56 protein-coding genes and 1 tRNA gene (1 of these 57 only partly in view) are annotated in these 55,959 nt (G+C 57.1%); 19 read left to right on the top strand and 38 right to left on the bottom strand.

The annotated features are described in order from the left end of the window. The 4 genes from glmM to rlmE form a co-directional block, all read right to left on the bottom strand. On the bottom strand, positions 1 to 763 hold the 5' portion of the coding sequence (glmM, locus tag ACEQFP_RS14435; protein ID WP_005281333.1) for a phosphoglucosamine mutase. The gene continues 575 nt to the left of window position 1, outside the view; 763 of the gene's 1,338 nt are visible here — the first part of the coding sequence; the start codon lies at positions 761 to 763; its stop codon lies off the left edge, out of view. Positions 764 to 769: 6 nt separating this feature from the next. Further along, positions 770 to 1,603, bottom strand: a complete 834-nt coding sequence (gene folP / locus ACEQFP_RS14430) for a dihydropteroate synthase (RefSeq protein WP_035600553.1) — start codon at positions 1,601 to 1,603, stop codon at positions 770 to 772. Between the two features lie 95 nt (positions 1,604 to 1,698). Beyond that, a complete protein-coding gene (gene ftsH / locus ACEQFP_RS14425) occupies positions 1,699 to 3,672 on the bottom strand; it encodes an ATP-dependent zinc metalloprotease FtsH (RefSeq protein ID WP_005281327.1) in 1,974 nt (657 codons plus the stop codon). A gap of 56 nt (positions 3,673 to 3,728) precedes the next feature. Beyond that, positions 3,729 to 4,355 carry a 23S rRNA (uridine(2552)-2'-O)-methyltransferase RlmE gene (gene rlmE / locus ACEQFP_RS14420; RefSeq protein ID WP_005281325.1) on the bottom strand — a complete coding sequence of 209 codons (627 nt, stop codon included), beginning with the start codon at positions 4,353 to 4,355 and terminating at the stop codon, positions 3,729 to 3,731. 130 nt (positions 4,356 to 4,485) lie between these two features. On the opposite strand from rlmE, the gene yhbY reads away from it, so the two are divergent. Continuing rightward, positions 4,486 to 4,779: a ribosome assembly RNA-binding protein YhbY gene (gene yhbY, locus ACEQFP_RS14415; RefSeq protein ID WP_005281323.1), complete on the top strand. Its 294-nt coding sequence runs from the start codon at positions 4,486 to 4,488 to the stop codon at positions 4,777 to 4,779. 145 nt (positions 4,780 to 4,924) lie between these two features. Here the strand turns inward: yhbY and greA are convergent, their stop codons facing one another. Next, entirely contained in the window at positions 4,925 to 5,401 is a 477-nt protein-coding gene (gene greA / locus ACEQFP_RS14410) for a transcription elongation factor GreA (protein WP_005295955.1), read from the bottom strand. Between the two features lie 248 nt (positions 5,402 to 5,649). Between greA and dacB the strand changes: the two genes are divergently transcribed. The 3 genes from dacB to pmrB are packed head-to-tail and all read left to right on the top strand — an operon-like array spanning position 5,650 to position 8,822. After that, positions 5,650 to 7,083 carry a serine-type D-Ala-D-Ala carboxypeptidase gene (gene dacB / locus ACEQFP_RS14405; RefSeq protein ID WP_035600550.1) on the top strand — a complete coding sequence of 478 codons (1,434 nt, stop codon included), beginning with the start codon at positions 5,650 to 5,652 and terminating at the stop codon, positions 7,081 to 7,083. A gap of 9 nt (positions 7,084 to 7,092) precedes the next feature. Continuing rightward, positions 7,093 to 7,755: a two-component system response regulator PmrA gene (gene pmrA / locus ACEQFP_RS14400; protein WP_035607253.1), complete on the top strand. Its 663-nt coding sequence runs from the start codon at positions 7,093 to 7,095 to the stop codon at positions 7,753 to 7,755. Further along, on the top strand, positions 7,752 to 8,822 hold the full coding sequence (gene pmrB / locus ACEQFP_RS14395; protein ID WP_005281313.1) for a two-component system sensor histidine kinase PmrB: 1,071 nt from the start codon (positions 7,752 to 7,754) through the stop codon (positions 8,820 to 8,822). Before pmrA ends, pmrB begins: the two co-directional genes overlap by 4 nt. Positions 8,823 to 8,943: 121 nt before the next feature. On the opposite strand, the gene cgtA is transcribed toward pmrB, so the two are convergent. From cgtA to rplU, 4 genes are all read right to left on the bottom strand, one after another. Then, positions 8,944 to 10,119 carry an Obg family GTPase CgtA gene (gene cgtA, locus ACEQFP_RS14390; RefSeq protein ID WP_005281310.1) on the bottom strand — a complete coding sequence of 392 codons (1,176 nt, stop codon included), beginning with the start codon at positions 10,117 to 10,119 and terminating at the stop codon, positions 8,944 to 8,946. 48 nt (positions 10,120 to 10,167) lie between these two features. After that, on the bottom strand, positions 10,168 to 11,103 hold the full coding sequence (locus ACEQFP_RS14385) for a DMT family transporter (RefSeq protein ID WP_035594156.1): 936 nt from the start codon (positions 11,101 to 11,103) through the stop codon (positions 10,168 to 10,170). Between the two features lie 87 nt (positions 11,104 to 11,190). Then, positions 11,191 to 11,448: a 50S ribosomal protein L27 gene (gene rpmA, locus ACEQFP_RS14380; protein ID WP_005281305.1), complete on the bottom strand. Its 258-nt coding sequence runs from the start codon at positions 11,446 to 11,448 to the stop codon at positions 11,191 to 11,193. Between the two features lie 18 nt (positions 11,449 to 11,466). Beyond that, the gene (gene rplU / locus ACEQFP_RS14375; protein WP_005281302.1) at positions 11,467 to 11,778 is read right to left on the bottom strand and encodes a 50S ribosomal protein L21; all 312 of its coding nucleotides are present in this window, start codon (positions 11,776 to 11,778) and stop codon (positions 11,467 to 11,469) included. A gap of 259 nt (positions 11,779 to 12,037) precedes the next feature. Between rplU and ispB the strand changes: the two genes are divergently transcribed. Further along, positions 12,038 to 13,009 carry an octaprenyl diphosphate synthase gene (gene ispB, locus ACEQFP_RS14370; protein ID WP_005281299.1) on the top strand — a complete coding sequence of 324 codons (972 nt, stop codon included), beginning with the start codon at positions 12,038 to 12,040 and terminating at the stop codon, positions 13,007 to 13,009. A gap of 201 nt (positions 13,010 to 13,210) precedes the next feature. After that, positions 13,211 to 13,495 (top strand): helix-turn-helix domain-containing protein, encoded by a 285-nt coding sequence (locus tag ACEQFP_RS14365; protein ID WP_370547003.1) that lies wholly within the window; start codon positions 13,211 to 13,213, stop codon positions 13,493 to 13,495. Positions 13,496 to 13,554: 59 nt separating this feature from the next. On the opposite strand, the gene mdh is transcribed toward ACEQFP_RS14365, so the two are convergent. Beyond that, positions 13,555 to 14,493, bottom strand: a complete 939-nt coding sequence (mdh, locus tag ACEQFP_RS14360) for a malate dehydrogenase (RefSeq protein ID WP_005281293.1) — start codon at positions 14,491 to 14,493, stop codon at positions 13,555 to 13,557. Between the two features lie 455 nt (positions 14,494 to 14,948). Here mdh and argR point away from each other — a divergent pair, with 455 nt between their 5' ends. Together argR and ACEQFP_RS14350 are read left to right on the top strand one after the other, a co-directional pair. Further along, positions 14,949 to 15,419, top strand: coding sequence for a transcriptional regulator ArgR (argR, locus tag ACEQFP_RS14355; protein WP_005281290.1), 471 nt, complete (start codon positions 14,949 to 14,951; stop codon positions 15,417 to 15,419). A gap of 375 nt (positions 15,420 to 15,794) precedes the next feature. Next, positions 15,795 to 16,073, top strand: a complete 279-nt coding sequence (locus tag ACEQFP_RS14350; RefSeq protein WP_005295974.1) for a YdgH/BhsA/McbA-like domain containing protein — start codon at positions 15,795 to 15,797, stop codon at positions 16,071 to 16,073. Positions 16,074 to 16,370: 297 nt separating this feature from the next. Here ACEQFP_RS14350 and mpl read toward each other — a convergent pair whose 3' ends face one another. After that, positions 16,371 to 17,741, bottom strand: a complete 1,371-nt coding sequence (gene mpl / locus ACEQFP_RS14345) for a UDP-N-acetylmuramate:L-alanyl-gamma-D-glutamyl-meso-diaminopimelate ligase (protein WP_370547004.1) — start codon at positions 17,739 to 17,741, stop codon at positions 16,371 to 16,373. Positions 17,742 to 17,908: 167 nt separating this feature from the next. Between mpl and fbp the strand changes: the two genes are divergently transcribed. Both fbp and ppa read left to right on the top strand, forming a co-directional pair. Further along, entirely contained in the window at positions 17,909 to 18,913 is a 1,005-nt protein-coding gene (gene fbp / locus ACEQFP_RS14340; RefSeq protein ID WP_005281278.1) for a class 1 fructose-bisphosphatase, read from the top strand. Between the two features lie 104 nt (positions 18,914 to 19,017). Then, positions 19,018 to 19,548, top strand: coding sequence for an inorganic diphosphatase (ppa, locus tag ACEQFP_RS14335; RefSeq protein WP_005281275.1), 531 nt, complete (start codon positions 19,018 to 19,020; stop codon positions 19,546 to 19,548). 50 nt (positions 19,549 to 19,598) lie between these two features. Here the strand turns inward: ppa and ACEQFP_RS14330 are convergent, their stop codons facing one another. The 3 genes from ACEQFP_RS14330 to ACEQFP_RS14320 are packed head-to-tail and all read right to left on the bottom strand — an operon-like array spanning position 19,599 to position 25,461. Then, positions 19,599 to 19,949, bottom strand: coding sequence for a gamma-glutamylcyclotransferase (locus ACEQFP_RS14330; RefSeq protein WP_005281272.1), 351 nt, complete (start codon positions 19,947 to 19,949; stop codon positions 19,599 to 19,601). A gap of 2 nt (positions 19,950 to 19,951) precedes the next feature. Further along, the gene (locus ACEQFP_RS14325; protein WP_370547006.1) at positions 19,952 to 23,728 is read right to left on the bottom strand and encodes a translocation/assembly module TamB domain-containing protein; all 3,777 of its coding nucleotides are present in this window, start codon (positions 23,726 to 23,728) and stop codon (positions 19,952 to 19,954) included. Further along, complete coding sequence (locus tag ACEQFP_RS14320) at positions 23,725 to 25,461, bottom strand: autotransporter assembly complex family protein (RefSeq protein ID WP_005281265.1); 1,737 nt, start codon at positions 25,459 to 25,461, stop codon at positions 23,725 to 23,727. The genes ACEQFP_RS14325 and ACEQFP_RS14320 overlap by 4 nt, the downstream gene beginning before the upstream one ends. Positions 25,462 to 25,801: 340 nt before the next feature. Here ACEQFP_RS14320 and msrA point away from each other — a divergent pair, with 340 nt between their 5' ends. After that, positions 25,802 to 26,368, top strand: coding sequence for a peptide-methionine (S)-S-oxide reductase MsrA (gene msrA, locus ACEQFP_RS14315; RefSeq protein WP_216640850.1), 567 nt, complete (start codon positions 25,802 to 25,804; stop codon positions 26,366 to 26,368). Positions 26,369 to 26,642: 274 nt separating this feature from the next. Beyond that, on the top strand, positions 26,643 to 27,992 hold the full coding sequence (locus tag ACEQFP_RS14310; RefSeq protein WP_005281256.1) for a hemolysin family protein: 1,350 nt from the start codon (positions 26,643 to 26,645) through the stop codon (positions 27,990 to 27,992). 57 nt (positions 27,993 to 28,049) lie between these two features. Here the strand turns inward: ACEQFP_RS14310 and ACEQFP_RS14305 are convergent, their stop codons facing one another. Both ACEQFP_RS14305 and cysQ read right to left on the bottom strand, forming a co-directional pair. After that, positions 28,050 to 28,256, bottom strand: coding sequence for a DUF1107 domain-containing protein (locus tag ACEQFP_RS14305; RefSeq protein ID WP_005295986.1), 207 nt, complete (start codon positions 28,254 to 28,256; stop codon positions 28,050 to 28,052). A gap of 354 nt (positions 28,257 to 28,610) precedes the next feature. Beyond that, complete coding sequence (cysQ, locus tag ACEQFP_RS14300; protein ID WP_005281250.1) at positions 28,611 to 29,351, bottom strand: 3'(2'),5'-bisphosphate nucleotidase CysQ; 741 nt, start codon at positions 29,349 to 29,351, stop codon at positions 28,611 to 28,613. Between the two features lie 239 nt (positions 29,352 to 29,590). Here cysQ and ytfE point away from each other — a divergent pair, with 239 nt between their 5' ends. Next, a complete protein-coding gene (gene ytfE, locus ACEQFP_RS14295) occupies positions 29,591 to 30,256 on the top strand; it encodes an iron-sulfur cluster repair protein YtfE (protein WP_035600546.1) in 666 nt (221 codons plus the stop codon). A 61-nt stretch (positions 30,257 to 30,317) separates the two neighbouring features. On the opposite strand, the gene ACEQFP_RS14290 is transcribed toward ytfE, so the two are convergent. After that, positions 30,318 to 30,938, bottom strand: a complete 621-nt coding sequence (locus ACEQFP_RS14290) for a peptidylprolyl isomerase (RefSeq protein ID WP_005281240.1) — start codon at positions 30,936 to 30,938, stop codon at positions 30,318 to 30,320. Positions 30,939 to 31,187: 249 nt separating this feature from the next. Between ACEQFP_RS14290 and ACEQFP_RS14285 the strand changes: the two genes are divergently transcribed. After that, the gene (locus tag ACEQFP_RS14285; RefSeq protein ID WP_005281234.1) at positions 31,188 to 31,823 is read left to right on the top strand and encodes a LysM-like peptidoglycan-binding domain-containing protein; all 636 of its coding nucleotides are present in this window, start codon (positions 31,188 to 31,190) and stop codon (positions 31,821 to 31,823) included. Here ACEQFP_RS14285 and ACEQFP_RS14280 read toward each other — a convergent pair. From ACEQFP_RS14280 to rpsF, 5 genes are all read right to left on the bottom strand, one after another. After that, on the bottom strand, positions 31,807 to 32,175 hold the full coding sequence (locus ACEQFP_RS14280) for a DUF488 domain-containing protein (RefSeq protein WP_005281231.1): 369 nt from the start codon (positions 32,173 to 32,175) through the stop codon (positions 31,807 to 31,809). The genes ACEQFP_RS14285 and ACEQFP_RS14280 overlap by 17 nt on opposite strands. 122 nt (positions 32,176 to 32,297) lie before the next feature. Continuing rightward, positions 32,298 to 32,747, bottom strand: coding sequence for a 50S ribosomal protein L9 (rplI, locus tag ACEQFP_RS14275; RefSeq protein ID WP_005281230.1), 450 nt, complete (start codon positions 32,745 to 32,747; stop codon positions 32,298 to 32,300). Between the two features lie 42 nt (positions 32,748 to 32,789). Further along, on the bottom strand, positions 32,790 to 33,017 hold the full coding sequence (gene rpsR / locus ACEQFP_RS14270) for a 30S ribosomal protein S18 (RefSeq protein ID WP_000135199.1): 228 nt from the start codon (positions 33,015 to 33,017) through the stop codon (positions 32,790 to 32,792). 4 nt (positions 33,018 to 33,021) lie between these two features. Further along, positions 33,022 to 33,339, bottom strand: a complete 318-nt coding sequence (gene priB / locus ACEQFP_RS14265) for a primosomal replication protein N (RefSeq protein ID WP_005295993.1) — start codon at positions 33,337 to 33,339, stop codon at positions 33,022 to 33,024. An 8-nt stretch (positions 33,340 to 33,347) separates the two neighbouring features. Then, positions 33,348 to 33,743, bottom strand: a complete 396-nt coding sequence (gene rpsF, locus ACEQFP_RS14260) for a 30S ribosomal protein S6 (protein WP_005281225.1) — start codon at positions 33,741 to 33,743, stop codon at positions 33,348 to 33,350. A gap of 300 nt (positions 33,744 to 34,043) precedes the next feature. Here rpsF and ACEQFP_RS14255 point away from each other — a divergent pair, with 300 nt between their 5' ends. Beyond that, positions 34,044 to 34,319 (top strand): DUF1471 domain-containing protein, encoded by a 276-nt coding sequence (locus ACEQFP_RS14255; RefSeq protein ID WP_005295997.1) that lies wholly within the window; start codon positions 34,044 to 34,046, stop codon positions 34,317 to 34,319. Between the two features lie 45 nt (positions 34,320 to 34,364). On the opposite strand, the gene yjfP is transcribed toward ACEQFP_RS14255, so the two are convergent. Beyond that, positions 34,365 to 35,114: an esterase gene (yjfP, locus tag ACEQFP_RS14250; RefSeq protein ID WP_035598508.1), complete on the bottom strand. Its 750-nt coding sequence runs from the start codon at positions 35,112 to 35,114 to the stop codon at positions 34,365 to 34,367. 170 nt (positions 35,115 to 35,284) lie between these two features. Here yjfP and bsmA point away from each other — a divergent pair, with 170 nt between their 5' ends. Together bsmA and ACEQFP_RS14240 are read left to right on the top strand one after the other, a co-directional pair. Then, positions 35,285 to 35,596 carry a biofilm peroxide resistance protein BsmA gene (gene bsmA / locus ACEQFP_RS14245; RefSeq protein ID WP_035598511.1) on the top strand — a complete coding sequence of 104 codons (312 nt, stop codon included), beginning with the start codon at positions 35,285 to 35,287 and terminating at the stop codon, positions 35,594 to 35,596. 171 nt (positions 35,597 to 35,767) lie between these two features. Then, positions 35,768 to 36,043: a DUF1471 domain-containing protein gene (locus ACEQFP_RS14240; protein ID WP_005296000.1), complete on the top strand. Its 276-nt coding sequence runs from the start codon at positions 35,768 to 35,770 to the stop codon at positions 36,041 to 36,043. Positions 36,044 to 36,095: 52 nt separating this feature from the next. Here the strand turns inward: ACEQFP_RS14240 and rlmB are convergent, their stop codons facing one another. The 5 genes from rlmB to ACEQFP_RS14215 form a co-directional block, all read right to left on the bottom strand. Next, on the bottom strand, positions 36,096 to 36,839 hold the full coding sequence (rlmB, locus tag ACEQFP_RS14235; protein ID WP_098143449.1) for a 23S rRNA (guanosine(2251)-2'-O)-methyltransferase RlmB: 744 nt from the start codon (positions 36,837 to 36,839) through the stop codon (positions 36,096 to 36,098). Between the two features lie 95 nt (positions 36,840 to 36,934). Further along, entirely contained in the window at positions 36,935 to 39,385 is a 2,451-nt protein-coding gene (gene rnr, locus ACEQFP_RS14230; RefSeq protein ID WP_370547007.1) for a ribonuclease R, read from the bottom strand. Positions 39,386 to 39,423: 38 nt separating this feature from the next. Continuing rightward, positions 39,424 to 39,846, bottom strand: a complete 423-nt coding sequence (gene nsrR, locus ACEQFP_RS14225) for a nitric oxide-sensing transcriptional repressor NsrR (RefSeq protein ID WP_005281203.1) — start codon at positions 39,844 to 39,846, stop codon at positions 39,424 to 39,426. A 338-nt stretch (positions 39,847 to 40,184) separates the two neighbouring features. Continuing rightward, positions 40,185 to 41,483 (bottom strand): adenylosuccinate synthase, encoded by a 1,299-nt coding sequence (locus ACEQFP_RS14220; protein ID WP_005281197.1) that lies wholly within the window; start codon positions 41,481 to 41,483, stop codon positions 40,185 to 40,187. Between the two features lie 99 nt (positions 41,484 to 41,582). After that, entirely contained in the window at positions 41,583 to 41,783 is a 201-nt protein-coding gene (locus tag ACEQFP_RS14215) for a DUF2065 domain-containing protein (RefSeq protein WP_005281191.1), read from the bottom strand. Positions 41,784 to 41,973: 190 nt separating this feature from the next. Here ACEQFP_RS14215 and ACEQFP_RS14210 point away from each other — a divergent pair, with 190 nt between their 5' ends. Continuing rightward, positions 41,974 to 43,086, top strand: a complete 1,113-nt coding sequence (locus ACEQFP_RS14210) for an acyltransferase (protein ID WP_035598519.1) — start codon at positions 41,974 to 41,976, stop codon at positions 43,084 to 43,086. 473 nt (positions 43,087 to 43,559) lie between these two features. Here the strand turns inward: ACEQFP_RS14210 and hflC are convergent, their stop codons facing one another. From hflC to nnr, 9 genes are all read right to left on the bottom strand, one after another. Continuing rightward, a complete protein-coding gene (gene hflC, locus ACEQFP_RS14205) occupies positions 43,560 to 44,561 on the bottom strand; it encodes a protease modulator HflC (protein WP_005281184.1) in 1,002 nt (333 codons plus the stop codon). Next, complete coding sequence (hflK, locus tag ACEQFP_RS14200; protein WP_005296008.1) at positions 44,561 to 45,817, bottom strand: FtsH protease activity modulator HflK; 1,257 nt, start codon at positions 45,815 to 45,817, stop codon at positions 44,561 to 44,563. The genes hflC and hflK overlap by 1 nt, the downstream gene beginning before the upstream one ends. A 58-nt stretch (positions 45,818 to 45,875) precedes the next feature. After that, a complete protein-coding gene (gene hflX, locus ACEQFP_RS14195) occupies positions 45,876 to 47,156 on the bottom strand; it encodes a ribosome rescue GTPase HflX (RefSeq protein WP_370547008.1) in 1,281 nt (426 codons plus the stop codon). Positions 47,157 to 47,254: 98 nt separating this feature from the next. Further along, a complete protein-coding gene (gene hfq, locus ACEQFP_RS14190) occupies positions 47,255 to 47,566 on the bottom strand; it encodes an RNA chaperone Hfq (protein ID WP_005281176.1) in 312 nt (103 codons plus the stop codon). 164 nt (positions 47,567 to 47,730) lie between these two features. Then, positions 47,731 to 48,666 carry a tRNA (adenosine(37)-N6)-dimethylallyltransferase MiaA gene (gene miaA, locus ACEQFP_RS14185; RefSeq protein WP_074428737.1) on the bottom strand — a complete coding sequence of 312 codons (936 nt, stop codon included), beginning with the start codon at positions 48,664 to 48,666 and terminating at the stop codon, positions 47,731 to 47,733. Positions 48,667 to 48,680: 14 nt separating this feature from the next. Beyond that, positions 48,681 to 50,630: a DNA mismatch repair endonuclease MutL gene (gene mutL / locus ACEQFP_RS14180; RefSeq protein ID WP_370547009.1), complete on the bottom strand. Its 1,950-nt coding sequence runs from the start codon at positions 50,628 to 50,630 to the stop codon at positions 48,681 to 48,683. A 16-nt stretch (positions 50,631 to 50,646) separates the two neighbouring features. Then, on the bottom strand, positions 50,647 to 52,314 hold the full coding sequence (gene amiB / locus ACEQFP_RS14175) for an N-acetylmuramoyl-L-alanine amidase AmiB (RefSeq protein ID WP_370547010.1): 1,668 nt from the start codon (positions 52,312 to 52,314) through the stop codon (positions 50,647 to 50,649). Between the two features lie 14 nt (positions 52,315 to 52,328). Next, positions 52,329 to 52,793, bottom strand: coding sequence for a tRNA (adenosine(37)-N6)-threonylcarbamoyltransferase complex ATPase subunit type 1 TsaE (gene tsaE / locus ACEQFP_RS14170; RefSeq protein WP_068871100.1), 465 nt, complete (start codon positions 52,791 to 52,793; stop codon positions 52,329 to 52,331). A gap of 30 nt (positions 52,794 to 52,823) precedes the next feature. Further along, entirely contained in the window at positions 52,824 to 54,320 is a 1,497-nt protein-coding gene (gene nnr, locus ACEQFP_RS14165; protein WP_047060553.1) for a bifunctional ADP-dependent NAD(P)H-hydrate dehydratase/NAD(P)H-hydrate epimerase, read from the bottom strand. Here nnr and queG point away from each other — a divergent pair. Then, positions 54,319 to 55,464 (top strand): tRNA epoxyqueuosine(34) reductase QueG, encoded by a 1,146-nt coding sequence (gene queG, locus ACEQFP_RS14160; protein ID WP_370547011.1) that lies wholly within the window; start codon positions 54,319 to 54,321, stop codon positions 55,462 to 55,464. The genes nnr and queG overlap by 2 nt on opposite strands. Before the next feature lie 293 nt (positions 55,465 to 55,757). Here the strand turns inward: queG and ACEQFP_RS14155 are convergent. Further along, positions 55,758 to 55,833: transfer RNA gene (locus ACEQFP_RS14155), tRNA-Gly, on the bottom strand. Positions 55,834 to 55,959: the final 126 nt, after the last annotated feature.

Below are 55,959 nucleotides of genomic sequence, written 5' to 3'. Positions count from 1 at the left end.
TACCCTGATGATCGACCATGATCAGACGATCACCGTCACCGTCAAAGGCCATCCCTAAATCCGCCTGCTCGGCGACGACACGCGCCTGCAGGGCACGGACATCCGTCGCCCCGCACTCTTTATTGATGTTCATCCCGTCCGGCGAGGTGCCGATGGTGATCACCTCCGCTCCCAGCTCACGCAGCACATTCGGTGCAATGTGGTAGGTCGCACCGTTGGCGCAGTCGGCGACGATCTTCAATCCGTTCAGGCTCAAGGCGTTCGGGAAGGTGCTCTTACAGAATTCAATGTAACGACCGGCCGCATCTACGATACGACTGGCCTTACCCAACTCCGCCGATTCGACACAGGTCAGCGGCTTCTCTAACTCGGCCTCGATCGCCGCCTCGACCTCGTCCGGCAACTTGGTACCGTCGATGGAGAAGAACTTAATCCCATTATCATAGTAAGGGTTATGGGAGGCGGAGATGACGATGCCTGCCTCGGCGCGGAAGGTACGCGTCAGGTAGGCGATGGCTGGCGTCGGCATCGGCCCGGTGAAGGCGGCCGAGAGACCGGCCGCCGCCAGCCCTGCCTCAAGCGCCGACTCCAGCATATAACCGGAGATACGCGTATCTTTACCGATGATGATCTTGCGTGAGCCATGACGCGCTAAGACCTTGCCTGCCGCCCAACCCAACTTGAGCACAAAGTCAGGAGTTATCGGATTACTGCCCACCTTGCCACGAATGCCATCGGTACCAAAATATTTACGTTCACTCATTTGCTTTTATTCCTTCGCTGAAAGTGTGGCTTCCACCACGCGCATGGCGTCGACGGTCTCACGCACATCGTGCACACGGATAATCTGCGCTCCCTGCATCGCGGCAATCACGGCGCACGCGACGCTGCCGGCAATCCGCTGGGACGGAGGCACATTCAATAATTGCCCGATCATCGACTTGCGGGACATCCCCACTAAGAGTGGCAAACCGTGGTGGTGAAAGTGCGCCAGGTGAGCCAGAAGGCGGTAATTATGCGTCAAGTTCTTGCCGAAGCCAAAACCGGGATCGAGGATCAGGCGTTCGCGCGCGATCCCCCCGGCCACGCAGCGCGCGATCTGAGCCGTAAGGTAGGCGTCAACTTCCGCCACCACGTCGTCATACTGTGGGCTCTGTTGCATGCTCTTCGGCTCCCCCTGCATATGCATCAGGCAGACCGGTAGCCCACTCTCGGCCGCCGCCGCCAAGGCTCCCGGCTCACTCAGCGAACGGATGTCATTGATCATGTCGGCTCCCGCGGCGCTACAAGCGCGGATCACGGCGGCCTTCGAGGTGTCAACGGAAACCCAAACTTCGAAGCGCTGCGTCAACGCCTCGACGACCGGCACCACCCGCGCCAGCTCCTCCTCCGTACTCACCTCGGCGGCACCGGGACGCGTCGACTCACCGCCGACATCGATAATGGTGGCGCCCGCCATGATCATCGACTCGGCGTGGCGCAATGCGGCATCCAACACATTATGACGCCCACCGTCGGAGAAGGAGTCGGGGGTAACATTCAAGATCCCCATCACCTGGGGATAATTGAGATTGAGGGTAAGATCGCGAGACCTGAGCAGCATCGGCAGCACCTGTGGCAAAGAAAAATCAGAGAGGATATTGGAACGCAAAAAAAAACCCCGGGCAAGCCGGGGTTGTTGCGTAGCGGTATGCGGAATTACTTCTCGCCACCGTTATGTTGATCGCGATCGTCGTCGCTGCGTACCGTGCTGTTATCTTCCGCGGGCGTCGTCGGCTCTGCCGGGGCCGCCGTCGGCTGAGGTTGTGCCTGCGCTGCAGGTTGCTGAGCCTGAGCCTGGCGGTTAGCCTGCTCATCCAACCAGCCTGCCGGTGGGCGAACCTCACGGCGCGCCATCAGATCATCGACCTGCGGTGCATCGATGGTCTCATACTTCATCAACGCATCCTTCATGGCATGCATGATATCCATATTATCGACCAGCAACTGCCGAGCACGTTGGTAGTTACGTTCGATCAGCGCCTTGACCTCTTGGTCGATGATACGCGCCGTCTCGTCGGACATGTGCTTGCTCTTAGCGACAGAGCGGCCGAGGAAGACCTCGCCCTCCTCTTCGGCATACAGCAACGGCCCCAACTTCTCGGAGAAGCCCCACTGAGTCACCATGTTACGGGCAATGGTGGTCGCCTGCTTGATATCCTGTGATGCCCCGGTAGAGACATTCTCGGTACCGTAAATCAGCTCTTCGGCCAGACGACCGCCGTAGGCGACAGAGATCATGCTTTCCAGCTTCTGACGGCTGTAGCTGATGGAGTCACCCTGCGGCAGGAAGAAGGTCACGCCCAACGCACGGCCGCGCGGAATAATCGTCACCTTATGCACCGGATCATGCTCCGGGACCAAACGACCGATGATCGCATGCCCGGCTTCATGGTAGGCCGTTGACTCTTTTTGCGCCTCGGTCATCACCATGGAACGGCGCTCAGCCCCCATCATGATCTTATCTTTGGCCTTTTCGAACTCGACCATCGAGACGACACGCTTGTTGTTACGTGCAGCGAACAACGCCGCCTCGTTAACCAGGTTAGCCAGATCGGCACCGGAGAAGCCCGGCGTACCACGCGCGATCACCGAAGCATCGATATCCGTTGCCAACGGGACTCGGCGCATATGCACCTTCAGGATCTGCTCACGACCACGCACATCCGGCAAACCAACCACGACCTGACGGTCGAAACGACCGGGACGCAGCAGCGCCGGGTCCAGCACGTCTGGACGGTTAGTGGCGGCGATAACGATGATGCCTTCATTGCCTTCGAAGCCATCCATCTCGACCAGCATCTGGTTCAGGGTCTGCTCACGTTCATCGTGACCGCCGCCCAAACCTGCGCCACGCTGACGGCCCACGGCATCGATCTCATCGATAAAGATGATGCACGGTGCCGCCTTCTTAGCCTGCTCGAACATGTCACGTACACGAGAGGCACCGACGCCGACAAACATCTCGACAAAGTCAGAACCAGAAATCGTGAAAAAGGGTACCTTCGCCTCACCGGCGATCGCCTTGGCCAGCAAGGTCTTACCGGTCCCCGGCGGCCCCACCATCAGGATACCTTTGGGGATCTTGCCGCCTAACTTCTGGAAACGGCTCGGATCACGCAGGTACTCTACCAACTCGCCGACCTCTTCTTTGGCCTCATCGCAACCGGCCACATCGGCAAAGGTGGTTTTGATCTGATCTTCCGTCAACATGCGCGCCTTACTCTTACCGAACGACATGGCGCCTTTCCCGCCGCCGCCCTGCATTTGGCGCATAAAGAAGATCCAGACACCGATCAGCAACAGCATCGGGAACCAAGAGATAAAGATCGACGTCAGCAGGCTCGGCTCTTCCGGCGGCTCACCGATCACTTTTACATTCTTGGTTAACAGAGAATCCAACAGTTTCGGATCATTAATCGGAATGTAGGTGGTATAACGATTACCATCCTTCTTGGTAACGTTGATCGCACGCCCATCAATGCTGACCTGGCGCACCTGATCCTGGTTAACCTCGGTCAGGAACGTCGAGTAGTCCACCCTGCGGCTATTTGATTCGCTGGGCCCAAAGCTCTGGAAAACCGACATCAGCACTACCGCGATGACCAGCCAGAGAATTAGGTTTTTCGCCATGTCACTCAAGGGATTAACCTCTTTTTACAACTGTGTTAACAAACAGCGTTAGGGTACTACAGTTTCCGCCCTGTCGCTACGATGTACACTTCGCGCGAACGCGCACGCGAAGCTTCAGGCTTACGAATCTTCACCTTCGTAAACAGGGAGCGGATCTGGCCCAGATACTCGTCAAATCCCTCTCCCTGAAAGACCTTCACCACAAAACTACCACCGGGTGCCAGAACATCTTTGGCCATTTCCAACGCCAATTCAACCAGATACATGGCACGCGGAATATCTACGGAAGGGGTGCCGCTCATATTGGGTGCCATATCAGACATCACCACCTGCACCTTGGCATCACCCACTCGCTCCATCAGCGCCGCCAGCACCAATTCATCACGAAAATCGCCCTGGAGGAAATCGACGCCAACGATAGGATCCATAGGTAAAAGATCGCACGCAATCACCCGACCTTTATCGCCGATTTGTGTGACCACATACTGTGACCATCCCCCGGGCGCGGCGCCCAAATCCACCACGGTCATACCCGGCCGAAAGATCTTATCTGTCCCCTGGATCTCGTCCAGTTTAAACCAGGCACGCGAACGTAGCCCCTTTTTCTGTGCTTGTTGCACATATTTATCGCTAAAATGTTCCTGTAACCAGCGACTCGAACTGGCTGAACGTTTTTTACCCATCTTTAATACTCACTAAATTACAGGTTCATCTGCTTTGAAAACACCACAACGGCGCAAGACCGATTTGGTGATAATGCTGAGATGGCGCTAGAATGTACCGTTTTCAATCCCAACCTAAGCAAAAAAGACGATGAATCTGACTAACAAGCAAAAACAGCACCTGAAAAGCTTGGCCCATTCGCTGAAGCCTGTTGTGCAACTCGGCGCGAACGGCCTTACTGAAGGGGTGCTCGCAGAAATTGAACAGGCGCTGGCGCACCATGAGCTGATCAAGGTGAAGATCGCCGCTGAAGAGCGCGAAACCAAAACCCTGATCGCCGACGCCATCGTCCGTGAAACCGGTGCGTGTAACGTGCAACTGATCGGTAACGTCTTGGTGATTTACCGCCCAAGCGAAGAGCGTAAGATCAGTTTACCGCGTTAATCTCTTTTCGTATAAAGAAAAGATATAACACAGAAAGCCGTGCTTTCTCAGCATATAGCAAAGGCCGCAACGCGGCCTTTTCCTATCTTTACACTGGGCGCCGTTCCGCGATGCCACACAGCGTCACGTCACACGCGAGCAAGGCTTAGAGGTACTCGACCTTCAGGATTTCGTATTCGACCTCGCCACCCGGCGTTTTGATCGTCACAACCTCACCCTCTTCCTTCCCGATCAAGCCACGTGCGATCGGTGAATTGACTGAAATCAGATTGTGTTTGAAGTCCGCCTCATCATCACCCACGATGCGATAGGTTTGCTGATCTTCCGTATCCACGTTTTCCACGCTAACGGTCGCACCGAAGATCACCCGCCCATTGTTTGGCATCTTAGTGACATCGATCACCTGCGCATTGGAGAGTTTCGCCTCGATCTCCTGAATACGCCCTTCACAAAACCCTTGCTGTTCACGTGCCGCGTGATACTCCGCATTCTCTTTCAGATCGCCGTGCTCGCGTGCCTCTGCGATCGCCGCAATGATCTGCGGACGGCGAGTCCCTTTCAAAAAATCTAACTCTTCACGCAGTTTCTCTGCACCGCGCAACGTCATCGGAATCTGATTCATTGTTTTAGTCACCTCGAAATCTGCTTTACCGGCGCCCGCCTCCGGCGGTCTTATCCCCCACCGTTCGGCTCGACGCCACACAAAATAAACCTGGCCAGAAACAAGATCCCGGTCAGGCACAATTCTGTCTTTTGCCGGCCATTCTAGCCTAGAGTCGGCGAAGTATCATCGTTTACTTTGACCCGCATTGCGCCTTAGTATGGCAGGCACGTTACACATCACCCTCAACTATCGGCTTCCTTGGGACTATGCGATTTTCACGATTACTGAGCGGACTGGCCTGTATGCTGGCGTTTAGCAGCCAAGCGACTCCAGTGCAGGACTATACCCAATACCTGCCCGATGGCACGAATCTGGCGCTGCTGGTGCAAAAAGTCGGCGCCACGACGCCGGCCATCGATTATCACGGGCAACAGATGGCATTGCCGGCCAGTACCCAGAAGGTGATTACCGGCTTGGTCGCCTTGCTGCAACTGGGGCCAGACTTCCGCTTCACCACCACGTTCGAGAGTCGGGGGCAAATCAGCGACGGCACCCTTAACGGCGATCTGGTCGTCCGTTTCGATGGCGATCCGACCCTACGCCGCCAACAGATCCGCAATATGGTCGCCGCCCTCAAGAAACAGGGAGTTGAGCGGATCCGGGGCGATATCTTTATCGATACCTCGGTGTTTGCGAGTCACGATAAGGCACCGGGTTGGCCGTGGAACGACCTGACCCAATGCTTTAGCGCGCCGCCCGCCGCCGCCATCGTCGATCGGAACTGCTTCTCCGTCTCGCTCTATAGCGCGCCGAAGGCGGGCGAGCGGGCGTTTATCCGCGTCGCCTCCTACTACCCGGTCCACATGTTCAGCGAGGTCAAAACCCTCGCGCGTGGCTCCGCCGAGGCGCAGTATTGCGAGCTGGATGTCGTCCCCGGGGAGCTGAACCGTTATACCCTGACCGGCTGCCTGACCCAGCGCGCCGACCCGCTACCGTTAGCCTTCGCCGTACAGGATGGCGCGGCCTATGCCGGTGCAATCGTCAAGGCAGAGTTGCAACAAGCTAACATCGATATCAGCGGCCATCTACGGCGCGAAACCCAGGTGACGCCGCAGGGGACCATCCTGGCACAAACCCAGTCGGCTCCGCTGCATGATCTGCTGCGCATCATGCTAAAAAAATCGGACAACATGATTGCCGATACCGTCTTCCGCACCATCGGTCACAGCTATTTCGGCGTGCCGGGAACCTGGCGGGCCGGATCGGATGCGGTGCGTCAAATCTTACGCAAGAAGGCAGGGATCAATCTGGGCAACTCCGTCGTGGTCGACGGGTCGGGCCTGTCACGCCATAACCTGATTTCCCCAGCCACCATGATGGAAGTCCTGCAATACATTGCGCAAAATGATAACCAACTAAACTTCATCAGCATGCTGCCACTGGCCGGCTACGATGGCACGCTGCAATACCGTGGCGGGCTGCATGAGGCGGGTGTGGATGGCAAGGTGTCGGCTAAGACCGGATCGTTGCAGGGGGTCTATAACCTCGCTGGCTTTATCACCACCGCCAGTGGCCAACGTATGGCCTTCGTTCAGTATCTGTCGGGCTATGCCGTCCCTCCCCAAGATCAACGTACCCGCCGTCAGCCACTGGTGCGCTTCGAGAGTCGACTATACCGTGACATCTACCGTAATAACTGACGGAGCCGTATGAAGATCCTGATCGTCGAAGACGACACGCTGATCCAGCAAGGGTTGGCGCAAGCGATGGGGCGAGAAAACTATGCCTGCGACTGCGCCGGCAGCGCCGCCGAGGCCAACGGGCTATTGCAGAGCGGGCAATACAGCTTGATTATCCTCGATCTCGGACTACCCGATATGGATGGCGGCAGTGCGCTACGTCAGTGGCGCCGCGATGGGATTGCTACCCCGGTCTTAATCCTAACGGCGCGTGATACCGTCGGTGAACGGGTCGCAGGATTGGATGCCGGTGCCGATGACTACCTGGTTAAACCTTTCGCCCTGGCCGAGCTGCTGGCACGTACACGTGCCCTGATCCGCCGGATGCAAGGGCTGTGCGACAATATCCTCCAGGTCGATAACATTCGCCTCGATCTCTCCAACCATCAGGTCAGCTGTGATAACCAAGCCTTGGAGGTTACCCCCAAGGAGTTCACTATCCTAGCCCGCCTGATGACCCGCGCGGGACAAACCATCAGCCGTGAGGTTTTACAGCAAGATCTCTACTCCTGGCAGGACGAGCTCAGCTCCAATTCGCTGGAAGTACATATCCATAATCTACGGCGTAAGCTGGGGCGCGAACGGATCAAGACTCTGCGTGGGGTCGGCTATCGGCTGGAAAAGGCACCATGATCAGCATGCGGCGCAATCTGCTCATCATGTTGGCGCTGATCTTATTGATCACTCAGCTCGTCAGCGCATTATGGCTCTGGCACGAGAGCCGAGAGCAAATCAGTTTTCTGGTTAATGAAACCCTCAGCGCTAAGGCGCGTAATGCCCATGTCGACAAGGAGATCCGAGAGGCCATCGCGGCCCTACTGATCCCCTCGCTGGTGATGATGAGCATCACTCTGCTGGTCTCGGCACTGGCCGTCAGTTGGATCGTACGCCCGCTCAATCAGCTCCAGGCGCGTCTGGAGAAACGCTCGCCCAGCAACCTGACGCCCATCGACATCGACAGCAAGATGGTCGAAATCACTTCCGTTACCCGAACGCTCAACCATCTGTTCGCCCGCTTACAGCATACTCTGCGTCAGGAACGCCTCTTTACCGCAGATGCGGCCCACGAGCTGCGTACCCCATTAGCGGGTATACGCCTGCACTTGGAGTTGATGGAGCAGAATGGCGTCGCGCAGGCCGCGATGCTGGTGCAGCGCATCGATCAGCTGATGGCGACGGTAGAACAGCTGTTGATGCTGTCCCGTACGGGGCAAGACTTCGCTGGCGGCCACTATCCACGCTTAGATCTGATCGCCGACGTGATTCGGCCACAACAACACGCATTGCGGGAAATGCTCGCCCAACGCCGCCAGCGCTTGGTGCTGGAGATCCCCCCCCAGTTACCGATGCATGGCGATGCGATGCTATTGAGCCTCATGCTGCGCAACCTCGTGGAAAACGCCCATCGCTACAGCCCCGAACAGAGCGATATCGTGCTGCGGGTCGCCAGCGATCCCAGTGGGCGCGACTGCACCCTCCAGGTGATCGACGGCGGACCGGGGATCGACGAGTCACGCGCCAATGAACTCACCGAACCCTTCCACCGTTTGGATCGCCGCTTTGGCGGCAGCGGCTTAGGGCTGCATATCGTGGTACGCGTACTCCAGCTCCATAAGGGGCAACTCAGCTTACGTAATAATCGTCCCGGACCAGGACTCAATGCTCGTTGCCAACTACCACGCACCTTACAGGACTATTAGGCGACTCAACTCGCCATCACGCCACAGAGGCGCTCAGTCGGCCCCAGAGGGCGCCTCAACGCACCAGCCAAAATGACACAGGGCCGCCAGATGGCGACCCTGTCGGTAGGATGGTGGCGTATTAACGCTGGTAAATGATCTCGACGCCTTCGTCGTCGTCCTCATCCCAATCGTCATCCTCCTCTTCCCACTCGCTCTCGGCCTGTTCCAGCTGCTCACGATGGTAGTCATCCCACATGAACTCGGCTTTCTTGGCCTTCTCTTTCTCTTCGTCGGCCTCGGCCTCACGCGGGTGCGCCTCCAGGAAGTTCATCACATCCCAGCACAGGGCATTCACCCCTTCGCGGTTGGCTGCCGAAATCAGATAGTGCTCGCCTTCCCAGCCCAGCGCATCGGCGATAGCCTGAGCGCGCGCCTTCGCCTCCTCCGGTGTCAGCAGGTCAGCCTTATTGAACACCAGCCAGCGCGGCTTCTGAGACAGCTTCTCGCTGTACTTCTCCAGCTCACCGATGATCACGCGAGCGTTTTCGACCGGATCGGACTCGTCGATCGGCGCGATATCGATCAGGTGCAACAACACGCGGCAGCGCTCCAAGTGGCGCAGGAAACGGATACCCAGACCGGCCCCTTCGGAAGCCCCTTCGATCAGCCCCGGGATATCCGCGACGACGAAGCTCTTCTCGCTATCCATGCGCACCACGCCTAGACTCGGTACCAAGGTCGTGAACGGATAGTCGGCGACCTTGGGCTTCGCGGCAGAGACGGCGCGAATGAAGGTCGATTTACCGGCGTTCGGCAGCCCCAGCATGCCGACATCCGCCAGCAGCAACAGCTCCAGATTCAGATCGCGCTTGTCCCCCGGCGTACCATTGGTCTTCTGGCGCGGCGTACGGTTGACCGATGACTTGAAGCGGGTGTTGCCCAAGCCATGCCAGCCTCCCTTGCCGACCAACAGCTTCTGCTGATGGCGCGTCATGTCGCCCAATACTTCGCCAGTATCGACATCGGTCACACGAGTACCGACCGGCACCTTGATCGTCACATCCTGGCCACGCTTCCCGGTGCAGTCACGACTCTGGCCATTCTGGCCGCGCTCGGCGCGGAAGGACTTCTCAAAACGATAGTCGATCAGGGTGTTCAGGTTCTCATCGGCCAGCAGGTATACGTCACCGCCGTCACCACCGTCACCGCCATCCGGACCCCCTTTAGGGATATATTTCTCGCGACGGAAGCTGACGCAGCCATTGCCACCATCACCTGCTTCGATGTGGATCACGGCTTCATCTACAAATTTCATCTACTGTCTCCGTAAATCAGTGACCGAACCGCCCGCTGGCAGCCCGGTTTATCTGCGTTGGCGCGGCCACCAACGGTGACCTATCGCAGAAAACATGGCTCCGGCCACCACCACGACGGCGCCGATATAGCCCACCGCATTCAGCGAGGGCGCCATAAAAGTCGCTGGCCAGAGTAGCGCCAGAATGTCAGAAAACATCAGTGTAAACAGTGGAGTAAGCGTCACTATCGCCCCCACTTTCGCCACTTGCCAGCGCACCATCGCCTCGGCCAATGCGCCATAGCCAACCAGCGTGTTAACCCCGCAAAATAACAAACAGGCCAGTTGCCAGGTACTCAGTCGGTAAATCTGCTCGGGATGCGCCAATGGCCATAGGCAGATTGCACATAAAGCATACAACAGCCACAGGATCTGCTGCGAGGCCAGGCGACGCAATAGTATCTTCTGCGCGATGCCATAGCAGACCCAGACCCCGGCGGCGGCCATGCCAAGCAGCACGCCAAGGGTATAATCCGTCAGCCGAGTCAGAATCTCTGCCAGGCTGGTATTAAAGAATAAGATCAACCCAGCGATCAGCAAGGCGGCCCCGACGGCCTGCGCCGGTCGCATCCGCTCTTTCAGCACCAGTACGCTGGCAAACATCAAGCCGACCGGGGAAAGCTGCCCGATCACCTGCGAAGTGGTCGGGCTCAGATACTGTAACGAGGTGCTGAACAGAATAAAGTTGCCCAGCAACCCTGCCGTAGCGACCGTGAGCCATAATAACCAACGCCGCTGACGTAGCGAGGCTAACGGTGGCAGTTGACCGCGTAACCACAGCACACCACCCAGCCCGATGGCGGCCATGGTGAAGCGGTACCAGACAATGGTCTCGGGGGCCATATCAGGTAAAACCTGCTTCATGGCGATCGGCAACGCCCCCCAGAAAACAGCGGTGGTCAATGCCAACGCGATGCCTAAGGCCGCACTCTGCTTATTCTCCATGACCATCCCTGCCACCGTCTGTCTTTATAACGCAAAAAAGCCCCGCAAAGTATTGCGGGGCCTTACATCTTTCAGGACGCGAAAAACTTATTCAGCAACGATGCTGATAAATTTACGGTTTTTCGGGCCTTTAACTTCGAACTTAACTTTACCGTCAGCCAAAGCGAACAGAGTGTGGTCACGACCGCAACCAACGTTGTTACCAGCGTGGAACTTGGTACCGCGCTGACGAACGATGATGCTGCCTGCCAGAACTGATTCACCGCCAAAACGTTTTACGCCCAGGCGTTTGCTTTCGGAATCGCGACCGTTGCGACTGGAGCCGCCAGCCTTTTTATGTGCCATTAATCCGCTCTCCTAAAATTAAGCGCTGATACCAGTGATCTTCACATCAGTGAACCACTGACGGTGACCCTGCTGTTTACGATGATGCTTACGGCGACGGAACTTGACGATCTTCACCTTCTCGCCACGACCGTGAGCAACGACTTCAGCCTTAACTTTACCGCCAGCAACAAAAGGAACGCCAATCTTGATGTCTTCGCCGTTAGCGACCATCAAAATCTGGTCAAACTCAACAGTTTCACCAGTTGCGATGTCCAGCTTTTCCAAGCGAACGGTTTGACCTTCGCTTACTCGGTGTTGTTTACCACCACTTTGGAAAACCGCGTACATATAAAACTCCGCATTTCCGCACGCATGGCTCGTTGTCCAATACGCGCTATAAATATTCACAATAGGGCGCGAATTCTACGCAAAAATCATTCAGAAGACAAGGGTAGAATCAGGGGAAAAGAAGAAAAAAAACACAGTTCCCTCCCCGCCGTTTATCTAAATCATTTTTCAAGTACAATCATACTATAGTTGGCTGCCCATGGCAGCTTGGCAAAGGCTGCCACCTGGCGGGACATCCATACACAGTTGATATAAAACAATGAATTTAGAAAAAATTACTGAGTTAACCGCGCAGGATATGGCGGATGTTAACGCAAAAATTCTTCACCAGTTAAACTCGGACGTCACGCTCATCAACCAGCTTGGCTATTACATCATCAGCGGCGGCGGCAAGCGGATCCGTCCGATGATCGCGGTACTGGCGGCGCGTGCGCTCCACTACCAGGGGGATCGCCATGTTACCATCGCCGCCCTCATCGAATTCATCCATACCGCGACACTCCTGCACGATGATGTCGTCGATGAATCGGATATGCGACGGGGTAAAGCCACCGCTAACGCCGCCTTCGGTAATGCCGCCAGCGTATTGGTCGGCGACTTCATCTACACCCGAGCCTTTCAGATGATGACCAGCCTGCAATCACTACGCATCCTAGAGCTGATGTCCGCCGCGACCAATGTCATCGCCGAAGGCGAAGTCATGCAGCTGATGAACGTTAACGATCCGGATATCAGCGAAGAGAATTACATGCAGGTGATCTACAGCAAGACCGCTCGCCTGTTCGAAGCCGCCGCCCAATGCTCCGCTATCTTGGCTGGCGCCGATACACATCAGGAGCTCGCGCTACAGGATTATGGGCGCTATCTCGGTACCGCATTCCAACTGATCGATGATCTGCTCGATTACGATGCCGATGGGGCTACGCTCGGGAAGAATACCGGTGATGATCTCAACGAGGGCAAGCCGACACTGCCGCTATTGCATGCCATGCGTCACGGCTCTCCCGAGCGATCCGCCATGATCCGTCAGGCGATCGAGCAGGGCAATGGTCGCCATCTGCTGGATCCGGTGCTGGAGACCATGCAACAGGTGGGTTCACTGGACTATACCCGCCGTCGTGCCGAAGAAGAGGCAGACAAGGCCATCGCGGCATTAGCCGTGCTCGACGACTCTCCCTATAAGCAGGCATTGATCGGTCTCGCCAACTTATCCGTCAATAGAACATTCTAAAAAATTTCCAAAAAATGCACAGGCGCCCTTCGGCGCCTTTCTTTTTTCATGCTGCTCTGTATACAAAATCACAATTCTATCTTTCCATTAACTGCATAAGTTAGAAATTAATTGAAAAGAAATCGTGGTTTTTAGATAGTGATAGTGCGTTTTTCAAACGCCGATACCATGAAGGTATGTCCAGTGATAAGGAAACCACCGATGAAAAAAACAATTCCGGAAGATTGGCACCCCGCCGAAATCATCGCCGCTCTGCATAAACGCAAACTGACGCTCACCCAAGTGTCACGCAATGCTGGCCTCTCCAGCTCCACCCTCGCCAACGCGTTGACGCGCGCCTGGCCCAAAGGTGAATGGTTGATCGCCGATGCGCTAGAAATCCATCCCAGCAAGATCTGGCCTAGCCGTTACTACGATCCCGTCACACACGAGCTGCTCGATCGTAAGAGCCTGATCCGCGATGCGCTGAGCAAACGAAAAACGTAATCCTCGACATAAAAAAACCGCAGGCGATGCCTGCGGTTTCGTCGCTGCATAAGTCCGATTTACTTATTGATAAAGTCTTCGCCTAACGCGATATCCTTACGCAACACATCCAACATGCTCTCCAACGCATGCTGTTCGAAGGCGCTCAGCGTACCGATGCTCAGGCGCTGTACCAAGCCCTCTTTACCCAGCAACAACGGCTGAGCGAAGAAACGGGCATACTCACCCTCACTCTCAACATAGCCGCATTCGACCACATTCTCGTCGCCCTGCATGGCGCGGACCAGGGAGAGCGCAAAACGTGCCGCCGCCTGACCCATCGCCAGCGTCGCCGATCCGCCACCGGCCTTGGCTTCCACGACTTCGGTGCCCGCGTTCTGAATACGCTTCGTCAGATCGGTCACTTCTTGCTCAGTGAGACTGACGCCCGGGATCTGAGACAGCAGCGGCAGAATGGTCACGCCGGAATGCCCGCCAATCACAGGAATATCGAGGGTCGCCGGATCCAGGTTCTTCAATTCGCCGACGAAGGTGTTAGAGCGAATGATATCCAGCGTGGTCACGCCGAATAGCTTACTCGGGTTGTAGACACCCGCCTTCTTCAATACTTCTGCCGCAATCGGCACCATGGTATTCACCGGGTTGGTGATGATACCGATACAGGCGTTCGGACAGGCGCGCGCCACCTGACTGATCAGATTACGAATAATGCCAGCATTAACGTTGAACAGATCGGAACGGTCCATCCCCGGTTTACGTGCCACACCAGCAGAGATCAAGACGATATCCGCCCCTTCCAGGGCAGGAGAGGCATCCTCACCACCGAAACCGCGCACCTTGACTGCCGTCGGAATATGGCTCAAATCGACAGCAACGCCCGGCGTTACCGACGCGATATCATAGAGAGAGAGTTCTGAACCTGAAGGCAGCTGTGTCTTAAGCAGAAGAGCGAGCGCCTGGCCAATGCCACCCGCCGCGCCGAGAACCGCAACTTTCATTCTATACTCCTTGTTACTATTTAAATGGAGAATGCCGTGAATGCACTGCTTAGCACCTTAGTTGATCACTCTATAAAAAACAATCTGTTAACACTCAGATTGCGAGCTGACACACTAATTCCATGCTCTGCTGCAATGTTTATGGGAAAAAGGGTTTAATGATGAAAGATATAGCAACAAATCGTCAGCGCGATCCTGCTGTTATCTCCTATTATTCACTCCAGCATTACATCCGTACGATAATTCACATTACAACAACATCATATTAATAACATTTCATTTACTTTTTCCGTGCGGTCGCTCTCTTTTTCCCTATTTCCCCTGGCACAGCGCCTTTAGGATTCGTCCACTTCGTGCTGAACTGCCAGTGATGACACGCTTACTTACAGACAAAATTGCATAAAAATTCAAAAATATGCATAATGATAGGGTCTATAGCTACCTTACGGTGAAGAATGCGAAACACGACGAAACAAGAAGACCTGACCAAGGCATTCAAGGCGCTGCTGAAAGAGGAAAAGTTCAGCTCTCAGGGCGAGATCGTCCAAGCGTTGCAAGAGTTAGGCTTCGATAGCATCAATCAGTCCAAAGTCTCGCGCATGTTGACCAAATTTGGCGCCGTACGGACGCGTAATGCCAAAATGGAGATGGTCTATTGCCTGCCAGCCGAGCTCGGGGTCCCCACCACCAGCAGCCCGCTGAAGAATCTGGTACTCGATGTCGATCATAACGATGCCATCGTAGTGATCCACACCAGTCCGGGCGCGGCCCAGTTGATCGCCCGCCTACTGGACTCACTGGGGAAATCTGAAGGTATCCTCGGTACCATCGCCGGTGACGACACCATCTTTACCACCCCGGCGAAAGGCTTCAGTGTTGAGCAACTCTACACGGCGATCTTAGCGTTATTCGAACAAGAGCTCTAAACGCGCACGCACGGCGTGATGCCGTGCCTCATACGATGTGCACAACAAGCCCGCTCGTCGGGCTTTTTTACACCCGCCCCCTGCGCACTTCATCCTCTCCGCGATCTCACACCTTGTCAGCCTAGGTCACTAAACAGCGAACGCATTTTTAGCAAAAATCAATAATTCATTGTTATTAATTGCTTTTTTTAATTACTGTTCTTTTTTCCGGCGTTATTTAGTCCATTAGGATCTATCCCATAGATAGAAAACCAAAAAATAACATAAGGAATGATTAGCATGGTATTGATAATATCGGTTATTAGTATATACTGCGTAATGAGAGATAAATCACATTTTTAACCAGGCTACATGCCAAAGCAGAGGAGTAACACAATGAAAATTAAAATGGCTATCGCCACCCTATGCACCCTTTCCGTACTCTCTTTCGCCGGCGTTGCCGCCGACACAGCACAGGTCAAGGAGATCAACACCGCACAGGCCAACCACCTACAACCTATTGGGGTGATCAGCGTCGCCGGGTTAGATGGTACTGAAGCCGACATCGGCCAACAGTTAGCGACCAAAGCGCGCCTGCAGGGTGCCAGCGCCTTTCATATCATCGAAGAGCGGATCGATGGAAGCTACCATGCTACTGCATTGATTTACCGCTAAGGCCCCGCTATAACGCAGAGCCCCCACAACGCCGTCCGCCGCATCTCGCCATGCTAGCAGTAAAAAACGTTTACATCGCCGATGGCCGTGATAACGCGCTAAACAGGCAGATGAAAGACCTTAACATGCGCTCTTCGCCACGCTGGTGAGATTGAACGCCGCCAACCATCGGGCCAAGCCAAAACCGATTGGCAGGCACGCGGCTAAACGTCCGTTTCCGTGGGCAATACAATAGAAAGAAAGCACAGCCTAGGCTGTGCTTTCTCATTACACCCTCTCTTTCACGAGGGGCGACGCTTAGTGTTGAGCCCCTTTCTGCGCCAACGCCTGCAGTAGGCGTTCATGAATACCGCCGAATCCCCCGTTGCTCATCACGAGGATATGGTCTCCCGGCTGCGCATTCTTGACGATCATATCGACCAACGTATCGAGATCGGCACTCCAATGTGCCGGTTGTACACAGGCCTCAGCCACCTCAACCACCTGCCAGGGAATATGCTGCGGCTGATACAGGTAGACCTCATCCGCCCGCCCCAACGCCGGTGCCAACTCATTCTTACACACGCCCATCTTCATGGTGTTCGAGCGCGGTTCCAACACCGCCAAAATACGTGCCGTACCGCCTACTTTGCCGCGTAAAGCCGCCAACGTAGCCAAGATCGCCGTCGGGTGATGGGCGAAATCGTCGTAGACAGTGACGCCATAGGCTTCGCCACGCAACTCCAGGCGGCGACGCGCATTAATAAAGCTGGCCAACGCCCGGCACGCCTCGGCAGGCGGAACGCCGACATGGCGAGCGGCGGCGATCGCCATCAGCCCATTATGCATATTGTGTTCACCCACCAGTGACCACTGCACCTCGCCGACACGTTCGCCATCCAGGGTCACGACAAAGTGGCTGGCATCTGGCGACAGTTTTTGTGCATGCCAAGCCGCCCCCTCGCCACTCTGCTCCTGCTCGCTCCAACAGCCCATAGCCAGGACTTGCTTCAGGTTCGCATCGTTCGCCGGCGAAATAATCCGCCCCTTGCCCGGAACCAAGCGTACCAAATGATGGAACTGTTTCTGAATCGCCCGGAGATCATCGAAAATATCCGCATGATCAAACTCCAGGTTATTCATAATCAACGTACGCGGGCAGTAGTGGACGAACTTGGATCGTTTATCGAAGAAGGCACAATCATACTCATCCGCCTCGATAACGAAGAATGGGCTATCGCCCAGGCGCGCCGATACCTCGAAATTTCCCGGCACGCCACCGATGACGAAGCCAGGTTGATAACCGCACGCTTCCAAGATCCAGTTTACCATCCCGGCCGTTGTCGTTTTGCCATGCGTGCCCGCAACCGCGATCACCCAGCGATGGCGTAAAACTTCATCATGCAACCACTGCGGGCCTGAGACATAAGGGATGTTGCGTTCTAGGATCGCCTCAACACACGGGTTGCCGCGCGCCATCGCATTCCCGATGATCACCAGATCCGGCTGCGGATCCAGATGGGCGGGATCATAGCCCTCCAACAGAGTGATACCCTGCTGTTGCAATAGCGTACTCATCGGTGGGTAGACGTTGGCATCTGACCCGGTAACCTCATGCCCCAGCTGACGCGCCAGTAAGGCTAGCCCGCCCATAAACGTGCCGCAGACTCCAAGAATATGAATGCGCATAATACTTCCAGTTGATTGCATTGATTTAGTTCACATTCTAACGCTGACTCTCGCGTCGGCGAAAGGAAATTGCCTAGGAATGCCCCGATACATTAGCTAAAATACGCTACGAAAACGTTGGCGGTTTGTAAAAAAAATCGCTACTCCTCACAATCAGGAAATGTGACATGAAAACGCTAGGCGAGTTTATCGTCGAAAAACAGCAGGACTTTCCTCACGCTACTGGTGAGCTTACCGCTCTTCTCTCCGCAATAAAACTGGGCGCCAAAATCATCCACCGCGATATCAATAAGGCGGGGCTGGTCGATATCATCGGTGCCAGCGGCGTTGAAAATATTCAGGGTGAAGTACAGATGAAGCTTGATCTGTACGCCAACGAGAAACTCAAGGCGGCACTAAAGGCGCGTGGCGAAGTGGCGGGGATCGCCTCCGAGGAGGAGGATGACATCGTCATCTTCGAGGGTGACCGGGCCAATAATGCTAAATATGTCGTGCTGATGGATCCACTGGACGGCTCCTCCAACATTGATGTCAATGTCTCTGTCGGAACCATTTTCTCTATCTATCGCCGTATCACGCCAAGCGGCACGCCGGTGACGCGTGAAGACTTCCTCCAGCCAGGCAACCGCCAGGTCGCGGCAGGCTATGTGGTGTATGGCTCCTCAACCATGCTGGTTTATACCACCGGCAATGGGGTACACGCCTTCACCTACGATCCCTCGCTGGGGGTATTCTGCCTCTCCCACGAGCGTCTGCGCTTCCCACATAATGGCAATATGTACTCCATCAACGAAGGCAACTACATCAAATTCCCGTTGGGCGTGAAGAAGTACATCAAATACTGTCAAGAGCAAGATAGTGAGACACAACGCCCCTATACCTCACGCTATATCGGTTCGCTGGTCGCCGATTTCCACCGCAACCTGCTGAAGGGTGGCATCTACATCTACCCAAGCACCGCTAGCCATCCGCAGGGTAAGTTGCGTCTGCTGTATGAGTGCAACCCGATGTCATTCTTGGCCGAACAGGCCGGAGGCAAAGCCAGCGACGGCTTCCGTCGTATTCTGGATATCGAGCCAGACCACCTGCACCAGCGTTGTCCTTTCTTTGTCGGCAGCAGCGCAATGGTCGACGATGCCGAACATTTCATGCACCAATTCCCCGACGAATAATCCCGCGCCAGACAAGGCGCATTACGCGTCATACTCTGTTCATTTGTGGAGTGGCGGCTATAATAGCCGTCACTCCATTTCTGGTTTGATGAAAGGAAACCGACATGAGCTTGATCAACGTCCCGGCCGGTAAAGATATGCCGGAAGATATCTATGTAGTGATCGAAATCCCGGCTAACGCCGATCCGATCAAATATGAAATCGACAAAGACACTGGTGCCCTGTTTGTAGACCGCTTCATGTCTACCGCCATGTTCTACCCGTGCAACTACGGCTACATCAACCACACCCTGTCTCTGGACGGCGATCCGGTTGACGTGCTGGTCCCGACTCCGTATCCGCTGCAGCCAGGTTCTGTGATCCGCTGCCGCCCGGTCGGCGTGCTGAAGATGACCGACGAAGCGGGCGAAGATGCCAAGCTGGTCGCCGTTCCGCACAGCAAACTGACCAAAGAGTATGATCACATTAAAGATGTGAACGATCTCCCGGAACTGCTGCGTGCCCAGATCGCCCACTTCTTTGAACACTACAAAGATCTGGAAAAAGGTAAGTGGGTCAAAGTTGACGGCTGGGATAACGCCGATGCAGCCAAGGCCGAGATCATCGCCTCTTTCGAACGCGCTAAGAACAAGTAATCGCTTAACGTGTTAAAAAAACACCGCCTCATGGCGGTGTTTTTTATTCCTCACGCTACCTCATCATCACGCTTTAGCCAATCACCGCTAGCGATACGCGGCAATCCACTCACCTCGTTGAGATAGATGTAGATCCAGGCGACGCCATACGGCGTTTTAATCAACTCGCGCCGATAATCCTTACTGTTACTCTTCAGCTCATCCAGCTCCGCCAAGATCGACGAGGTAATGCGATACACTTCGCAATAGACCCTCCCCTCACCGGGTACTACCGCTGGATAATGGCCCAGATCATACAGCTCGTAGCCCTCCAGTACATAATCGCCCAGCCAGGTGGCATTGGTCATCCAGTGGCTGTTGCCCTGCTTACGGCGCAGACTTCCGTAGACAATCACTCGCATGGTTAAAACTCAAACTGATAGAGCAGATCAAGTGCCTGATTCACGCCAGACACCGCTTCCAGGTACAGATTCGGCATCAGGCGGTAACGCAACGTCAGCGTGGCCAGTGAATCGAAGATCCCCACGCCATACTTCACCTGTAGCCCCGGCAGAACATAACCGCTGACCACGACCTGAGAACTGTCACCCACCCCTTGTGAATCCAACGTCAAATTACTCACGCCGAAGGTTTCGCCGATTTTACCCACCAGCTTACCACTCTGCGCGACGCCTAGACCGATCAACATCGACGTCATCGCATTACTGTCCGCGCCGGTGCTATCCAACCCTTGGCCACGCAATAGATATGATAGGGCTTGTTGTTGTGACATTGCCGGATCTGAGAATACTTCCAGTTTCGGTTGATCGGCAAGTCCCGTGACACGAACGCCTACCGTAACATCGTTCGCCGTCGACTCCGGATTACGTATTGCTTCGATATTAAGTAGCGGATTACCCGGAGGGCCAGCGAACAGCAACTCTCCTTGACGGATCAAGAGATCCTGGCCGTAAGCGGCAAACCGCCCCTGCGGGATCATGATCTGACCATTCAGTCCCAGGCCATTCTGGTTCTGAATCACCTTCAACTCGCCCTTGAGCGCCGCCTTGAGACCGAAGGCCGAAAGGCGCACATTGTTGCCGATGGCGATGGTCAGATCGGTATGCAGCGGAATCGAGGCGGTCACGGGCTTGATCGGCTGATGGGCATTATTCAGCATCACCTCATCGGATGAGACGCCGACTGCACTCTCCGGTAACTCTTGCACCGTGATACGCGCCCAAGGAATGTCCACGCGTCCATTGAGCGACAGCTGATTCGGTGACGCGTCGAACATGATGTTCGGCGAGACATCGAGGCGTACCATCGGCGGTACCGTTACTCGCAGACGAGTCCCGCTGGCGGCGATGCTGGCTCGCCAGGCGTTCAGATTACGCCAGTCGGCGTTACCCGACAGATTCAACTGGCCCTGAGAGGTCTTGATCACCCCCTGCAAGGTCGAGCTCATCCCCACAAAGTTGATCGCCAGGTTGGCATCGGTAACATCGATCGGCATAAATTGTCCATCGATATCTACCCCCTCCAACGCCAGGCGGCCATATAACTGTGGATGCAGCGTCGTCCCCCCCAAGCGCAGCGCGGCGTTCAGCATCCCCTGCACCTTCTCCCCTTTCATCAAGGCCGGGTTTAACAACGCTAACGAGAAACGATCGATGTCGATATTACCGGACAGGTTGCGCGCGCCCAGTAAATTGGCGACACGCACGTCGCCGCGCAGCTGACCATTGCCGGCGATGCCGAGCAGCCAGGTTAACCGTGCCTGCCCCTGCGCCAACGTCGCCTCCAGCGTCGCCTGACTCAGGGTGATCGGTAACTTATTGCCCTGTACATTCTGCGTAATGTTGACCCCATCGCCCTTCAACGTGATACGCGCCTGTGGTAACCCTTGCCCCGCCTGCCAGGTCGCCTGCGCTCGCCCTGTAAAGCCCCCACTCAGATGGGTATCCGGCCCCAAGAAGGGTTGCAACATCGCCAGATCGAAACGCTCTAACACCAGGCTGGCATGACCGCTTTCCCCGACCTCAATGGTCTGCGGCACGCACAATCGGGCATGAGGGTTAGCCCAGCAGTGCGGGCCGATGGCCATCTGTTGCTTCGCGACACCGTAGTTCAGGGCGATCGGGCGAGTCAGACGCCACTCCCCAACAGGGGTGGTAAAGTCGGTATTCGTCAGGGTGCCACTCCAGCTACGCTTATCTTGCGCCAGGCTACCGTTCAGCGTCAGCTGGCCGGCGAGCGGGGTCCCCTGCACCACCAACTGGAGGCGGTGCTGGCGCTCATCCCCCCCAGCACGTAGGGTGAGCTGGCTTATGGCGATCTCACCCTGCTGCAACTGATCCACCCGCAGATCCACCTTTCCTTGGATCTGCTTATCGGAGCGTACATCCCCCAACAACGCCAGGCGCCGAATGGTCAGCTCCTGCCAACGTAGCCCGTTAGCCTGTAGATCGGCCAATAACTGCGGCGCCTGACTATCGCCGCGCAGCTTCAGCATGCCACGCGCCGTACCGGCCAAGCCCGGCAAGGTACCATCCAGGTGTGGAGCATCGATGCGCGCATCCAGTGACCAGCGCTTTTCCGCCAGATCGCCATTAATGTCGATGCGGTTACGCCCCAGCGCAATATGCAACTGCGGGATCTGCCACTGCCCGGCCTGGTTACCGCGCAACTGACCGCGCACATCGACCACATTCTGTTTAATCCGCCCTGCCAACTGCAACTGGGGGACGTTTAACTGCCAACTCCCGCCGTACAGGCTACCGCGCGTCTCCAGCTTGCCTGTCAATTTCGAGGGCCACTCGGGCCATTGGCGACCGGTATTGATCCCCGCCAGTGTCAGATTGGCGCGCCAACTGATCGCCTTGCTCCAGTCGGCCACCCCCTGTACCTCCGCCTGACCATCCAACGCCGCCAGCTGTAGTTTACTCAGGGTAAACTGCCGCTCATTGCCGTTCCCCTTTAGGTCGACACGGGCATCGGGTAGCCCCTTACCCCTGAAATCTCCGCTCAATTGCAGGCGATAATCGTGCGCGCTCCCAGCGAGGCGCAGCTTCAACGCATTAACCTGGTAATCCGGCGTCGCGCTCAATGGCCAGCGTAGAGCGTTACTATCGAGTGCCAGCGACAACGGTAACCCCGCCTTAGCCAGTTGGGTCTCACCCTGCAAGGTTGCCCGCAGCGGGCCTGAGAGGTTGGCGTCAAGCGCCAGCGTGCCGTACAACGCCCCAGAGAGTGCCAAACGTAGCTTTTCTCCCTTCAAGGGCGCCTGATTGACGCTCGCGTTCAGCCGTAGATCCAGCGGCCAGTCGCCGCTGAAGCGTGTGCTACCCCGTGCCGTCACCGCCCCTTGTTTCGCCAGGATCTTCAGGGTATGCAATGTCAGACGTTGTTGGTCCACGGCCGCCCGCAACTCCAGCGAGGAGATATCTACCTCGCTCGCCGCCCGGATCTGTACCTGCTCCGCCGAGATACGGCTGATCGCCACATCCAGTGGTAGATCCAATCCGCTTAGGGCTGGCAACAAGGGACGTGCGAACAACGCCGTCAACGTCTCGCCCAATGGCTCAGGCATGGTCTGTCGTGTGCCCGGCTGATGAGACGGAGGCGGCGGCGGTGATGCGCTATCTGGCGGTAATACGATGCGCAGCCCCTGAATATGGCTCGGCAACACGCTCACACGCTGCTCCCGCCAGGCCGCCCCGCTACGGAGCGACGTCAAGGCAATAGCGGTCCCATCCACATTAACTTGCACATCATTGAGACGCAGCAGACGCACCAGTAATGGGTAGGGTGTGCTTAAGCGCCCCAATGGCTGCGCCGGCGCCACTTGCGGCTCGCTCGGCGGTAACGCCTGTGTATTCACATCGACCCGGACCCGCTGTGCGCTCAGCACATTCAGGCAGAGTTCGCTCTGCTTCAGGCACCCCATATCCAGCGACAGATGAAACTGCCCAACCTGTACGGCCACGCCCGGCATCTTATAGCCGACATCGCTTAGGGTCAGATCGCGCCAGCCCCCCTCCACACGGCCAATCTCCAAACCGGGAACCCAGCGGGCAGCGGCATTGAGTGCCAGGTGTAATCCGCTCTGGGTCATCAGCGCGCCCAACAGCGCCACCAGCAACAGCAGTAGCCCCAATAACGCCATCAACACATAGCGCGAGATGTTATACAGCCTCATAACTCAGGCCCCAGTCCGATGTAAAACTGCAAATCGTGTTTATCCTCACTGCCGACCGGTACGGCTAAGTTGAGCCGGATCGGGCCGACCGGCGAGACCCAAATCAGCCCGACCCCCGTACCGGTGTGAAAATTACTCTTCGTAATGTCATTGACCGCCTCACCGGAGTCGATGAAAGCGCCGCCCCACCACTTACCGCTCAGATTGTATTGATACTCTAACGAGCCGGTCACCAAGCGTGAGGCCCCGGTCAACTTACCCTCGCTATCTTTGGGCGAAATCGACTTGTACTTATAGCCGCGGATACTACGATCGCCGCCGGCGAAGAAACGTAGAGAAGGAGGAACCTTATTAAAATCATTGGTTTCAATCCACCCCAGATTACCACGCACCACGAAACGATGTTTCTCCGCCAGGGTACGGATCCAGACGTTCTGCGCCTGGATCACCGCGAAATCGACCGCCGATCCCCAGCTCATGTTGGAGACCTCTAACGAGTAACGCTGCGTATCGCCCCAGGTCGGCATCAAGCCGCCGCGTGAACGGGTCCGGTTTACGCTGACACCGGGATAGAGCAGCATGGTGGTCTCGGTGGTATTACCCTGGGTAAAGTGATCGAGGCTCCAACGCAGGTTGATCCCGCGCTGCCAACCACTGGACAGATCCCAATAACGCGCCAGATTCAGGGTCGTCGAGTCAGACTCCGTGTCATTCAGATCGGTACGCTGAAAACCGCCCTGTACCAGGTAGTACTGCTCCAGCGGATTCTTCAGCAGCGGGATCTTATAGCTGAAGTCCACTGTCTGCTCCGGCACGGAGAGATTGAGCGAGGTATCGAGACTATGGCCATAGGAGTTCGTCCAGGGACGCTTCCAACCGAGCTTAAGCCGTGGGCCGACATCGGTGGCATAGCCGCCCCCGAGATCGACCATGTTACGGCTGCGCGGCGTTACCACCGCCTGCATCGGCAGGCTATGATCCGCCCCGACCGCTTTAAAATCGGGTGAGACCACCACGGAGTTAAACCAGTTGGTCGCCGACAGATTGCCACTGAACTTGGCCAAGTCGCCGGCATTGTAATAGTCGCCCTGCTTGAAGGGACGTAGATTCTGTAAATAGGGCGTGCGGATCTGCGAGCCGCTGAACTGCACGGCACCGAAGCGGTAACGCGGCCCACTGTCGAATTCGATGTCCCAATAGGCCTTATGCTGATCTTCGATGACTCCGAGCTGGTGTACCGGCATGGTGGCGTCGAAATAGCCACGCTGCAGCGCCAGCGAGTTCAGGGCACTCTTGAGACTATCGTAGTCACCCTGGTCCAGAACACTGCCAATGGGGGGCAAGGATGACGCGAGTAACGCCTGGTAGGTGGGATCATCCTTAGCCTCCCCCCGGATACGCACATTCACGCCAGCGATGCGCACCGGTTCACCCGGCGTCACCTGAGCGATCAATTGCGGGCGTGAGAAGGCCGATCCCGGACGAAAGGAGAACTCGATCGTGGGCTGGAAATAACCCAAGGCGCGTAAACCTTGGCGAATCGCATCCGCGGCACGCACCCGAAAACGGCCATCGTTGCTGATCTCATCCTCCGCGATGGTCGACAGCGTGGCATTCACATTCTTTTGCAGCCGTCCGCTTAATCCCTCCACCACCAACTTCAGTTGTGCGGCATGCGCCAATGGCGCGGCCAATAATAGACACAGTAGGCCAACCTTAGGCAATCGTGGCATGCAAACTCCCGCAGTAAACTTAACGCTAACACTCTTTCCACCGCTGAACTTCCGCGCGCTGGCCTAGGCGCAGGCTCCCCTCCTACGGCGTACTCATGCGGACATATTGTGCGCAAAGCCGGCGTGGGATACAACGAAACAGGAAAATCATGATTATTCGAGATTAGACTGTTTTCCACAATACAACGATTAACCTCTCATAGATGACGGCTCCGTGTACGTTTTCAGATTTTTCACCGTTCAACTGCCTATTTATTAGCGTTTGGAGGATATTTTGCACAACGATCACGATAGCTTACCGCTGACCCCCGCCCAGGCGCTGCCCGGACGTAACCAAGCGATGATCATTACCCCACAGCATGCGGTTAACGGCCATGCGTTGTACGGCGTCCCTGCCGGTATGGAAGAGGCGCTCTTCGCTATGGGCTGTTTCTGGGGGGTTGAGCGCCTATTCTGGCAACAGCCTGGTGTATATAGCACCGCCGCTGGCTACAGCGGTGGCTTGACGCCTAACCCCACCTATCGCGAGGTCTGTAGCGGGCAAACCGGTCACGCCGAGACGGTACGCGTGGTATTCGATCCGGCGCATATCGACTACCCGGCGCTGCTGCGCCTGTTCTGGCAAAACCACGATCCGGCTCAAGGCATGCGCCAAGGCAACGACATTGGTAACCAATACCGTTCGGCGCTATTCCCGCTGACGCCACAGCAGCAGCAAGCCGCGCAGGACAGCCGTATACGATTTACTCAGGCGATGCGGCAGGCGGGCGATCTCCGCCCCATTACGACCGAGATCACGCCCGCGGGCCCCTTCTACTATGCCGAAGAGGAACATCAACAGTACCTGTATAAGCACCCGCAAGGGTATTGTGGTTTGGGCGGCATCGGCGTATGTCTACCCGAATAAGAGGAAGATGCCCTCCTAATCAGTGCCATAGCAAAGAGTTAGATAGCTAACGGGTAGATTTTCACCACTAGCTGGTTGCTTGTTGCTCCTGCTATACTAACCAGGTCATACTGCGCCCAGCCACCCGATCTGGCGCGCTGTCTGACCCGGGTTTGATGATACAACCCGGTAAACTCCGGGGGGATCCTCTACCGGCCCCAATACACAATATTCCTGATGGCGTCACACCGCCTTTCCGGCCTCCCGGACCGTTCCCGGTTAATACGGATAGATTATGTTAAACAGTATCTTACTGATTATTATACTGATCGCGATCAGTGCCTTTTTCTCGATCTCGGAAATATCTCTGGCCGCCTCACGCAAGATGAAGCTGAAAACCATGGCGGACGAGGGCGATATCAACGCGGCGCGCGTCATGGCGTTGCAAGAGCAGCCCGGCTACTTCTTTACCGTGGTGCAGATCGGCCTCAATGCCGTCGCCATCCTCGGTGGTATCGTCGGTGATGCCGCGTTCTCGCCGACTTTTCGCCTGTTGTTCGACCGCTTTATGCCGCTGGATGTTTCCCAACAAGCCAGCTTTATCTGCTCCTTCGTGTTAGTCACCGGCAGTTTCATCCTGTTCGCCGACCTGACACCGAAGCGCATCGGTATGATATCCCCCGAAGCGGTGGCCGTACGGATTGTCAACCCGATGCGTTTCTGCCTGTTACTGTTCCGCCCGTTGGTGTGGTTCTTTAACGGCCTGGCTAACCTCATCTTCCGCCTGTTCAAGATCCCCATGGTGCGTAAGGATGATATTACCCCAGACGATATCTATGCCGTGGTCGAGGCCGGTGCGCTGGCCGGTGTGTTGCGTAAGCAAGAGCACGAGATCATCGAGAATGTATTTGAGCTAGAGTCACGTACTGTTCCCTCCTCGATGACACCGCGTGAGAGCATCATCTACTTCGACCTGAGCGAGAGCGAAGAGGGCATCAAGGAGAAGGTATCGACCCATCCTCACTCCAAGTTCTTAGTCTGTGATGGCGCCATTGACCACGTCGTGGGTTATGTCGACTCCAAGGATCTGCTTAACCGTGTACTCGGTAACCAGAGTCTGGTGCTCAGCAGTGGAGTGCAAATCCGTAACGTGTTGATCGTGCCGGATACCCTGACACTCTCCGAAGCGTTGGAAAGCTTTAAGAATGCGGGGGAAGACTTTGCCGTCATCCTGAACGAGTATGCCTTGGTGGTCGGGGTAATCACGCTCAATGATGTCATGACCACCCTGATGGGCGATCTGGTCGGCCAAGGGCAGGAGGAGCAAATCATTGCCCGTGACGAAAACTCATGGTTGGTCGAGGGCGTCACCCCGATCGATGACGTGATGCGCGTACTGGATATCGAGGAGTTTCCCCAGTCCAGTAACTACGAAACCATCGGCGGTTTCATGATGTATATGCTGCGCAAGATCCCGAAACGTACCGACGCGGTCAAATACGCGGGGTATAAATTCGAGGTAGTGGATATCGACAGCTATAAGATCGATCAGCTGCTGGTCACGCGCCTCGCGGAGCGTCTCCCCGCCAGCCAGCCCGACGAAGCGGGCAACGAGAGCGAATCCTCTCAACCGGCAGTAAAATAATCTGCAGGCGGCATGGCCGCCTCACTCTCCTCTCGACGCAATCTGACTGACTGCGCCTCAGGCCATCTCCGCCTGTAGGCGCACGACCTGGCGGTTAATCTCCGACATCACACTGAGATGGCGTTTATCACGTACCTTCGGCAACAGAATACGTCCCATATCAAATTCAAAGGCGCCGATACCATGAATGTAAAGACGACCACGAAATAGCGTCTTGACGTATTTAGCGACCAACAGCGGGTTATACCGCTGAAAGATTTTCATTTTTATTTCTCCCTCTATCACGCTCGTAGTAAGGCAACCTTTCCTCTGCCAAAACGGCACACGAGCGCAGCGCACGATGGACGTTAACTATAGACAGCTTTACCTATGATTAGTGCAAACAGAGCCGAATATTTCGCTAAATTTACCTTAGCTGACAGAATGGTATGCAAAAAGTAATAGGATTTTTTATATTTATATATCGTTAATCGCGCTTTCTAGAGGAAAATCGGAATATCTCACTGTCGCACCGATTGGCGCGACGAGAAGGAAAGCGCACAAGGGTAGCCCTGGGCACGACACTTGCCCGGCGCGTCTCGCCCCTCAGCGAGGGGAGCACGCCGAGCGTAGACGGTATCAATATAATGAGACGCGGAATCCCGGATTAAGCAACGACTCGGCCGGTGTGTAGTCCAACGTTTTACCTTGCCAATCACGTACCTGAGCGCCTGCCGCCTGAGCGATGGCATGACCCGCCGCGGTATCCCAAACATGCGTCGGCCCAAAGCGGGGATAAAGCTGAGCCGCACCTTCCGCCACCAGGCAGAACTTCAGCGATGATCCGACCATCATCGTCTTATGCTCGCCCAACTGTTGCAGATAGTCCGTCAACTCCGCGTCACCATGCGAGCGGCTAATCACCACCACCGGCGGCGCCACATTGCGCACACTGATCGCCATGCGCACGCCATCCAGCTCCTTCCAAGCCTTGCCCTCACTGGCGGCATACAGTACCCCGCTCACGGGAACATAGACCACACCCAACGTTGGCACACCTTGCTCGATCAGGGCAATGTTAACGGTAAACTCGCCATTGTGTTGCAGAAACTCTTTAGTCCCGTCCAACGGATCCACCAGCCAATAACGCTGCCAGTCACGCCGCTGTGCCCATGCCGGCGGTGCCTCTTCTGACAACAGAGGGATGTGTGGCGCAATCTGTGCCAGACCCTGCTTAATCAGCGCATGTGCCGCTAAATCGGCCGCCGTCACCGGCGAGTCATCCCCCTTATAGGCCAAGTCTAACGGCTGCGAGCCCTGATACACCGCCATAATCTCTGTACCTGCCGCACGCGCTAGCTGACACACCTGTTCTAACATACGCTTCCCTCCCTCTGAGTTAAACGTGACGATGACACGCCCTTTCACCCTCCGTCGTGCCTGACGGTATGGACGCACCCATACCGTTCATCATCGGTTTTACCAACAATAAACGCCAGCGTACCGCGTAATTTCCTCTCCATGCTACGGCAATTTCACTGCACGTCATCAACAGGGATGGCATCGAAACTAAATTGCATTTAAAATACAACTTATGCAATTACCCTAAGGAGTCCATCATGACCTATCGCGATCGCCCGCTCGGTGAACTCGCCATCAGCATCCCTCGTGCCACACGCCTCTTCCGCCAGTACCAATTAGATTTTTGTTGTGGCGGTAAACAAACCCTTCAGCGTGCGGCAGCCCGTCACGCTCTGGATTTAGACGCACTGGAGCGTCAACTGGCCGAGTTGGAACACCACCCCTCTACTCAGCGAGACTGGCAACAGGCCCCCCTGGCGGAACTGACTGCCTTCATCGTTAGCCGTTATCATCAACGCCACCGCGAACAGCTTCCCGAATTGGCGCTGATGGCACAGAAGGTCGAACAGGTGCATGCCGATAAGGTTGGCTGCCCGCGCGGGCTGGCCAAGCAGCTTGACTCACTACGCCAGGAGTTGGACAGTCATATGATGAAGGAGGAGCGTATTCTATTTCCGCTGATCGAACAGGGGGAGGGAGCGCGTTGCCAAGGACCGATCTCGGTCATGGAGCATGAGCATCGTGACGCAGGCGAACTACTCGACGTCATCCGCTTCCTGACGGATAACATGACGCCGCCACAGGGCGCTTGTACCACCTGGCGAGCCCTATATGCCGGTATTAACGAGCTGGTTGATGACCTAATGGCGCACATCAGCCTGGAAAATAATCTACTGTTTCCTCGTGCGCTCGCGGGTAGCTAAAACGGCCAAAAAAAAACGGGGCCGTACCACGCCGGCCCCGTTTCCTCGCTGGCAGAAACCCTTAGAGGATATCCAACAGCTCGACGTCGAAAATCAACGCGCTATACGGTGCGATCGCGGCACCGGCACCACGCTCGCCATAGGCCAGCTGATGCGGGATGTACAGCTGCCAGCGAGAACCGACCGGCATCATGCTCAGCGCCTCGATCCAGCCTGCGATCACGCCACCGACCGGGAACTCCGCCGGCTCGCCACGCTGCTCGGAGCTATCGAATACCGTACCGTCGACCAGGCGACCCGTATAGTGCACACGCACCTTATCCTGACGAGAGGGGATGGCGCCTTCACCCTGCTTCAACACCTTGAACTGTAAACCGGATTCCGTCACGGTCACATCGTCCTGCTGTGCATTCTCGGCGAGAAAGCGCTCACCGGCTTCGGCCAATGCCTTCTGCTGCTCACGACGCACCGCATCGGCGCGCTCATGGATCTCACGCAGTGCGCGATGTACTGTCTCAACCGGCACTGCCGGCGCATTCCCTTCCATCGCATCGCGCAGACCTGCCAGCAACGCCTCCGGCTGTAAACCCTGCAGGCCAGACTCATTGAGCTGCTGACCGACCTGAAGACCGATACCATAACTTGCTTGCGCTTCTATACTGTCAAAAGCCGGGGTCGACATGATGTTTCCTTTTCGTCACAGAAAGTAGAACGCGCAGCATAGCAGCGCCGTTGCGATGGGTAAAATGTTGTCGCGATAAGGGTGACTTTTGTCAGCGAAAAAGAAACAATGACCGCCTCGCTATTGTCGCCATCACCATCTCTGGCGATCACGGTGATTTTTCGGATTGTTATCCTATTTATGCCACTTCGGAGCCGCTAGGCTGAGTATGGCCCGGATGGCGCGGCCTATCACGCGAGTGAGGTTAACATGGGCAGAATTGCGCCCAAAAAGAGTAAGAGTCCCGGCTATGATGCACTCTTCAGCCGGACGCAATGGTTACGTCTGCGCTCACGCTTGAGTCGCCCCACCCTACGAGTAGGTCCCGATGATCTCCGGCGTAGCTGGCAATGGGGCCGAACGGAACTCGTTACCCTCTGGCACCTGCCGGATCAGTTCGGCTGGATGTCACCATTACCCGCCTTCCACCGTCGCGGGATCATCGCCGCCGCCACCCTACTGCTGCTGGCGCTATTGTGGCCGGCAGCCGATCCTGCGCCATCCGCCTTCCCGGTCGAACGGAGTGTCGACACGGAACCGATGCAAGCCGAACTGCAAGAGGCGGAGCCCACGCCGGAGCAGACTGCCTGGCAAGAGTATCTGATCCAGCCGGGACAAACCCTGGCACAATTGCTACGCGATCATAATCTCGATGTCACCGATGCCTTCGCCATGGCCCGCGTCGAGGGTGAGGATCGGCCACTAAGCAACCTCAAGGCCGGGCAACATGTCCTGATCCGCCACAACGCCCAAGGACAGATCCAGGCATTGAAAATCGAGACCACGGCGAATCAACAAGTCACCTTCCGCCGGACCCTCGATGGCAGTTTTACGCGTCTGCCTTGATCTGTTCCAACAACCAGTCGCGCAACGCCACGGCCTGATTACAATGGCTATCGCGACTGCCATAGAGCAAGGTGATCGCCTCGCCCTGGTGCAGCAATTGCACCAGCGGCTGCCAGGTCTCCGGTGCCGCCGCCAATTCATCCCGATAACGCGCGACAAAGCCCGGCCAATCCAACGTCGCATGATGAAACGCTTGGCGTAATGCCGTCGAGGGTGCCACCGCCTTCAGCCAACAGACACCCTCGAGGCGTGCCTTTGCGATGCCGCGCGGCCAGAGACGATCGGTAAGAAAGGTATGGGGGGGAAAGGGTGCCTGAACGTCATACACCCGCAGCAGCCTGATCGGTGCCATGATGTTGCCTCCACGTGATGCCCATTTAAGAGCAGAGTGTACGCCATGAGGTCGCTGGGTGGCAGGCTAAAAAAACAAAACGCCGGCACAAGGCCGGCGTTTCAGGTCATTGCGAGAGTTGATTACTCAGCAACAACAACCACGTTCAGCTGAGCGAATACGTCGCTGTGAACCTGGAAGTGAACTTCGTGATCACCCAGGGTACGCAGCACGCCATTCGGCAGGCGAACTTCGCTTTTCGCAACAGCAACACCGGCAGCGGTCACTGCATCGGCGATGTCACGGGTACCGATAGAACCGAACAGTTTACCTTCGTCGCCCGCTTTGGACGCGATAGTAACAGTGGCCAGTTCATTGATCTTCGCAGCGCGGGCTTCGGCAGCGGCCAGAGTGTCAGCCAGTTTGGCTTCCAGATCGGCGCGACGAGCTTCGAAGAACTCGATGTTTTTCTTGGTAGCCGGAACAGCTTTGCCGGTCGGAACCAGGAAGTTACGAGCATAACCTGCTTTAACGTTAACCTGATCACCCAGGCTACCCAGGTTTGCTACTTTATCAAGCAGAATAACTTGCATTACCTTATCCTCTCAAAAGTCGTTAATTGACAACGCAGCCGATTACTGATGGCGATCAGTGTACGGCAGCAGGGACAGGTAGCGTGCGCGCTTGATAGCACGAGCCAGCTGACGCTGGTATTTTGCACGGGTACCGGTGATACGGCTCGGTACGATCTTACCGCTTTCGGTGATGTAGTTTTTCAGCGTAGCGATGTCTTTATAGTCGATCTCTTGAACGCCTTCCGCGGTGAAACGGCAGAACTTGCGACGACGGAAATAACGTGCCATTTGGCTAGTCTCCAGAATCAATCAATTCAATCTGCTCGGCATGCAGCACTAACTTGTTCAGGCCATTACGGCCCATATGGCAACTGACGAAGCCATGCACACGTAGTGCGCTGCCGACCGTTAATCTGTGGGTTATTGCCACTAATCCCTCTCCGCTGACAATCACGGGCATTCTGCACCATGCTTGTCGGCTGAGTCCGGCTTCCTGCTGTTGCGATCGATGCTCAAGCACGAACTGACAGTGAGGAATGCCGGAAGGACTGACCTTTCGTATGGGGACTTTGCACACCGTGCCAGCCAGCACCAGACGATTAGCGGTCATAGCGACAATTACTCTTCAGAATCCCCAGCTTCGGTTTCTTCGCTGGTTTCGTTAGCGAAATCTTCGCGACGCTCACGGCGCTCGTCTTTCGCTTTAACCATCGGAGAAGCTTCGGTTACAGCGTGCTTAGTACGCATAACCATGCTGCGGATAACGGCGTCGTTGTAGCGGAAGTTTGTTTCCAGCTCATCGATCACTTCCTGCGGAGCTTCAACGTTCATCAGAACGTAGTGGGCTTTGTGCAGTTTATTGATCGGGTAAGCCAGCTGACGGCGGCCCCAATCTTCCAGACGGTGGATCTTGCCTTCTGCGCCAGTGATGGCACCAGTATAACGCTCGATCATGCCCGGAACTTGTTCGCTCTGGTCAGGATGAACCATAAAAACGATTTCGTAATGACGCATCGAAATTGCTCCTTACGGATTATTCAGCCTCCTGTCGGGGTCAGCCGCAGCCCATGGAGGCAAGGAACGTATTTGTGGGCGGCTGAAAAATGACGCGTCATAATACTGACGACAGCAAGGAAACTCAAGCCATGGTGCAAATTAATTACGGCACACCGTAGACCATGGCGTACGACGCCCCCGGAAAAGCGTAGAAAAGCTGCTAGAATTAAAAATGGGTGACAAGAACGTGATAGTCATCACAACTCATCAGGACGATGCTCAATAAACGCGACGGATATGATCCGTAAGGAGCCTCCGATGAAAACCTCCCGCCTTTTGCTCACGCTGTGTCTGCTCGGACTGAGCGTGACCGCCAACGCCGCCAGCGAGATTAGCGGCAACCAGGGAAACGCGCTGATGGCACGAGAGTTCGCCGTCATCAGCGTTAATCATGATGTCATCAACGTGCAGGATGCTATGGCCGATATCCGTGCGCAGGCCGCCACCGAGGGTGCCGCCTACTATCAGATCATCGCCATCCACGAACCCCTTGCCAATGGGCAAATCCACGTCAGCGCCGTGCTATATCACTGACGTCCCCGCCTCCCCATCCGCCGCGCCATCTGGCGCGGCGTTGCATCATAGCTTTTCACGGAAAAATGCGACGCCTTGCGTCAAGGCCGACGTGGTGATCTTATGGGCAATACCCGGCGCGGTGATGAAGCGAACCTGCCCCATCAAATCACGCGCCGCCAACGCCTGGACTAAGCGCTGGCTCTCATCGGCCGGGACCAGATCGTCGGCCAGCCCATGCCAGATCAGCAACGGCTGATCCGCCAACTGTGCCAAGCGCTCGCTGACATCATACTCGGCAAGTGCCGCGACCCGTTGCTGCACCCACTCATGATCCGCCTCCGTCGGTTGATAGTCACGGGGGAAAAGGTGCTGTGATAACGACAGGTAAAAACCCGACCCCATAAAGCTGGCCGTGGCGCGCAGCCAGGGATAGCGAGCCTTGGCCCCCAAGGCCGTCATGCCCCCCAACGAGGCTCCCGCCACGCCGACACGCCCATCGAGGATCAGACCCGCGCTCTGGAAATGGTCATACAGCAGCGGGAGTTCATCGATATTACTCTGCAAAATATCCCAGAAATGTGCCAAACGGCGACGAGCATCACCGTCATAACGCTGGCCATGTCCATCGGCCTCGGGCAGCAGTACACGGAAACCGGCGGCGGCCAGCGCATAGCCGAAGTAGGAGTACATCTCCTTCGAGGAGGTGAAACCATGATAGAAAAATATCGTCGGTAATGGCATCTCGCGCTGACCCGCAGGCGCAGCATGCAACACAGGGATACCGGCAACCGTCTGCTCGAACATCTCCACCATACATTGGCTCCAAGGCAATAGAGATAAGGCTGGCATCATCGCCCGAAGCCGTCGCCTAGGCAAGTCTCCTGCACCTCACTCAGCGACGCCGATTTCCCCGGGCAATCCCCGACAAGCGGCGCTAAAATAATCGCAGCCTCACCCCTTTTCTCAGCCGACGGATAAACCCCATGAAGATCGATAAACTGACTCTGGCCCTACTATTGCCCCTGCTGTTAAGCGCCTGCAGCGTGATGGAGGGTAAACCCTTCCCGCCGCCGCCGCCGATCGCTGGCCACGCCCAAGAGCTCCGCCGCGACCAGACCGAAGGATTGAGCAAGATGTGGAACATCACTGCCAGCGTATATGGCAGCCCGATGAACGTGCAGGAAGTGATCCAGCAGCGAGCGGATGCCGCCGGAGCACGCTACTACTATATCGTGATGCTGCAGGAAACGTCGGTACCGGGGCAGTGGTACAGCGTGGCAACGCTTTACCGCTAATCGACTGTTTTTAACAAAGTTTACATAACGCCAATAAAAATCTACACCCGCTGTTTCATTATAAACCAGTCGTGTAGATTTTTTGGCCGCGTTCGCACTCTTAGGTGTGGTATGAGGAGGTATCGCGCAGCCAAAGTTCCCCCGCTGGACGGGCTAGAACCGGGAGGTGCCATGAGTCGTTCTCCGCTACTCACATCATTACTGCTCTCTATCGGTCTGATCGGTACCGCTGCACAATCGGCCGAGTATGCGCAGGCTGATCAGGTCACCGACTTCAACCAGATGGATTTACTCTCGTTACAAGGTATTCTCGGCGATCCGCAGGATGTGGAGCGCACCATCGCGCACCAAGCCGATCGGCGCGGTGCCAGTTACTACCGGATCCTGAGTATGCGCGAGGAGGAGGGTCAAATGGGATGGCGGGCAACAGCGGCACTCTACCGCTAAGAGAGCGGCGTCGGACTCTCAGGGCGCCAGCAGACCGGCGCCCCATCGTCGATCAACGCGCCGCGCTACGCTGGCGAACCGCCTCAAACAGGCAGATCCCCGTGGCGACCGAGACGTTAAGCGAAGACACGCTTCCCGCCATCGGGATACTGATCAATTCGTCGCAATGCTCACGCGTCAGACGGCGCATACCATCGCCCTCGGCGCCCATCACTAACGCCATCGCGCCAGCCATCTTGCTCTGATACAGCGAGTGATCCGCTTCGCCGGCCGTGCCGATGATCCAGATATTTTCTTCTTGCAACAGGCGCATAGTCCGAGCCAGATTGGTCACCCGGATCAACGGCACGCTCTCTGCCGCCCCACAAGCGACCTTCTTAGCGGTCGCGTTCAGTTGCGCGGAGCGATCGCGCGGCACGATCACCGCATCGATGCCTGCGGCATCGGCGCTACGCAAGCAGGCGCCCAGGTTATGCGGGTCGGTCACGCCATCGAGGATCAGTAGGAATGGCGGATGATCCAACGAGGCGAGCAGATCGGGCAAATCGGTCTCCTGATATTGCCGGCCCGGTTTGACGCGTGCCACGATGCCTTGGTGTACGGCACCCTCCACCTTCTCATCCAGCCATTGGCGCTGGGCGACCTGTACCCGAATGCCGCCCTCCTCCAACTGTTGTAACAGCGGCAGCAGGCGACGATCCTCGCGTCCCTTCATGACAAATACTTCTAAGAAACGCTGCGGATCGCGCTCCAACAGGGCTTTGACGGCGTGAATGCCGTAAATGATTTCACTCATAATCGTCAGATTTATTACTCATCGTCGGCCCCATAAGGGGCCGGCGTTAGATGGGTCGATGGGCGGCGGCCAAGCCGCCCGTATGACGCACCGGCTTAGCCAGCGCTCTTGTTGCGTGCCCGCTTCGCCTTGGTGGCGGCGGCAATTTTACGCGTCTGCGCCGACGGCTTCTTACTCTTGCCGTTGCCCTTCCCTTTCTTGGCGGGCGTCGCAGCATCGCCACGACGGAAAGCACCATCTGGCTCAAAATTGGCCGGCATCTTACCACCGCGTCGTGCAGCACGCGATGGCTTCTTCTCTTTACCGTTGGCGGTCTGCTTCGCCTTGACGCGCGCCGTCTTGCCCGCGCCGCGTACACCACGTGCCGTCGAAATCAGCGCGAAGTCAATCTTACGCTCATCCAGATGTACCGCATCCACCTTCACCTCGACCTTGTCACCCAGGCGATAAACCTGCCCAGAGGACTCGCCGATCAGGCGCTGCCCCACTTGGTCGAAACGGTAGTAGTCATTATCCAGCGTCGAAACATGTACCAGCCCATCGATAAACAGATCGTCCAGGCGTACAAAGAAGCCGAAGCCGGTCACGCTGGTAATGATGCCACCATAGGTCTGACCGACGTGGTCCTGCATGAAGTCACACTTCAACCAATCGGAGACGTCACGGGTCGCCTCATCGGCGCGCCGTTCGGTCATCGAGCAGTGTTCCCCCAGCTGCAGCATGTCCTCCAGGTGGTAGTGCCAGCCACCGCTCGGTGTCCAGCGCTCCGTACGCCCCTGCTCACGCGCCAGCAGATACTTGATGCCGCGGTGCAACGACAGGTCAGGATAACGGCGGATCGGCGAGGTGAAATGCGCATAGGCCTGTAGCGCCAACCCGAAGTGGCCGCGGTTCTCCGGATCGTAGACCGCCTGCTTCATCGAGCGCAGCAACATGGTCTGCAACATCTCGTGATCGGGACGATCGGCGACCTGATCCATCAACAGCGCATAATCCTTCGGCTCCGGCTGTGTCCCGCCGCCCAGGGTGAGCCCCAGCTCCGCCAAGACGGTGCGCAGCGCCATCACATGGTCTTCGCTGGGCTTGTCATGAATACGGAACAGCGCCGGCTCGTGGTATTTCTCCATAAAGCGCGCCGCCGAAATGTTGGCCAAGATCATACATTCTTCGATCAGCTTATGCGCGTCGTTGCGAACCGTCGGCTCGATGCGCTCGATGCGCCGCTCGGTGTTAAAGATAAACTTGGCTTCTTCCGTCTCGAAAGAGATCCCGCCGCGCTGCTCACGGGCATGATCCAACGCCTTATACAAAGCATGCAACTCTTCTAGCGGCTTGACCAACGCATGATAGTGCTCACGCAACTCCTGGTCGCCAGCCAAGATGTGCGCCACCTTGGTGTAGGTCAGACGCGCATGAGAGCTCATCACCGCCTCGTAAAACTTATAGGAGGAGAGGCGCCCACTGGCGGCTATGGTCATCTCGCATACCATGCACAGGCGATCGACCTGTGGGTTAAGCGAGCATAGCCCATTGGAGAGCACCTCCGGCAGCATCGGTACCACCTGAGAGGGGAAGTAGACGGAGTTACCACGGCTACGCGCCTCGTGGTCCAGCGCGGTGTTGGGGCGTACATAGTAGCTGACATCGGCGATGGCGACCCACAGGCGCCAACCGCCACCACGCTTCTTCTCGCAATACACCGCGTCATCAAAGTCGCGTGCGTCCTCGCCATCGATGGTTACCAGCGGTAGATCACGCAGATCCACGCGCCCGACCTTGGCTTCCTCCGGTACCTGTTCGCTGAGATCGGCCACCTGGCGCTCAACCTGCTCCGGCCAAGTATGAGGAATTTCATGGCTACGCAGTGCGATATCCACCGCCATGCCGGTCCCCATGTTGTCGCCCAGTACCTCGACAATCTTGCCGACGGCCTTGGTCCGACGCGTTGGGCGCTGGGTCAGTTCGACCACCACCACGTAGCCCATCCGGGCACCGGCGATCGCCTCGGCAGGGATCAAAATATCGAAGCTTAGGCGGCCATCATCCGGCACCACAAACCCGGTACCCGCGTCGGTAAAGTAACGCCCAACGATCAGGCCTGCACGTGGCTCCAGCACGCGCACGACACGTACCTCCTTGCGCCCGCGCCGATCGCTGCCGGTCACCTGGGCCAAGATCACGTCGCCATGCATGCACATCTTCATCTGTTCCGGCGACAGGTAGAGATCATCCTTCTGCCCTTCACAACGCAGGAAACCAAAGCCATCGCGGTGGCCGATCACCGTACCTTTGATCAGATCGAGGCGCTCCGGTAAGGCGTAACACTGGCGGCGGGTAAAAATCAGCTGCCCATCGCGCTCCATGGCGCGTAGTCGGCGGCGCAGCGCCTCCAGATCATCGTCACTGGTCAGCGCTAACTCCTGCGCCAGCTCCTCACGACTGACCGGCTTCTCGCGCTTGGCCAGGTGCATCAGAATAAATTCACGACTGGGGATCGGGGAGGCGTATTTTTCGGCTTCGCGTTCCAGATAGGGATCTTGTGACATTGGGGTTCCTCCGTTGTCATCAGCATGCTGCCGCGGGACTAGACCAGCAGCAGTTTATAAAGCGGTGAGTTATGTTCTATCAGGTCGGCCAAGGTGCATTTATCCAACTCTGCCAAGAAGGCTTCCGTCGCACGCTGTAGCACAGGCTTCAACCGGCACGCCGGCGTGATATGGCAAAACGACTGCGAACAGTTAACCAGTGTCAACGGCTCCAGCTCACGCACCACGTCACCGATGCGGATCTCGCTAGCCGGACGCCCGAGGCGGATACCGCCATTCTTACCGCGTACCGCGGCGACAAAGCCGGCCCGGCTAAGCTGGTTGATTATCTTGACCATGTGATTACGCGACACGCCATAGACTTCCGTCACTTGGCTGATGCTGGTCATCTGCCCCTCTGGCAAGGCGGCCATATACACCAGGGCGCGCAAGCCAAAATCGGTAAAACTGGTTAACTGCACGAATACCTCTATTTATCACACCGCATCGACGGTGAGTCGTGGAGAAGGGTCGGCCTGGCGTACACCACCACGCCTCGTCACGGCGAGGAGAACGCCCCCACCGCTCACGGATACGGTAGATCGCGCGAGGCGAGGGAGGGGAGCTAGGCTAGACTCCATAACGACACACGTTCTCAAGGTGCCTGAATCGTTAGGGAGACTACCTATACTGGATAATAAACCAGCCAGATGAAAGCGACTAATTTATTTAGTGATATCGGCGAGGATTGAGCCGATACGCGGAGGCGAAAACAACAAACCGGCCCATAGGCCGGTTTGTTAACGACGGTACGACGCGCTTAAGCGTCGAACGGATGGCGCAGAACGATGGTTTCCGCACGATCCGGACCGGTAGAGATGATATCAACCGGTACCCCAGTAACGTCTTCGATACGCTTGATGTAGTCCAGCGCCGCCTGCGGCAAGCCATCACGGCTCTTCACGCCGAAGGTGCTCTCTTTCCAACCCGGCATGACTTCGTAGATCGGCTCGATGCCTTCCCAGCCTTCGGCGGCCAGTGGCGTCACATCCACTTCGCGACCATCCGGCAGACGATATCCGACGCAGATCTTCACTTCATCCAGACCATCCAGCACGTCCAACTTCGTCAGGCAGAACCCCGACAGCGAGTTCAACTCGACGGCACGACGTACGGCGACCGCATCCAACCAGCCGGTACGGCGACGACGGCCAGTTGTCGCGCCAAATTCGTTACCCTTCTCGCACAGGAAGTCACCCACCTCGTCGAACAGTTCGGTCGGGAACGGACCCGCGCCCACACGGGTAGAGTACGCCTTCACGATCCCCAGCACGTAATCCACGCAACGCGGACCAATACCTGAACCGGTCGCCACGCCACCCGCGGTCGTGTTGGAGGAGGTAACATACGGATAGGTACCATGATCGATGTCCAGCAGGGTGCCCTGGGCGCCTTCGAACATCACATAGTCACCGTTACGATGGGCTTTGTTCAGCAGATCGGCGACATCGACAACCATGCTGGTCAACAGGTCGGCTACCGCCATCACCTCATCCAGCACCGTCTGGTAGTCGACGGCGTCGACATGGTAGTAGTTCACCAGCTGGAAGTTATGGTATTCCATAATCTCTTTCAGCTTGACGGCGAAGCTCTCTTTATCGAACAGATCACCCACGCGCAGACCACGGCGAGCGACCTTGTCTTCATAGGCCGGGCCGATACCACGACCGGTGGTGCCGATGGCCTTGGCGCCACGCGCTTTCTCGCGCGCATTGTCCAGCGCGACATGATACGGCAGGATCAGCGGACAGGCTTCAGACAGCAGCAGGCGCTCACGCACCGGCACACCGCGTGCTTCCAGCTCGGTCATTTCACGCAGCAGCGCGTCCGGCGCCAAAACCACGCCATTGGCGATGATGCTGACGACGTTTTCGCGCAGAATGCCTGAGGGAATCAGATGCAGAACGGTTTTTTCACCGTTAATGACTAGCGTATGGCCCGCGTTGTGCCCGCCCTGATAGCGTACAACATACTTGGCCCGTTCAGTTAGGAGGTCTACGACCTTACCTTTACCTTCGTCACCCCATTGGGTGCCCAGTACGACGACGTTCTTACCCATTTTAGCTATTCACCACGTTGTTAAAAATGGATTCTACCATCTCACTTTTCAGCTTTCAGCTCTTTTTCGCACACGATTGCGCAAATTTTGTCTGACATATCATCCACCGAGGCGACTACGCAACATGTAGTAGATCACCAGCCCGGCAACCACTAGACCACCGCCATAACGGCGCAATAATCCATCAGGCAACTGCGTCATGGTGGCGATCATTCGCCGCCATGCCTGCGGAAAAAGCATTGGCCCCAACCCCTCGACTACCAATACCAGCGCCAACGCCATCCAAATCGTCGAATTCATCTTTCCCCCGTGAACGCCCCCTCGGGCCGAGTGTCTGAATAAGGTGCGCGATTCTATAATTGGAAGCACAGAACGCCAAACTCCACGTGCTTAGCCCGACATGCCTACGCGCGGCGTAATTTTCAGAACACTCCTTAGCCAATATGGCATAACATCCGCTATAATCCGCCAACTTTTTTCAGGAGGCGAAATGAAACCAGGGCGCAACCACTTCTTTGACATTTTGCGCGTCGTATCGGTGCTCTTCGTGATCACCTCGCACTATAGTTATATGTTCGATACCAGCAGCGTGCTGACCTTCCCGCGTGAGTATCTGACCGCAGGCATCGGCCGATTGGGTGTCTCATTTTTCTTTATGATCTCGGGCGCGCTGGCCTACCTGTCGCTACGCAAATATGCGGCCGGCGAGTATTACCTGCGACGCGTCTATTCGGTGTTGATCCCTTACAACATCGCCTATTTTGGTATGGCGCTACTGCTGTTGGCACTGAGCGCCTTCTTCATTTACCCCAATAATCCGCTGGCCGAGGTCGGGCCGAGCGGTAGCCGATCAGTGCTGGATATGTTGCCCTCGGTACTCGGCTTCGACCATTACCTGCACGGGGTGTATGAGATCAAGACGGTCTATTTCACCGGGGAGTGGTTTATCGGGTGCATCATTCTGTTGTATGCCATCTCACCATTGATTTACCGCGCTATGGTACGCTACCCGATGTGGACCATGCTGGCTACCGTCGCCATCACACTGGCCGCCTATGATACCCGCGTCACGAATCCCTATTGGTCGGCGCAGGTGCGTATCAGTGACTTCACCTTCGGGATGCTGTTTATCCATCTGCAGATCCAGTTTACCCGTTACGCTCGCCCATTGGCGCTGCTGGCTGGGTTGTTGATCACCGCCGGCGTCACCTGGGCACATCTCAGCCACCAGACGGTGCGTGAGGTGCTATTCCCCCTGGCGCCGGTGAGTCTGTTGTTCGCCGTGGCTTTCTTCTTCATCGTCCAGGCGCTCTACCAGCTGCTGCACCCCTGGCTCAGCCGGCCGCAGGTCAGTCAGGTTCTGCTCAGCCTCGCCTCGCGCGCCTATATCATCATGCTGTTGCAACATGTGGTGGTGATCTTCCTCAGTGCCAATCTGGACATGTCGGTACTCAATGCCACACAGGCCATCGCCCTATACCTGATCGTACTGGTGGCCATCGAACGCCTGTCGGTCCTGTTTAAGCCCCTGGCGGTGAAGACCGAGCGTCTGCTGATGAGCAAGACGCTGCGCCGCAATGTCGGGCAATTGCCCACCGCCTGACCACTAGGCTTCGCATCATCATCAGGGATACCTACGGGTATCCCTTTTTATGCGCCATTCCCCCTCAACACGCCGGCACGCTTATCACATGGCCGACTCGTTGGGAATAGTCGCGACATCAAACACGCCCAACGCCGCGGGGTGAACCCGGCAATAAACGCATGTCTACGGGCAAGAGGGAGCGATAGCGAATAGTTGTCGGACGAACCAAACCACGTTAGCAAGAGGACCTTCAAGGAGGTCATCACTATACGTGGAGGCCTCATGTGCGCTGAGGCTGATCACGATAGCGTCCCTAGGACGACTGACGCCTTGCAGGGTGGAGAATCCCTCCAAGCCGCACATTACCCAAGCGGGCCACAAATAAAGCCCCGGATGCCTCTTGCCGCCCCTTCTCGCCCCTCGCCGCGGTATACGCCAGAGCATAAAAAAGGGATGCCCATGGGCATCCCTTCGCGGTGTCACAAGTCGGCTTACTTGCTGCCTTTACCATCCGGTGACTTCATGTACTTGAAGAAGTCGCTATCCGGGCGCAGCACCATCACATCCTGGCCAGCCTTAAAGCTATTCTCATAGGCCTTCAGGCTACGGATAAAGGCGAAGAAGTCGGGATCTTTACTGAAGGCATCGGCAAACAGCTTAGCCGCCTCGGCATCCCCTTCACCCCGAATGATACGCCCTTCACGCTCCGCTTCCGCCAGGGTACGCGTTACCTCGTAGTCGGCGGTGGCGCGCAGTTTCTCGGCCTCCTCCTGCCCTTGAGAGCGATGACGGCGGGCTACCGCCTCACGCTCAGCACGCATACGCTGGTAGATAGCGTCGGAGACTTCCGTCGGCAGGTTGATCTGCTTGATACGCACATCCACCACCTGGATCCCCAGGGCCGCCATGCTGTTCGGGTTGACCGCCGGCGCCTTGCCGTTAGTCTCCCGCGCCACACGCGCCGCCGCGCTGGCGATGGCATCATCGGCTTCGGTCGGGGCCGCCGCATCGTCTACCGTACCGGTGTTCAATGCATTGCGCACATCTTCCATCAACTTACCGCGTGAGTCGGTAACGATATCCTTGATATCCAGACGACCAATCTCGGAACGCAGACGGTCGCTAAACTTACGCTTCAGCAACACCTCGGCCTGAGAGATATCGCCACCGCCCGTCGCCAGGTAGTAACGACTGAAGTCACTGATACGCCACTTGATATAGGAGTCGACGATCAGATCCTTCTTCTCCTTGGTCACGAAGCGATCCGCCTGGTTATCCATGGTCTGGATACGCGCGTCCAACATCTTCACCGATTCAATAAACGGTATCTTCAGATGCAGACCCGGTGCATACACCAGCGGCTTGTTTTCGTCATCACGCAACACCTTACCGAAGCGCAGCACGATACCGCGCTGCCCTTCTTGTACCACGAATAGAGAAGCATACAACGCGACCAGCACGACGATGAGAATCACTAACAAAGACTTACGCATTAATAATCTCTCCCCAGACGAGTGGTATCGTTACGCTGAGCGTTGACGCGGCGCTGGTCCATCACGCTGCTATCCGTGCTACTGCTGCTACTGCTGGCCGATTTGTTACTGGCCTGCGGCGGGTTGAGACGGATCAGGCTGGTATCCTTGCTGTCGCTCGTCTGCGCCGCGCCCTTATCGCCACCACGCATGATCTGATCCAACGGCAGCACCATCAGGTTGTTGCTCTTGTCGTCGACCAGCACCTTACGGGTTTGACCCAATACGCGCTCCATGGTCTCCAGATACAAACGCTCACGGGTGATCTCCGGCGATGCCTTATACTCCGGCAACAGACGAGAGAAACGCCCGACCTCACCCTGGGCCTCAAGCACGGTACGGTCCTTATACGCCTTGGCGTCTTCCAGGATACGCTGTGCCTGACCATTGGCGCGCGGCTGCACCTCGTTGGTGTAGGCTTCTGCCTCACGGATGTACTGCTGCTCGTTCTCACGCGCGGCGATGGCGTCATCAAAGGCTGCCTTCACCTCTTCCGGCGGGCGCGCGGCCTGGAAGTTAACGTCCAGGATAGTGATCCCCATATGGTATGGACGGATGATCTCCTCCAACACCTTCTGGGTATCATTACGGATAACGGTACGCCCTTCCGTCAGGATGGTGTCCATGGTGTACTTGCCGATCACCGCACGCAGGGCACTGTCTGTCGCCTGGCGCAGGCTGTCATCGGCATTGGTCACGTTAAACAGGTACTCTTCCGGATTGGTTACCCGGTATTGTACGTTCATCTCGACGCGCACCACGTTCTCGTCGGAGGTGAGCATCACCCCAGAGGCGGCCAGTTCACGCACCGACTCGACGTTCACCGGGATAACATCATCGATAAAGGTCGGCTTCCAGTTCAGGCCCGGTTGCACCAGATGGCTGAACTTACCAAAACGTGTCACGACGCCACGCTCCGCTTCCTTGATGGTGTAGAAACCGCTGGCGGCCCAGATCACCACCACGGCAGCTACGGCGAGGCCGACCACCTTCTTCGCACCGATCGATGAGCGTGGGCCGCCCGCCGAGCCATTGCTTTTACCTCCGCCGAGGCCGCCCAGCTTCTTACTCATCTTACGGAACAGATCATCCAGATCCGGAGGCCCCTGGTCGCGCCCCCCCTTATTATTGTTTCCGCCGGAGTTGCCGCCATTGTTATTGCTGCTCCCCCACGGGTCGCGGTTCTGTCCGTTATTACCGGGCTGATTCCACGCCATGCTTCGCTCCATTCTTCATTGATTGGTGTTCCTCAGGACTCAATCTAGCAGGCAATTGCTAAACGATAAAGCTTATCAATTCCTGTTGTTGCTTGCAGAGACGACGCCAGTCAACGACCGGCATACGGACCTGGAGTCCGATGCTGCCATCCTCTTCAATCCATTCCTTTTCGATTGCCTGAAGCTGGTAAAAACGGCTGCGCAAACGCCCTGCCGCTGGCGGCAGACGCAGCGTATAGCTGGCGATCTCACCGCCCAGACGTTCACTTAACGCCTGGAATATCAAATCCATCCCGCAGCCCTGCTGGGCCGATACCCAGACACGCCACGGACGGTTTTCTTCATCACGATCGATACGCGGCGCAAAGTCCGGCAGCATGTCGATCTTGTTCATCACCAACAACACCGGGATGCCATCCGCCCCGATATCTGCCAGTACGGTATTGACCGCGTTGATATTCTCATCGACCCGCGCGTCCGATGCATCAACGACGTGTAATAAAAGTGAAGCCTGCCGGGTTTCCAGCAACGTGGCCTTGAAGGCCGCGACCAAATCGTGCGGTAAATGGCGGATAAAGCCGACGGTATCGGCCAATACCGTCGCCCCGACATCATCGACCTCGACCCGACGCAGGGTGGGGTCTAGCGTGGCGAACAGCTGATCGGCGGCATAGACGCTGGCCGTCGTCAGGGTATTAAACAGCGTCGACTTGCCGGCGTTGGTATACCCCACCAAGGAAACCGTCGGGATCTCGGCGCGCACTCGTGCTCGGCGCCCCTGCTCGCGCTGTTTCTCTACCTTCTCCAGACGCCCCAGGATCAAATGGATGCGATCGCGCAACAGACGACGGTCCGTCTCCAACTGCGTCTCGCCCGGCCCACGCAGGCCGATCCCCCCCTTCTGGCGTTCCAGGTGGGTCCAGCCACGCACCAGGCGGGTCGCTAAGTGGCGTAACTGAGCCAGCTCGACCTGCAACTTACCTTCATGGGTACGTGCCCGTTGGGCAAAGATATCCAGGATCAGCCCAGTGCGATCGATGACACGGCACTGACATAGCCGCTCCAGGTTACGTTCCTGCGCTGGCGACAACGGATGGTCGAACAGCACCACCGAGGCGTCGGTCTCGGCGACAGCTTGGGCGATCTCTTGCGCCTTGCCCTCGCCAACAAAGTATTTGGGATGTGGTGCCTTACGGCTACCCGTAATGACGCACAACGCCTGCACGCCTGCTGAGGAGACCAGAGATTCAAACTCACTCAGATCTTCGCTATCTTTTTCCTGAGAAAAATAGATATGAACCAATACGGCCTGTTCACCGGCTTCGTAACGGTCAAACAAAGGAGAAACCTCTCAAACGGCATAGTCCGATGAGAACGGAGAGCGCAGATGACGATTCGCCATCACGGCTCCCCGACGGGACTGACCAACAATACGCCTTATTCAGCGTCATCGCTGCCCTGAGTGGACTGGGAAGCGGCCTGACCGGCGTGATGATAGTTACTGCTACCCGTGCTGCCTGCACCCGCATTACCGCTATGGTGAGACACCGGACGGGAAGGGACCACGGTAGAAATCGCGTGCTTATAGACCATCTGGCTGACCGTGTTCTTCAACAGAATGACAAACTGATCAAAAGATTCAATCTGACCTTGCAGTTTAATACCATTCACCAAATAGATCGAAACTGGGACACGTTCACGACGCAGCGCGTTCAAGAACGGGTCTTGTAAAGATTGCCCCTTAGCCATTCTATCTTTTCCTTATTTGCTAGTTGCTTGTTGTATATAACAATCGTTCAGTACTAAGAACCCGATGGTTCTAATCAAAATAAACTGCGTAAAAAATGCGCACGGTGTACTATCCGGTTCACAAAGGCCAAGCAAACGCACAGCCATAGCCCAATTGTACACAATCAGTCAAGCGATGCACTAACAACCTGTGCCACGCAATCCAGTGCCTCAGCGGGCTTGTCGCTGTCCAGCCACTGCACGGACTCCCATCCACGTAACCAGGTCATCTGCCGCTTCGCCAACTGACGGGTAGCGCAAATGCCGCGGTAAACCATCTCATCATAATCAATTTCACCGGCCAAATAGGACCACATCTGGCGGTAACCGACACAACGCACCGACGGCAGATCGGGATGCAGATCGCCCCGGGCAAATAGCTTACGGGCTTCCTGTTCAAATCCGGCCACCAACATTTGCTGAAAGCGCAACGCGATACGCTGGTGCAGCAATTCACGACTCGACGGCGCGATGGCAAATTGGCTGACGCTATAAGGCAACGCTTCCCCGCTAATGCGAGTCAGTTCTGTTAAAGTGTTACCCGAAACGAAAAAAACTTCCAGTGCGCGGCTCAGTCTCTGTGGATCATTCGGATGAATACGTGCCGCCGCCACAGGATCGATACGCGCCAACTCATGATGCAAGGCCTGCCAACCCTGTTCACGCGCCTGTTGCTCGATGCGCGCACGTACGCCTGCATCCGCGGGCGGTAACGGAGATAACCCCTCTAACAGCGCCTTGTAGTACAACATGGTGCCGCCCACCAGTAGCGGAATACGCCCCTGCGCGGTGATCTCGGCCATCTCACGCAACGCATCGGCGCGAAAGTCAGCGGCAGAGTAACTCTGCAGCGGATCACGAATATCGATCAGTCGATGCGGGGCCCGCGCCAACTCCTCTGCGCTAGGCTTAGCGGTGCCAATATCCATGCCGCGATAGATCAACGCCGAGTCGACGCTGATAATCTCCAGCGGAAAGCGCTCACGCAGCGCCATAGCCAACGCTGTCTTGCCCGAGGCGGTCGGCCCCATAAGAAAAATTGCCGGAGGTAATTTCTGCATCTGCTTGTCGTTACTCAACTGGGTTGTTCCGCCTGGCGTAATCGCGCCACGGCGGGGTGTAAATCCAACGGCTGCAAAAGCGCCAGGGGCGGCGACTTTACCAGTTGGGGCGCGAGACGTTCAAGATCGGCCAACAGCTGTACCGCCTGCGCCAGTGTCCATCTCTCCGCCTCCTCACCCTGCCAATGATCGGCCAGCCAAGTCGCCACGCTCGCGAGATCACACGCCGCTGCCGTCGCCAGGTAGCCTAACAGTTGCGGGATCAGGCGCGGCAAGTTTTGTTGCCGTAATGGCAGTGGAACCGCGTGTAATAAGGCATGCTGGCGCTCCAGTGTCAGTTGGATACCCAGCTGCTGTAACAGGCCCGCTTGTGCCTGCAACGCGCATCGCTCCGCCTCCTCCAGCGTCAGTCGTACCGGGATCAACAACGGCTGCGCCTTCAACGCCTCATCCGCGGCCGGTAACAGCTGTACCCGCAACAAGCAGCGGCGGCCATAGTCGAGATTGAGCAACGCCACCCCCGACCGACTCTCGGTCAAGGCGATCCCCTCGGCGCACAGGGTCAACACGCGTCCCAGCGTCTCTGTCGTCATCTCGGAGCGATCGGCGACACACAAACTTGGCGCAACCGGCGACGCATCGGCACTCGCCGGAGTAGGTGACGAGGTCAAGACGGGCGATGACGCCGCGGCGGCCTCCTGCGCACGACTGGCCGGCCCCCGCTCCGCCGCCAGTAGACGCTGATAAAGCTCGCCCTCCCGGCGACGAAAAATCTCGCCGGCGGGCAGGCGCGGAGTGGCTCCGCCACGCGTAACGGCATGGGCCGGTGCGAGGGGTGCCTCCGTCGTGGGTCGAGTAAATCGGTTCTCCCCCGCCGAGGCACGGTTTTCGAGCGCTCGACGCGGCGCAGGCTCTGCCTCCCTAAGCGTGGGCTCGGCAGCGGGAGCGGCCGCCAGCGCAGTCGGGGACGCCTGCTGCAACACCTCGACCACCGCCTGATAGATAAAGTCATGCACCAGACGCGCCTGATGGAAGCGCACCTCATGCTTAGCCGGATGCACATTGACATCGACCTGACGCGGATCGATCTCCAGATACAGCACATAAGCGGGCTGATGCTCATCGTTCAACCGATCCTGATACGCCTGACGAATGGCGTGCGTGATCAGGCGATCACGCATCATGCGTCCATTGACGTAACAGTACTGTAGCTCGCCGATCTGACGCATCCCTTGCGGTGCCGCCACCCAACCGTGAATGGAGAGATCGTCGTGCCGCCAGGTCACCGCCAAGGCATGCTGTATAAACGGTGCACCGCAAATAGCCGCCAAACGACGCTCATGCGCCTCCCCCTCCCGTACCGCTCGATACTGACGCACCGTCTTACCGTTATGTTGGAGGCTCAGGGTAATGTCAAAGCGAGCTAAGGCGATACGCCGCACCACCTCATCAATATGCGCGAATTCGGTCTTCTCGGTACGCAAGAACTTACGCCGCGCCGGGGTGTTATAGAACAGATCCAACACCTCGACTGTGGTACCCACAGGGTGTGCTGCTGGCTTGACCGTCACCGCCATCTCGCGCCCTTCGGCATACGCCTGCCATGCCTCGGCCTGCTCGGCGGGCCGCGACGTCATGGTCAGTCGCGATACCGAGCTGATGCTCGCCAACGCCTCACCGCGAAACCCCAGACTCACGATCGCTTCAAGATCATCCAACGTACTGATCTTACTGGTGGCGTGACGCGCTAGCGCTAAGGCCAGCTCCGCCTTACCGATGCCGCCACCATTGTCGCGGATGCGGATCAGCTTAGCGCCACCGCGCTCGATATCGATGTCGATACGCGTCGCGCCCGCATCCAAGCTGTTTTCCACCAACTCCTTCACCACGGATGCCGGACGCTCGACCACCTCACCGGCGGCAATCTGGTTAGCCAACTGTGGGGGTAAGATCTGAATCGGCATAGCGCTATCCTTTGGGTTAACGCGACGGGATGCGCAGCCGTTGCCCCAACTGCACCTCGTCGCTCTTCATTTTATTCGCCTGGCGAATCGCCTCCATGCTGACGCCATATTGTGCGGCGATACGCGTCAGCGTGTCGCCACGCTTCACCAAATGAGTCACTGACTCACGGCTCGCCGCCGGGCGAGAGACGGCACGCTCCTGCGCCGGAACCTTCAGACGCTGACCGACCCAGACGCCCTCTTTCTTCAGGTTATTAAGCCGCATCATGCCGCTCAGGGTCGAGCCGTAACGATTGGCGATCCCCAGCAGCGTCTCGCCGCGCTGCACCACATGGATCTGTGTCGCAGACGGCGTCGTCGCCGTAGCCCGGGCGGTGCTACCGGCCGCGGTGGCTTTCAGCGGCCGGTTTTCCACTTTTGGGCCATTTTGCAATGGGTGCGCCAGAAAGTAGCTGCGTACCCCCAGATAGATCGCGCGGGCGACCCGTTCCTGATGCTGGCCATTCCCCAGCAGGCGTTCCCCTTCGCTATTACTGATAAAGCCGGTCTCCACCAGCAACGAGGGAATATCCGGGGAGCGCAACACGCCTAGGCTGGCGTGCTCCGGATGACGCTTGTGTAGCCGCCCGACGCTCTGCATCTGACGCAACACCTGGACCGCCACGTCGTAGCCGACCCGTTGCGAGTGGCCGAATTGCAGATCCAAGACCGTCTGGCTGAGGTACTTATCCTGATTACTGTTGGCCAGTACGTCGCCGGCGCCGCCCAGCAATTCGGACTGCTTCTCATGTTGCTCCAACCAGCCGGCCATCTCGCTATTGGCACGCCGATTAGAGAGCACCCATACGGAGGCGCCATTCGCGCTGCGATTCGGCGCGGCATCGGCGTGAATCGAAATCAACAAGTTAGCCTTCTCTCGCCGCGCGACGTCAGAACGCCCCATCACCGAGATGAAATAATCGCCGCTACGCGTCAGTACCGGCTGAAACATCGGATCCTCGTCCATCAGCCCCTGCAATCGGCGGGCGATCGCCAGGGTGACATCTTTTTCTCGGAGTCCGCCCTGACCGATGGCGCCGGGATCCTGACCACCGTGCCCGGCATCGATCGCCACCACGATACGGGAACCCTCATAGCGCCCTCGGTTCTTGGCCGTCTGCACCGGCACCGCCGGTGTCGATGCCGCTCTCGCCTCCGGGGCAGGCGCCGCCGGGCGGGTACGGGCATGGAACGGATTCTTGCCTGACGCGGCGGGCTCTGGCGCCGCGCTGGAGCGCTTAGGCGCAGCACGCTCCTCCGCCCGAAGGGTCAATACCGCCCGATGCCCACTACGGCTGAGCGTGACCCGGGCGGGTTGCGTAATATCGAACACCAGTAACACTTTACCCGCGCGCTGCTCGCCGCCGTCACGAATGCGGCTAAGCATGTTCTCCCCGCTAAACTGCATCGGCAAGCCGCCCGTGATACGCTTACTCTCGGCGATCTCGACTAAGACTCGATCGGGGTTACGCACGACACGTTGAGTCAATTGTGGCGGGGCATTAAAGCTCAGCGTGACCACCGCCTGACGATCGCCATTGCTCACCTGAATATTGGTCAACTGGGCGGCGGAGGCCATCGTAGCCAGGCACCACCCCAGCGTCAGGGGGAAGATAAAACGCAAAAACCGCTGCAACAACCTCATCAATGCCCGTCCCTTTATTGCCGATCCAAGGCGGCCATCACTGACTGGCCATGTACGCTGTGCGCCTCGATCACCGCCTGGCGCGCATCGCCACTATAGGTCAAGTGCAGCGTAATATCCGGCTCCGGCAGGAAGCCCATCCCTTGCTGCGGCCACTCCACCAACAACAGCGCATCTTGGGCAAAATAATCACGGATCCCCATAAACTCCAGCTCCTCGGGATCGGCTAAGCGATACAGGTCGAAGTGATACACCGGACGCGGCGTCAGCAGATAAGGCTCAACCAGGGTATAGGTCGGGCTCTTCACCGTCCCCTGATGCCCCAAGGCCTGTAGGAACCCCCGGCTAAAGGTGGTCTTACCCGCCCCTAAATCACCATACAGGTAAATCACAGTGGCAGAGTGACAGGCGCGCGCCAGCGCGTCGCCCAGTGCGATGGTTGCCGCTTCGTCCGGCAGTTGCAGTACGAGACTTGTCATAGTTGTATTGTTCGTTCTGGTCGTTCAAGTTCAAGGATTTACCCAACGCCTGATCTCAGGCAGCAGATCGCTGGCCAACATGCCGCGCGTCCCCTCACGCTGCGCCAGCACATCGGCGGCAACGCCATGCACGACAGCGCCTGCGCAGGTGGCATCATACAGCGGGAGCTTTTGTGCCAGCAAACCGCCAATGATACCAGAGAGTATGTCACCCATCCCGCCGCTTGCCATCCCGGGATTACCAATATCAGCAATCGCACGCCGTGTCCCATCGGCAATCAGTGTGCCCGCCCCCTTCAACAACGCGACCCCACCGTAGCGCCGCTGTAATGCGCATACCGCGGCGGGCCGATCCCGCTCGATCTGGGCGATGCTGCATCCCAATAGGCGGGCCGCCTCACCGGGATGCGGCGTGATCACCCGACGCGCATCCGCAGAGGGCGCTTCAGCCAGCAGGTTAAGGGCATCGGCATCCCAGAGCATCGGCCGCTGACAGTCAACGATCGCCGCCAGAGCGCGCCGTCCCCAGTCTCGCCGCCCCAATCCCGGGCCGATCGCGAGCACATCGGCCCAGGCGAGCGCCTCGTGTAATGCCGCCGGACTCCACGCCTCGACCATCAGCTCAGGACACGCCGCCAATAACGGCGCGACATGCTCCGCCCGCGTCAGTACCCGCACCAGTCCCGCGCCGCTACGTAACGCGGCCTGACCGGCGAGACGAATCGCCCCCCCCATGCCATGATCGCCGCCGATCAGCAGCAATCGCCCCTGCTCCCCCTTATGAGCCAACGGCGAGCGTGGCGGCAACCACCCCGCCAGATCCTGACCATCCAGACGACGCCATGGCCAGCGCTGTGCCGCCAGCCAGCCGGAGAGCCCGAGGGGGTCGCAATGCAGTTGCCCCACCACGGCGCGCGCCTGCCCGGTCAATAACCCCGGCTTCAGGCAGATAAAACTTTGGGTATGCTCGGCCTGCACCACGGCCCCGAGAGCAATGCCCGTGTCGGCATTCAATCCCGAGGGGAGATCGAGCGCGACCACCGGGGCGGGATGGGCGTTGATCGCGGCGATCAACCCATCATAGGGCGCACGCGGCGCGGCGTGTAGACCAATGCCCAACAAGGCGTCGACGATCACCTCTGCTTCCGGCAACGGCAGCATGGCTGGCTGTACACATCCGCCCGCCTGCAACCATTGCGTGCGCGCCTGCTGCGCCTCTATCGGGAGCGCCCCATCTCCGGCGACAGCCAACAGCGTCACGTGAATGCCACTGGCGCGCGCCAGGCGCGCCACCACATACCCGTCGCCACCGTTATTGCCATGTCCACACAGGATCAGCCAGTGACGTGCACAGGGATAGTATTGGCGTATCCGATTAAAAGCCGCCTGACCGGCGCGCTGCATCAGGTCCGCCAGCGTGATGCCGTGCGCCTGCGCGGCGTGCTGCTCTGCGTCACGTACCCAATCCGCTGGCGCGACATAGTGTGCTAAACTGCTGGCGTTTCCGTAGCAAGAATGGCCCATCATGACTCATCCCCTCGATCTGCATCAGTTAGCCCAACATATCAAGCAATGGGGTCTATCGCTAGGATTCCAGCAGGTCGGGATCGCCGATACGGATTTGCGGCTTGAAGAGGCACGGTTACAGGCGTGGCTGGATCAAGGTTATCATGGGGAGATGGCATGGATGGCGCGCCACGGCATGATGCGCGCTCGCCCCGCCGAGCTGTTGCCCGGAACCCTACGGGTGATCAGTGTGCGCATGAACTATCTGCCCCCCCATGCGGCCTTCGCCTCGACGCTGAACGATCCGATGCGCGGCTACATCAGCCGCTATGCCTTGGGACGCGACTACCATAAGGTGCTACGTGGCCGTCTTAAGCGATTGGGAGAGATGATTCAGGCGCACTGCGGCGGCACGCTCGGCTTCCGCCCCTTCGTCGACTCGGCTCCCCTACTGGAGCGCCCTTTAGCGGCCAAGGCCGGTCTCGGCTGGAGCGGAAAGCATTCGCTGCTGATCAATCCGCAGGCTGGCTCCTGGTTTTTCCTCGGCGAGCTCTTGGTCGATCTGCCGCTACCTATCGACACGGCGCAAGAGGCCCAATGCGGCCGCTGCGTCGCCTGCATGACCACCTGCCCGACCGGGGCCATCGTCGCGCCATACACCGTGGATGCACGGCGTTGTATCTCGTATCTGACTATCGAAGCGGAAGGCGCCATTCCTGAGGATCTACGCCCGTTACTCGGCAATCGAATCTATGGTTGCGACGATTGTCAGATGATCTGCCCCTGGAACCGTCAGGCGCCATTGAGCGAAGAGGCCGACTTCCGGCCGCGCACGGCGCTACACGCGCCCGCGTTAACCACCCTATTCACCTGGGACGAGGCCACCTTCCTACGCATGACGGAAGGCTCGCCCATCCGCCGCATCGGCTATCAGCGCTGGTTACGCAACCTGAGCGTCGCCTTGGGCAATGCACCTTACACGGCCGAGATCGTCGAGCTATTAACACGCCGCCTGGGGATCAGTGCACTCATTGATGAGCACATTCACTGGGCGTTGGCGCAACAGTTAGCCAAACGCGACGCACACAACGTTGAGGTCATCAGCAGCAACCAACAACGTCGACTGATCCGTGCCGTCGAGAAGGGGCTGCCGCGCGACGCCTAGTCACGCGAGCATGCTAACAAGCTACACAGACCCGCTGTGTATAAAAATAAAATTTTGTTGTTATTCAACCCTCAGGCCAAATGCAAGTGAACCATATCTCGATTTTTTGCTTATTTTTATACTTATAAATCAAATGGTTATAATCTTGATGCTTTTTTGCTCGCAAGCGAAGGGGCGAAGAGGTGGCTGGAATCCTGTGGATAACTCTGTTAATGGAAGTATGAGCAATCACTGCAGACTGCGCAGAGTATCGTGATGATGTGCTTGAGATAGGGTAAAACGAAGAAGAAAATTGGAGCGGGAAACGAGACTCGAACTCGCGACCCCAACCTTGGCAAGGTTGTGCTCTACCAACTGAGCTATTCCCGCAGAGTGATGCTTCTGGCATCGACACCATAACAGTAATGGTGTTTTGAAGTTTGGAGCGGGAAACGAGACTCGAACTCGCGACCCCAACCTTGGCAAGGTTGTGCTCTACCAACTGAGCTATTCCCG

Source organism: Edwardsiella sp. A.80236, assembly GCF_044540725.1.
Lineage (GTDB): Bacteria > Pseudomonadota > Gammaproteobacteria > Enterobacterales > Enterobacteriaceae > Edwardsiella > Edwardsiella tarda.
This window is presented reverse-complemented; position numbering and strand designations above follow the sequence as displayed.

What these genes read in the sequence shown, in the direction of transcription:
- folP (WP_035600553.1), bottom strand. Translation starts at nt 1,603, where the DNA reads ATGCTGCTCAGGTCTCGCGATCTTACCCTCAATCTCAATTATCCCCAG.
- ftsH (WP_005281327.1), bottom strand. Translation starts at nt 3,672, where the DNA reads ATGGCGAAAAACCTAATTCTCTGGCTGGTCATCGCGGTAGTGCTGATG.
- rlmE (WP_005281325.1), bottom strand. Translation starts at nt 4,355, where the DNA reads ATGGGTAAAAAACGTTCAGCCAGTTCGAGTCGCTGGTTACAGGAACAT.
- yhbY (WP_005281323.1), top strand. Translation starts at nt 4,486, where the DNA reads ATGAATCTGACTAACAAGCAAAAACAGCACCTGAAAAGCTTGGCCCAT.
- greA (WP_005295955.1), bottom strand. Translation starts at nt 5,401, where the DNA reads ATGAATCAGATTCCGATGACGTTGCGCGGTGCAGAGAAACTGCGTGAA.
- dacB (WP_035600550.1), top strand. Translation starts at nt 5,650, where the DNA reads ATGCGATTTTCACGATTACTGAGCGGACTGGCCTGTATGCTGGCGTTT.
- pmrA (WP_035607253.1), top strand. Translation starts at nt 7,093, where the DNA reads ATGAAGATCCTGATCGTCGAAGACGACACGCTGATCCAGCAAGGGTTG.
- pmrB (WP_005281313.1), top strand. Translation starts at nt 7,752, where the DNA reads ATGATCAGCATGCGGCGCAATCTGCTCATCATGTTGGCGCTGATCTTA.
- cgtA (WP_005281310.1), bottom strand. Translation starts at nt 10,119, where the DNA reads ATGAAATTTGTAGATGAAGCCGTGATCCACATCGAAGCAGGTGATGGT.
- ACEQFP_RS14385 (WP_035594156.1), bottom strand. Translation starts at nt 11,103, where the DNA reads ATGGAGAATAAGCAGAGTGCGGCCTTAGGCATCGCGTTGGCATTGACC.
- rpmA (WP_005281305.1), bottom strand. Translation starts at nt 11,448, where the DNA reads ATGGCACATAAAAAGGCTGGCGGCTCCAGTCGCAACGGTCGCGATTCC.
- rplU (WP_005281302.1), bottom strand. Translation starts at nt 11,778, where the DNA reads ATGTACGCGGTTTTCCAAAGTGGTGGTAAACAACACCGAGTAAGCGAA.
- ispB (WP_005281299.1), top strand. Translation starts at nt 12,038, where the DNA reads ATGAATTTAGAAAAAATTACTGAGTTAACCGCGCAGGATATGGCGGAT.
- ACEQFP_RS14365 (WP_370547003.1), top strand. Translation starts at nt 13,211, where the DNA reads ATGAAAAAAACAATTCCGGAAGATTGGCACCCCGCCGAAATCATCGCC.
- mdh (WP_005281293.1), bottom strand. Translation starts at nt 14,493, where the DNA reads ATGAAAGTTGCGGTTCTCGGCGCGGCGGGTGGCATTGGCCAGGCGCTC.
- argR (WP_005281290.1), top strand. Translation starts at nt 14,949, where the DNA reads ATGCGAAACACGACGAAACAAGAAGACCTGACCAAGGCATTCAAGGCG.
- ACEQFP_RS14350 (WP_005295974.1), top strand. Translation starts at nt 15,795, where the DNA reads ATGAAAATTAAAATGGCTATCGCCACCCTATGCACCCTTTCCGTACTC.
- mpl (WP_370547004.1), bottom strand. Translation starts at nt 17,741, where the DNA reads ATGCGCATTCATATTCTTGGAGTCTGCGGCACGTTTATGGGCGGGCTA.
- fbp (WP_005281278.1), top strand. Translation starts at nt 17,909, where the DNA reads ATGAAAACGCTAGGCGAGTTTATCGTCGAAAAACAGCAGGACTTTCCT.
- ppa (WP_005281275.1), top strand. Translation starts at nt 19,018, where the DNA reads ATGAGCTTGATCAACGTCCCGGCCGGTAAAGATATGCCGGAAGATATC.
- ACEQFP_RS14330 (WP_005281272.1), bottom strand. Translation starts at nt 19,949, where the DNA reads ATGCGAGTGATTGTCTACGGAAGTCTGCGCCGTAAGCAGGGCAACAGC.
- ACEQFP_RS14325 (WP_370547006.1), bottom strand. Translation starts at nt 23,728, where the DNA reads ATGAGGCTGTATAACATCTCGCGCTATGTGTTGATGGCGTTATTGGGG.
- ACEQFP_RS14320 (WP_005281265.1), bottom strand. Translation starts at nt 25,461, where the DNA reads ATGCCACGATTGCCTAAGGTTGGCCTACTGTGTCTATTATTGGCCGCG.
- msrA (WP_216640850.1), top strand. Translation starts at nt 25,802, where the DNA reads ATGATCATTACCCCACAGCATGCGGTTAACGGCCATGCGTTGTACGGC.
- ACEQFP_RS14310 (WP_005281256.1), top strand. Translation starts at nt 26,643, where the DNA reads ATGTTAAACAGTATCTTACTGATTATTATACTGATCGCGATCAGTGCC.
- ACEQFP_RS14305 (WP_005295986.1), bottom strand. Translation starts at nt 28,256, where the DNA reads ATGAAAATCTTTCAGCGGTATAACCCGCTGTTGGTCGCTAAATACGTC.
- cysQ (WP_005281250.1), bottom strand. Translation starts at nt 29,351, where the DNA reads ATGTTAGAACAGGTGTGTCAGCTAGCGCGTGCGGCAGGTACAGAGATT.
- ytfE (WP_035600546.1), top strand. Translation starts at nt 29,591, where the DNA reads ATGACCTATCGCGATCGCCCGCTCGGTGAACTCGCCATCAGCATCCCT.
- ACEQFP_RS14290 (WP_005281240.1), bottom strand. Translation starts at nt 30,938, where the DNA reads ATGTCGACCCCGGCTTTTGACAGTATAGAAGCGCAAGCAAGTTATGGT.
- ACEQFP_RS14285 (WP_005281234.1), top strand. Translation starts at nt 31,188, where the DNA reads ATGGGCAGAATTGCGCCCAAAAAGAGTAAGAGTCCCGGCTATGATGCA.
- ACEQFP_RS14280 (WP_005281231.1), bottom strand. Translation starts at nt 32,175, where the DNA reads ATGGCACCGATCAGGCTGCTGCGGGTGTATGACGTTCAGGCACCCTTT.
- rplI (WP_005281230.1), bottom strand. Translation starts at nt 32,747, where the DNA reads ATGCAAGTTATTCTGCTTGATAAAGTAGCAAACCTGGGTAGCCTGGGT.
- rpsR (WP_000135199.1), bottom strand. Translation starts at nt 33,017, where the DNA reads ATGGCACGTTATTTCCGTCGTCGCAAGTTCTGCCGTTTCACCGCGGAA.
- priB (WP_005295993.1), bottom strand. Translation starts at nt 33,339, where the DNA reads ATGACCGCTAATCGTCTGGTGCTGGCTGGCACGGTGTGCAAAGTCCCC.
- rpsF (WP_005281225.1), bottom strand. Translation starts at nt 33,743, where the DNA reads ATGCGTCATTACGAAATCGTTTTTATGGTTCATCCTGACCAGAGCGAA.
- ACEQFP_RS14255 (WP_005295997.1), top strand. Translation starts at nt 34,044, where the DNA reads ATGAAAACCTCCCGCCTTTTGCTCACGCTGTGTCTGCTCGGACTGAGC.
- yjfP (WP_035598508.1), bottom strand. Translation starts at nt 35,114, where the DNA reads ATGGTGGAGATGTTCGAGCAGACGGTTGCCGGTATCCCTGTGTTGCAT.
- bsmA (WP_035598511.1), top strand. Translation starts at nt 35,285, where the DNA reads ATGAAGATCGATAAACTGACTCTGGCCCTACTATTGCCCCTGCTGTTA.
- ACEQFP_RS14240 (WP_005296000.1), top strand. Translation starts at nt 35,768, where the DNA reads ATGAGTCGTTCTCCGCTACTCACATCATTACTGCTCTCTATCGGTCTG.
- rlmB (WP_098143449.1), bottom strand. Translation starts at nt 36,839, where the DNA reads ATGAGTGAAATCATTTACGGCATTCACGCCGTCAAAGCCCTGTTGGAG.
- rnr (WP_370547007.1), bottom strand. Translation starts at nt 39,385, where the DNA reads ATGTCACAAGATCCCTATCTGGAACGCGAAGCCGAAAAATACGCCTCC.
- ACEQFP_RS14220 (WP_005281197.1), bottom strand. Translation starts at nt 41,483, where the DNA reads ATGGGTAAGAACGTCGTCGTACTGGGCACCCAATGGGGTGACGAAGGT.
- ACEQFP_RS14215 (WP_005281191.1), bottom strand. Translation starts at nt 41,783, where the DNA reads ATGAATTCGACGATTTGGATGGCGTTGGCGCTGGTATTGGTAGTCGAG.
- ACEQFP_RS14210 (WP_035598519.1), top strand. Translation starts at nt 41,974, where the DNA reads ATGAAACCAGGGCGCAACCACTTCTTTGACATTTTGCGCGTCGTATCG.
- hflC (WP_005281184.1), bottom strand. Translation starts at nt 44,561, where the DNA reads ATGCGTAAGTCTTTGTTAGTGATTCTCATCGTCGTGCTGGTCGCGTTG.
- hflK (WP_005296008.1), bottom strand. Translation starts at nt 45,817, where the DNA reads ATGGCGTGGAATCAGCCCGGTAATAACGGACAGAACCGCGACCCGTGG.
- hfq (WP_005281176.1), bottom strand. Translation starts at nt 47,566, where the DNA reads ATGGCTAAGGGGCAATCTTTACAAGACCCGTTCTTGAACGCGCTGCGT.
- miaA (WP_074428737.1), bottom strand. Translation starts at nt 48,666, where the DNA reads ATGCAGAAATTACCTCCGGCAATTTTTCTTATGGGGCCGACCGCCTCG.
- mutL (WP_370547009.1), bottom strand. Translation starts at nt 50,630, where the DNA reads ATGCCGATTCAGATCTTACCCCCACAGTTGGCTAACCAGATTGCCGCC.
- amiB (WP_370547010.1), bottom strand. Translation starts at nt 52,314, where the DNA reads ATGAGGTTGTTGCAGCGGTTTTTGCGTTTTATCTTCCCCCTGACGCTG.
- tsaE (WP_068871100.1), bottom strand. Translation starts at nt 52,793, where the DNA reads ATGACAAGTCTCGTACTGCAACTGCCGGACGAAGCGGCAACCATCGCA.
- queG (WP_370547011.1), top strand. Translation starts at nt 54,319, where the DNA reads ATGACTCATCCCCTCGATCTGCATCAGTTAGCCCAACATATCAAGCAA.
- nnr (WP_047060553.1), bottom strand. Translation starts at nt 54,320, where the DNA reads ATGATGGGCCATTCTTGCTACGGAAACGCCAGCAGTTTAGCACACTAT.